44 protein-coding genes and 1 pseudogene are annotated in these 57,671 nt (G+C 66.1%); 24 read left to right on the forward strand and 21 right to left on the reverse strand.

Going from position 1 to position 57,671, the window contains the following annotated elements; genetic code table 11:
- The first annotated feature begins 193 nt into the window (after positions 1 to 193).
- Positions 194 to 1,159 carry a type IV toxin-antitoxin system AbiEi family antitoxin domain-containing protein gene (locus tag BH683_RS03875; RefSeq protein WP_084834960.1) on the forward strand — a complete coding sequence of 322 codons (966 nt, stop codon included), beginning with the start codon at positions 194 to 196 and terminating at the stop codon, positions 1,157 to 1,159.
- Here BH683_RS03875 and BH683_RS03880 read toward each other — a convergent pair.
- The 5 genes from BH683_RS03880 to BH683_RS03900 all read right to left on the reverse strand — a co-directional run bounded on the left by BH683_RS03880 (position 1,141) and on the right by BH683_RS03900 (position 7,892).
- Complete coding sequence (locus BH683_RS03880) at positions 1,141 to 2,631, reverse strand: NAD(P)/FAD-dependent oxidoreductase (RefSeq protein WP_084834961.1); 1,491 nt, start codon at positions 2,629 to 2,631, stop codon at positions 1,141 to 1,143. The two genes, BH683_RS03875 and BH683_RS03880, sit on opposite strands and share 19 nt — an antisense overlap.
- A gap of 42 nt (positions 2,632 to 2,673) precedes the next feature.
- Positions 2,674 to 3,759, reverse strand: coding sequence for a PDR/VanB family oxidoreductase (locus BH683_RS03885; protein WP_084834962.1), 1,086 nt, complete (start codon positions 3,757 to 3,759; stop codon positions 2,674 to 2,676).
- Positions 3,760 to 3,806: 47 nt separating this feature from the next.
- Positions 3,807 to 4,712 (reverse strand): metal-dependent hydrolase, encoded by a 906-nt coding sequence (locus tag BH683_RS03890; RefSeq protein ID WP_084834963.1) that lies wholly within the window; start codon positions 4,710 to 4,712, stop codon positions 3,807 to 3,809.
- A gap of 11 nt (positions 4,713 to 4,723) precedes the next feature.
- Positions 4,724 to 6,508, reverse strand: coding sequence for an SDR family oxidoreductase (locus BH683_RS03895; RefSeq protein WP_084834964.1), 1,785 nt, complete (start codon positions 6,506 to 6,508; stop codon positions 4,724 to 4,726).
- Positions 6,509 to 6,638: 130 nt separating this feature from the next.
- Complete coding sequence (locus tag BH683_RS03900) at positions 6,639 to 7,892, reverse strand: pyridoxal phosphate-dependent aminotransferase (RefSeq protein ID WP_084834965.1); 1,254 nt, start codon at positions 7,890 to 7,892, stop codon at positions 6,639 to 6,641.
- A gap of 192 nt (positions 7,893 to 8,084) precedes the next feature.
- On the opposite strand from BH683_RS03900, the gene BH683_RS03905 reads away from it, so the two are divergent.
- Positions 8,085 to 9,215 (forward strand): GGDEF domain-containing protein, encoded by a 1,131-nt coding sequence (locus BH683_RS03905; RefSeq protein ID WP_168186960.1) that lies wholly within the window; start codon positions 8,085 to 8,087, stop codon positions 9,213 to 9,215.
- A 2-nt stretch (positions 9,216 to 9,217) separates the two neighbouring features.
- Here the strand turns inward: BH683_RS03905 and BH683_RS03910 are convergent, their stop codons facing one another.
- Positions 9,218 to 12,688, reverse strand: a complete 3,471-nt coding sequence (locus BH683_RS03910; protein ID WP_084834967.1) for a (Fe-S)-binding protein — start codon at positions 12,686 to 12,688, stop codon at positions 9,218 to 9,220.
- A 187-nt stretch (positions 12,689 to 12,875) separates the two neighbouring features.
- Here BH683_RS03910 and BH683_RS03915 point away from each other — a divergent pair, with 187 nt between their 5' ends.
- Positions 12,876 to 13,481: an ElyC/SanA/YdcF family protein gene (locus BH683_RS03915; RefSeq protein ID WP_084834968.1), complete on the forward strand. Its 606-nt coding sequence runs from the start codon at positions 12,876 to 12,878 to the stop codon at positions 13,479 to 13,481.
- Here the strand turns inward: BH683_RS03915 and BH683_RS03920 are convergent.
- Positions 13,467 to 14,642: an acyltransferase gene (locus tag BH683_RS03920; protein WP_348639209.1), complete on the reverse strand. Its 1,176-nt coding sequence runs from the start codon at positions 14,640 to 14,642 to the stop codon at positions 13,467 to 13,469. The genes BH683_RS03915 and BH683_RS03920 overlap by 15 nt on opposite strands.
- A 193-nt stretch (positions 14,643 to 14,835) precedes the next feature.
- Here BH683_RS03920 and BH683_RS03925 point away from each other — a divergent pair, with 193 nt between their 5' ends.
- Positions 14,836 to 15,609, forward strand: coding sequence for a TSUP family transporter (locus BH683_RS03925; RefSeq protein WP_084835007.1), 774 nt, complete (start codon positions 14,836 to 14,838; stop codon positions 15,607 to 15,609).
- A gap of 142 nt (positions 15,610 to 15,751) precedes the next feature.
- Here the strand turns inward: BH683_RS03925 and BH683_RS03930 are convergent, their stop codons facing one another.
- Complete coding sequence (locus tag BH683_RS03930) at positions 15,752 to 16,186, reverse strand: hypothetical protein (protein WP_143695968.1); 435 nt, start codon at positions 16,184 to 16,186, stop codon at positions 15,752 to 15,754.
- A gap of 84 nt (positions 16,187 to 16,270) precedes the next feature.
- Here BH683_RS03930 and BH683_RS03935 point away from each other — a divergent pair, with 84 nt between their 5' ends.
- Genes BH683_RS03935 through BH683_RS03945 form a run of 3 tightly spaced genes read left to right on the forward strand, consistent with a single transcriptional unit; the run spans position 16,271 to position 18,766 of the window.
- Positions 16,271 to 17,833, forward strand: a complete 1,563-nt coding sequence (locus tag BH683_RS03935) for an HNH endonuclease signature motif containing protein (RefSeq protein WP_084834970.1) — start codon at positions 16,271 to 16,273, stop codon at positions 17,831 to 17,833.
- A 32-nt stretch (positions 17,834 to 17,865) separates the two neighbouring features.
- The gene (locus tag BH683_RS03940; protein ID WP_246833179.1) at positions 17,866 to 18,291 is read left to right on the forward strand and encodes an AraC family transcriptional regulator; all 426 of its coding nucleotides are present in this window, start codon (positions 17,866 to 17,868) and stop codon (positions 18,289 to 18,291) included.
- Between the two features lie 10 nt (positions 18,292 to 18,301).
- Positions 18,302 to 18,766 (forward strand): VOC family protein, encoded by a 465-nt coding sequence (locus BH683_RS03945; RefSeq protein WP_084835008.1) that lies wholly within the window; start codon positions 18,302 to 18,304, stop codon positions 18,764 to 18,766.
- A gap of 5 nt (positions 18,767 to 18,771) precedes the next feature.
- Here BH683_RS03945 and BH683_RS03950 read toward each other — a convergent pair whose 3' ends face one another.
- From BH683_RS03950 to BH683_RS03960, 3 genes are all read right to left on the reverse strand, one after another.
- The gene (locus tag BH683_RS03950; RefSeq protein ID WP_084834971.1) at positions 18,772 to 20,982 is read right to left on the reverse strand and encodes an acyltransferase family protein; all 2,211 of its coding nucleotides are present in this window, start codon (positions 20,980 to 20,982) and stop codon (positions 18,772 to 18,774) included.
- On the reverse strand, positions 20,886 to 23,042 hold the full coding sequence (locus BH683_RS03955; protein ID WP_246833181.1) for an acyltransferase family protein: 2,157 nt from the start codon (positions 23,040 to 23,042) through the stop codon (positions 20,886 to 20,888). The genes BH683_RS03950 and BH683_RS03955 overlap by 97 nt, the downstream gene beginning before the upstream one ends.
- Before the next feature lie 63 nt (positions 23,043 to 23,105).
- Positions 23,106 to 23,366, reverse strand: a complete 261-nt coding sequence (locus BH683_RS03960; RefSeq protein WP_084834973.1) for a helix-turn-helix transcriptional regulator — start codon at positions 23,364 to 23,366, stop codon at positions 23,106 to 23,108.
- 51 nt (positions 23,367 to 23,417) lie between these two features.
- On the opposite strand from BH683_RS03960, the gene map reads away from it, so the two are divergent.
- From map to BH683_RS03975, 3 genes are all read left to right on the forward strand, one after another.
- Positions 23,418 to 24,185: a type I methionyl aminopeptidase gene (gene map / locus BH683_RS03965; protein ID WP_084835010.1), complete on the forward strand. Its 768-nt coding sequence runs from the start codon at positions 23,418 to 23,420 to the stop codon at positions 24,183 to 24,185.
- A gap of 43 nt (positions 24,186 to 24,228) precedes the next feature.
- Positions 24,229 to 25,182, forward strand: a complete 954-nt coding sequence (locus tag BH683_RS03970) for an alpha/beta hydrolase (RefSeq protein WP_094647235.1) — start codon at positions 24,229 to 24,231, stop codon at positions 25,180 to 25,182.
- 462 nt (positions 25,183 to 25,644) lie between these two features.
- Positions 25,645 to 26,451 (forward strand): hypothetical protein, encoded by an 807-nt coding sequence (locus BH683_RS03975; RefSeq protein ID WP_143695969.1) that lies wholly within the window; start codon positions 25,645 to 25,647, stop codon positions 26,449 to 26,451.
- Between the two features lie 30 nt (positions 26,452 to 26,481).
- On the opposite strand, the gene BH683_RS03980 is transcribed toward BH683_RS03975, so the two are convergent.
- Together BH683_RS03980 and BH683_RS03985 are read right to left on the reverse strand one after the other, a co-directional pair.
- The gene (locus BH683_RS03980; RefSeq protein WP_143695970.1) at positions 26,482 to 28,938 is read right to left on the reverse strand and encodes a LuxR C-terminal-related transcriptional regulator; all 2,457 of its coding nucleotides are present in this window, start codon (positions 28,936 to 28,938) and stop codon (positions 26,482 to 26,484) included.
- 11 nt (positions 28,939 to 28,949) lie between these two features.
- Positions 28,950 to 30,701, reverse strand: a complete 1,752-nt coding sequence (locus BH683_RS03985; protein ID WP_084834976.1) for an Hsp70 family protein — start codon at positions 30,699 to 30,701, stop codon at positions 28,950 to 28,952.
- A 308-nt stretch (positions 30,702 to 31,009) separates the two neighbouring features.
- Here BH683_RS03985 and BH683_RS29130 point away from each other — a divergent pair, with 308 nt between their 5' ends.
- The 4 genes from BH683_RS29130 to BH683_RS04005 all read left to right on the forward strand — a co-directional run bounded on the left by BH683_RS29130 (position 31,010) and on the right by BH683_RS04005 (position 38,049).
- The gene (locus BH683_RS29130; protein ID WP_084834977.1) at positions 31,010 to 33,961 is read left to right on the forward strand and encodes an IniB N-terminal domain-containing protein; all 2,952 of its coding nucleotides are present in this window, start codon (positions 31,010 to 31,012) and stop codon (positions 33,959 to 33,961) included.
- A gap of 235 nt (positions 33,962 to 34,196) precedes the next feature.
- A complete protein-coding gene (locus BH683_RS03995; RefSeq protein ID WP_246833182.1) occupies positions 34,197 to 35,975 on the forward strand; it encodes a dynamin family protein in 1,779 nt (592 codons plus the stop codon).
- Between the two features lie 50 nt (positions 35,976 to 36,025).
- On the forward strand, positions 36,026 to 37,441 hold the full coding sequence (locus BH683_RS04000) for a dynamin family protein (RefSeq protein WP_246833183.1): 1,416 nt from the start codon (positions 36,026 to 36,028) through the stop codon (positions 37,439 to 37,441).
- Positions 37,438 to 38,049 carry a hypothetical protein gene (locus BH683_RS04005; protein WP_084834980.1) on the forward strand — a complete coding sequence of 204 codons (612 nt, stop codon included), beginning with the start codon at positions 37,438 to 37,440 and terminating at the stop codon, positions 38,047 to 38,049. Before BH683_RS04000 ends, BH683_RS04005 begins: the two co-directional genes overlap by 4 nt.
- Here BH683_RS04005 and BH683_RS04010 read toward each other — a convergent pair whose 3' ends face one another.
- The gene (locus BH683_RS04010; RefSeq protein ID WP_084834981.1) at positions 38,050 to 38,610 is read right to left on the reverse strand and encodes a hypothetical protein; all 561 of its coding nucleotides are present in this window, start codon (positions 38,608 to 38,610) and stop codon (positions 38,050 to 38,052) included. It lies immediately after the preceding gene.
- Positions 38,611 to 38,962: 352 nt separating this feature from the next.
- Here BH683_RS04010 and dnaK point away from each other — a divergent pair, with 352 nt between their 5' ends.
- From dnaK to BH683_RS28580, 5 genes are all read left to right on the forward strand, one after another.
- Complete coding sequence (dnaK, locus tag BH683_RS04015; RefSeq protein WP_084834982.1) at positions 38,963 to 40,801, forward strand: molecular chaperone DnaK; 1,839 nt, start codon at positions 38,963 to 38,965, stop codon at positions 40,799 to 40,801.
- Entirely contained in the window at positions 40,798 to 41,379 is a 582-nt protein-coding gene (gene grpE, locus BH683_RS04020) for a nucleotide exchange factor GrpE (protein WP_084834983.1), read from the forward strand. The genes dnaK and grpE overlap by 4 nt, the downstream gene beginning before the upstream one ends.
- Positions 41,380 to 41,475: 96 nt before the next feature.
- Positions 41,476 to 42,669 carry a molecular chaperone DnaJ gene (dnaJ, locus tag BH683_RS04025; protein WP_084834984.1) on the forward strand — a complete coding sequence of 398 codons (1,194 nt, stop codon included), beginning with the start codon at positions 41,476 to 41,478 and terminating at the stop codon, positions 42,667 to 42,669.
- Complete coding sequence (locus tag BH683_RS04030) at positions 42,666 to 43,076, forward strand: helix-turn-helix domain-containing protein (protein ID WP_084834985.1); 411 nt, start codon at positions 42,666 to 42,668, stop codon at positions 43,074 to 43,076. The genes dnaJ and BH683_RS04030 overlap by 4 nt, the downstream gene beginning before the upstream one ends.
- A gap of 30 nt (positions 43,077 to 43,106) precedes the next feature.
- Positions 43,107 to 44,282, forward strand: coding sequence for a hypothetical protein (locus tag BH683_RS28580; protein ID WP_084834986.1), 1,176 nt, complete (start codon positions 43,107 to 43,109; stop codon positions 44,280 to 44,282).
- A 4-nt stretch (positions 44,283 to 44,286) separates the two neighbouring features.
- Here the strand turns inward: BH683_RS28580 and BH683_RS04040 are convergent, their stop codons facing one another.
- Positions 44,287 to 45,438 (reverse strand): FAD-binding oxidoreductase, encoded by a 1,152-nt coding sequence (locus tag BH683_RS04040; protein WP_084834987.1) that lies wholly within the window; start codon positions 45,436 to 45,438, stop codon positions 44,287 to 44,289.
- A 232-nt stretch (positions 45,439 to 45,670) separates the two neighbouring features.
- Between BH683_RS04040 and BH683_RS04045 the strand changes: the two genes are divergently transcribed.
- The gene (locus BH683_RS04045; protein ID WP_084835012.1) at positions 45,671 to 46,819 is read left to right on the forward strand and encodes an amidohydrolase family protein; all 1,149 of its coding nucleotides are present in this window, start codon (positions 45,671 to 45,673) and stop codon (positions 46,817 to 46,819) included.
- Between the two features lie 20 nt (positions 46,820 to 46,839).
- Here the strand turns inward: BH683_RS04045 and BH683_RS04050 are convergent, their stop codons facing one another.
- Complete coding sequence (locus BH683_RS04050; RefSeq protein ID WP_084834988.1) at positions 46,840 to 48,573, reverse strand: FAD-dependent oxidoreductase; 1,734 nt, start codon at positions 48,571 to 48,573, stop codon at positions 46,840 to 46,842.
- A 117-nt stretch (positions 48,574 to 48,690) separates the two neighbouring features.
- Between BH683_RS04050 and BH683_RS04055 the strand changes: the two genes are divergently transcribed.
- From BH683_RS04055 to BH683_RS28895, 3 genes and pseudogenes are all read left to right on the forward strand, one after another.
- Positions 48,691 to 50,112 (forward strand): LLM class flavin-dependent oxidoreductase, encoded by a 1,422-nt coding sequence (locus BH683_RS04055; RefSeq protein ID WP_084834989.1) that lies wholly within the window; start codon positions 48,691 to 48,693, stop codon positions 50,110 to 50,112.
- Positions 50,113 to 50,293: 181 nt separating this feature from the next.
- On the forward strand, positions 50,294 to 51,052 hold the full coding sequence (locus BH683_RS04060; RefSeq protein WP_084834990.1) for an SDR family oxidoreductase: 759 nt from the start codon (positions 50,294 to 50,296) through the stop codon (positions 51,050 to 51,052).
- A 53-nt stretch (positions 51,053 to 51,105) separates the two neighbouring features.
- Positions 51,106 to 51,285 (forward strand): annotated as a pseudogene (locus BH683_RS28895) (enoyl-CoA hydratase-related protein); the annotation flags it as partial.
- An 83-nt stretch (positions 51,286 to 51,368) separates the two neighbouring features.
- On the opposite strand, the gene BH683_RS04070 reads toward BH683_RS28895, so the two are convergent.
- The 5 genes from BH683_RS04070 to BH683_RS04090 form a co-directional block, all read right to left on the reverse strand.
- The gene (locus BH683_RS04070; RefSeq protein ID WP_084834992.1) at positions 51,369 to 52,775 is read right to left on the reverse strand and encodes a sulfatase; all 1,407 of its coding nucleotides are present in this window, start codon (positions 52,773 to 52,775) and stop codon (positions 51,369 to 51,371) included.
- Between the two features lie 32 nt (positions 52,776 to 52,807).
- Positions 52,808 to 54,745 (reverse strand): adenylyl-sulfate kinase, encoded by a 1,938-nt coding sequence (gene cysC / locus BH683_RS04075; RefSeq protein WP_084834993.1) that lies wholly within the window; start codon positions 54,743 to 54,745, stop codon positions 52,808 to 52,810.
- Positions 54,745 to 55,677, reverse strand: coding sequence for a sulfate adenylyltransferase subunit CysD (gene cysD, locus BH683_RS04080; RefSeq protein WP_084834994.1), 933 nt, complete (start codon positions 55,675 to 55,677; stop codon positions 54,745 to 54,747). The genes cysC and cysD overlap by 1 nt, the downstream gene beginning before the upstream one ends.
- Positions 55,674 to 56,468: a Stf0 family sulfotransferase gene (locus BH683_RS04085; RefSeq protein ID WP_084834995.1), complete on the reverse strand. Its 795-nt coding sequence runs from the start codon at positions 56,466 to 56,468 to the stop codon at positions 55,674 to 55,676. The genes cysD and BH683_RS04085 overlap by 4 nt, the downstream gene beginning before the upstream one ends.
- Positions 56,469 to 56,605: 137 nt before the next feature.
- Positions 56,606 to 57,013: a hypothetical protein gene (locus tag BH683_RS04090; protein ID WP_094647237.1), complete on the reverse strand. Its 408-nt coding sequence runs from the start codon at positions 57,011 to 57,013 to the stop codon at positions 56,606 to 56,608.
- 196 nt (positions 57,014 to 57,209) lie between these two features.
- Here BH683_RS04090 and BH683_RS04095 point away from each other — a divergent pair, with 196 nt between their 5' ends.
- Positions 57,210 to 57,593, forward strand: coding sequence for an SHOCT domain-containing protein (locus BH683_RS04095; protein ID WP_084835013.1), 384 nt, complete (start codon positions 57,210 to 57,212; stop codon positions 57,591 to 57,593).
- Positions 57,594 to 57,671: the final 78 nt, after the last annotated feature.

Raw genomic sequence — 57,671 nt, forward strand, 5'->3', positions numbered from 1 at the left:
CCGGCCGAACAGGCCGAATAATCAAAAAACCCACACCTGTCTCAGACAGGTTGACAACTTCCGTCAAACGTGTGCGGATGACTCGACGGTGTGCATCTGCGTTTGTCCACAGTGTGGGGCGTGATCCACAAGCACGGCGTCAACAGGGGTTTGCGGTCTGGTCGGTCCTATCGGGCCGATCAAGATCGGGTCCATGGACTTCACACCAGATCCCGAGGACGGTCTCGTCCGTCGAAAAGAGTTTGTCGAGAACGGTGGTGATGCCGCCGAACTTCGACGTGACCACCGTCAAGGAAGGTTGGTACGCGTCACCCGCGGTGTGTACCGGACGGTCGACCCGGACGAGGACACCGCAGAACCGGTCTACGACGAGGCCTACCGGCAGCTCGTGATCGCCATTGCCGGCCGATCCACGGAACGGGTGGTCAGCCATTCGTCAGCTGCGGTGATCCACGGGCTGAATCAGCTGGCTCCGGATCAGCGGCGGGTCCACTTCTATGTTCGGGCCGGCGGGCGCCGGGGCCGTGAGGTGCATCTCCACACTGGTTCTCTGACGAGGTCCGATGTGACCGTGGTCGACGGGGTGCTGTTGACAAAGCTGGGGATCACGGCGTGCGATGTGGCTCGACAGGGATCATTTGCGCAGGCAGTTGTGGTCCTCGACCACGCGCTGCGTTTGGGGGTCGACAAAGCAGAGCTGACGTCGATCGTGGGGCGATCAGCAAAGAGTTCCGGCATCGCTGTGTTGCGTCGGGCATTGGACGTTGCCGACCGAAACTCGGAGTCGGTGGGTGAGTCGTTGAGCCGAAGCCTGTTCATCGAATGGGCCGACATTCCACTGCCGACGCTGCAGACGGAGTTCCACGACGAGAAGGGAATCCTGATCGCACGAGTGGACTTCGACTGGGAAGGAAAGGTGGTGGGTGAGTTCGACGGCAAGGTGAAGTACGAGAAGCACCGGCGGCCAGGCGAATCTGTGTCCGATGCGGTGATCCGGGAGAAACGTCGAGAGGACCGGCTGCGCGAGGAAGGGATCATGGTCATCAGGTGGGTGTGGGACGACCTAAGGAATCCGCAGTTGTTGCGCAGTCGAATTCGGAAGGTGCTCCACGGCGCCGGGGTGCTTTTGTGGCATCGAGGTCAGGCGGAGTACTCGTAGCCGCTCTTGAGCGCTTTGCGCAGCGAGATGATGGACTCGACGCGGCTCGACGGGCGTAGATACGGCGAATCGCCCTGGGCGTTGATGTAGTACGTGTTCGACCCCGCGCAGCGTGGACTGGCGAAGACGGTGCTGCGCACCCGTTTGCGCATCTTCTCGACGAACTCGTCCGTCTGTTCGTCGGTGGCGCTCACGCGGTTCGACCCGGCGGCCACCGCCTTCGCCACCACCTGCACGGCGTGGGTGACACACAACTCGATGGTGTCGAACCAGGAGAAGCCGATGACGCCATACGGTCCCGGTGCCAGGAACAGATTGGGGAAGTTCGGCACCGTGATCCCCTCGTAGGCGTGCATCCGCTCCGAGTCCCACGTCTGCCCGAGATCTTGCCCGCCGACCCCTCGGATCTCGTACGGCAGGTCGAAGATCTTGAAACCGGTGGCCAAGATCAGCGCATCCAGTTCCAGCTCACGTCCATCGGCGAATTCGATGCCGGCGTCGGTGATCTGAGCGATCGGGGAGGTTTCCAGGTCGACGTTGTCGCGGTTGAACGTCGGGAAGTAGTCGTTGGAGAACGACGGACGCTTGCAGGCGTAGCCGTAGTGCGGTGTGAGCTTCTCCCGGGTCTCGGCGTCCTTGACCGAGGCGCGCAGGTGCCGCAGACACAGCTTCTCCATCCCGCGGGTGATCGCGGGGAGTTGCTTGTTGTAGACCACGCCGAGCGTCTCGGCGATCTCGAAGGTCGAGTCGATCAGGAAGCGTGGCAGCAGTTGCAGTTTCGGGATCCGGCGGTACACCGAACGGAGGAATCCGGGGACGACGGCGTTCGGTTTGGGTAGTACCCAGATCGCGGTGCGCTGGATGACGGTGAGCTGCTCGACGTCGGGCGCGATGGTGGGGATGATCTGGATACCGGTGGCGCCGGTACCGATGATGGCGACCTTCTTGCCGGTCAGGTCGTAGTCGTGGTCCCAGGACGCCGATCGCAACACCTTGCCGGAGAAGTTCTCCAGCCCGGGCAGATTCGGGGTTGCCGGTGTCGACAGCGCGCCGTGGCAGGAGATCAGGAAACGTGCCGTGACGGTGTCGCCGCCCTCGGTCGTGATGGTCCACAGGTTGGTGGCGTCGTCGAACGTCGCGGAGACGACCGCGAAGCCGAACCGGATGTGCTTGCGGATGCCGTACCGCTCGGCGATGTCGCGGGCGTACTGCAGCAGCTCCGAACCCGGTGCGAAGATCTGCGACCATTCGGGGTTCAGGGCGAACTTGTAGGAGTACGTGACCGAGGGGATGTCGACCTCGACGCCGGGGTACCGGTTTGCAAGCCACGTTCCGCCCACGTCGTCGTTACGGTCGAAGATGACGTAATCGTCGATTCCGCGTTCCTGCAGTTTGATTCCGGCGGCGAGACCGCCGAAACCCGCGCCGACGATGGCAACGGTGTGGTCGGGGGTGGTGGCGGTTGACGCCATGAGGTGCTCCTTGGGCTGAGGGCAGTGTGGGGTGAGAACGTGCTAGAGGTCGAGGTGAAGGTGGTCGCCCTCGGCCCGGGAGACGCAGGTGAGCATCACCCCGGCGTCACGTTCGGGTTCGGTCAAGATGTTGTCGCGGTGCTCGACAGCGCCCGCGAGGACGCGGACCTTGCAGGTGCCGCAGAATCCCTGCTGGCAGGAGTAGGGCACCGACGGGAGGTCGCGGCGGATCGCGGCGAGTGCTGATTCCGTTGCGCTGACCGGGACCTGCACGCCGGACGACGCGAGGGTGACCGTGAACGGCCGGCCGTCCTCGACCGGCGGCGGGCTGAATCGCTCGAAGTGCAATTCCACATCCGCGCGACCGACCAGCGCGATCCGAATGCCCCCGAGCATGGGGACCGGGCCACAACAGTAGACCGCGGTCCCGGAGGCGATGGGGCCCAGCAGGTCTGCAGGGGTGGGGAGTCCGTGTTCGTCGTCGGTACGGATGGTGATCTTGTCGCCGTAGCGGGCGAGCTCGTCGAGGAAGGGCAGAGAATCGGTACTCCGGCCGGTGTAGACCATCGACCAGTCCAGGCCCAGTCGCTCGGCAGCCGCGAGCATCGGCAGGATCGGGGTGATCCCGATGCCGCCGGCGATGAAGCGCAGGCTGCGGGCGGGCGATCCGTACCCGGGCAGGGCCAACGGGAACGCGTTGCGAGGACCCTTGATCCGCAGGACATCGCCCTCGTCGAGGTCGTCGTGGACCTCGATCGAACCGCCTCCGCCGCCGGGGATCCGACGGACCGCGATGCGGTAGTGGTGGCGGTCGGCGGGATCACCGCAGAGTGAGTACTCGCGCATCCGGCCCGACGGCAGCAGCAGGTCGAGATGGGCTCCGGCGTACCACGGCGTGAGCTCTCCGCCGTCGAGCGCACCGAGCGTGAGTGCCACCACGTTGTCGTCACTGGCGACGACATCGCGCCGGACGATCCTCACCGCGGTGACGCGGCTGACCTGATCAGGCAGATCGAGGTGGGTCAGTTTGCCCCACAACGGAAACCAGACCTTGCCGATCGCACTGGCCAGCCGCATCGCCGGATCGTGCCGATACCGGCCCCACAGGTGTGGGGGCGGCGCCGTCATCGTGGTGGTGTGCGGATGGTGACGGTGATCAGAGTGGGTCGGGGGATTCACTTGTGCGCGGCCCGTGCTGCCGGCGACGACGCGAGATACGCCACCGCCTGGGACGTCGACCCGACCTGACTGGGCCGGAATGTCGGCTTGAAGTACGTGAACGTCGCGAAGATGATGGACCGCATGGTGGGCAGCAGACCCTTGCGGGCGCCACGGAAGTAGCCGAACCACTGCCGCACGTATCCGGTCCGGCCGGCAGGATCGTTGAGTGCGATGAAGCGGGTTCCGCGGTTGATCACGAAGAGCAGGGCGGGAAGCACTGCGAGCATGGCCCGTCCGCGTTTGAGGTAGCTGTCGCCGAAGTAGCTGGCCACGTCGTGGGCGACTTCCCGGTGTTCCACTTCTTCGGCGCCGTGCCAGCGGAACAGGTCGGTCATCGCGGGGTCGGCATTGTGCTCGGACCACGTGTTGTTCAGTGCGAAATCACCGAGGACCGCGGTGTAGTGCTCGATGGCGGCGATCAGCCACAGCCGTTCGACGAGATGTTTGTGCCGCACGTTGGGATCTGGGTGATTCGACGGGCCGAGCACCTTGCGGAACACCCATTCCATCTGTCGCTGGAAGGGCGTCGGATCAACGCCGTTGTTCTTCAGGAACTCCCACAGCACGCGGTCATGGGTCTCCGCGTGCATCGCTTCCTGGCCGATGAATCCGCGCATGGCGGAAGCCAGTTCCTCGTCCTTCACCAGCGGCAGGGTCTCGTTGTACGTCTGCACAAACCAGCGCTCGCCTTCGGGCAGGAGCAGGTTGAGCATGCTGATCACGTTGGACGAGACCGGGTGGTTCGGGATCCAGTGCAGCGGTGTGTCTTCCCATTCGAACTCCACATTGCGGGCGTGGAGTTCGACCGGACCCGGGTCGAAGTCGTGCGATGGCTGGTGCGCGTAGGCGGCGTTGGACATCGTTGTCCTCCTCAGAAGAGTTTGGTGCGGGCCATCCGGCGGGACAGGCCGGGTGCGAAGCGGTAGATGCGGTAACCGACCTTTGCCTCCACGGTGACCGGGACGACCGGGGCATTGGACTCGATCGCGCCGACGATGGCGGCAGCGACGCGGTCGGGCGTGAAGTTCCGCTTGTGATACATGCCGCTCATCTTGTCCTGCAACTGTTTTTGGCCATCGGCAGACGCCCCGGCGAACTCCGTTGCCGCCACGATGTTGGTGTCGACGATGCCCGGGCAGATCGCGGAGACCCCGATGCGGTGCTCTGCCAGTTCGGCCCGCAGCGATTCGCTGAACATCAGGACGCCTGCCTTTGTCGCGGAGTATCCGCCGAGGCCTTGTTGGGGTGTGAAGGCAGCGGCAGACGCGAGATTCACGATCTGGCCACCCAATCCGCGCTCCACCATCTTGCGGCCGAACACTCGGCTCCCCGTCATCACGCCCATGAGGTTGATGTCCACGAGACGGCGGATCTGCTCATCGGTTGCGTCGAGGACGTGCCCGGCGAGTCCGATACCCGCGTTGTTGATGACGATGTCGGCGACCCCGTGCTTCTTCGTCACCTCCTCCGCGAATGCCCCGAAGCCATCGGTGTCGGCGACGTCGAGGCGGTAAGCATGTGCGATGCCTCCACCGGAAGTGATTGTTGCAGCGGTCTTCTCGGCGGCGTCGAGGTTGATGTCGGCGAGGATCACCTCTGCCCCCTGCTCGGAGAGGAGATAAGCGGTCTCGCGTCCGATGCCGCTTCCTGCCCCGGTGATCACGGCGAGTTTGCCCGACTGCGGCTGATGTGCACCGTGTCTCCGGGCCCGGTCGATGATCGGTGATGAATCGGCCCCGCGGATCGACTCGATGAACTGCGTCGCGATGTCGGCGAGGTAGCCCGGGTTCGTATAGGGCAGCCAGTGCCCGGTGGGGGTGTCGATACGCCAGAGGCTGTCGGTGTACTCGTGAGTGTTCGCGAAGATCGCCTTGCGCAGCGCGATATCGCGGGTGTTGACGATCTCGAACACGGGGACCCTGGTGCTGCGCGGATTCGGAGAACCGAGGCGCTCACGGATGTTGGCGCGGTAGTAGCGCAGCCCGGAGACCGCGTCGGCGCGGAAGGTGGGCGCGAACTCGAGGTTGTTCGGGTCGGTGCCCTCGAGGGTGGCGAGGAACTTGCGCCAGACCGCGGGCCGCATCCCGGCGGCGAACAGCACCTTCGGGACGATCGGGAGCTGGAATACCGCGGTGTATGCCGAGGACAGGGCTTGGGACAGCGCTTGCGCCAGAGCCTTGGGGGTCGGACGTCGCAACTGCTCGCGGGTCCAGGCGCCGAGGTGATCGAGATTGGGCCCGGAGACCGACACGAACGACGCGATGCGGTCTTCGGCACCGGGCGTGGTGACGGCCTCCCAGGTCTGGACCGACCCCCAGTCGTGCGCGACCACGTGGACGGGTTCGTCCGGACTGACCGCATCTGCGACCGCGAAGAGGTCTGCCGCCAGTTCGGGCAGCCGGTAGGCCGCATCGCCGTTCGGGGCGTCACTCTCACCGTAACCGCGGGTGTCATAGGCAACGAGGTGGTACCGGGATGCGATGGCGTCGGCAACCGGTGCCCACAGTGCGTGGGTGTCGGGCCAGCCGTGGACGAGCAGAACGGTCGGACGATCCGCGGAGGGCTCGCCGAGCTCGAAGACGGCGAGCCGGACGCCGTCGCGTTCTACCGTGCGCCGGCGCCACCCGATCTGTGGCTTGTGATCGATTGCGGTCATCAACTCCCCTTTGAGCTCGCGTGATGGACTAGACGTTACCAGCCGTCACACTTAAATCAAGGGGCGCTGAACTGCGAAAACCCACCCGGGGAAACCTCGCGGGTGGGTTTTCAGTGCTCAATCGCCGGTGCTACTGCTTATAACTGGACAAGAAATTGCCCATCCGTTCCACCGCGTCGGACAGATCCCGGGCCCACGGCAGCGTCACGACCCGGAAGTGATCGGGACTCGGCCAGTTGAAGCCCGTGCCCTGCACGACGAGGATCTTCTCGCGCAGGAGCAGATCGGTCACGAACTTCTCGTCGTTGTGGATCTCGTGGACCTCGGGGTCAAGCCGCGGGAAGGCGTACAGCGCGCCCATCGGCTTCACGCAGCTGACCCCGGGTATCTCGTTGAGCTTCTCCCACGTCACGTTGCGCTGTTCGAGCAACCTGCCGCCGGGCAGGACCAGCGCGTCGATGCTCTGATATCCACCGAGTGCGACCTGGATCGCGTGCTGACCGGGCACGTTCGAGCACAGCCGGGTGGAGGCCAGCATCTTCATGCCGTCGACGAAACCGCGGGCGTGGTCCTGGGGTCCGGTGATCGCGACCCAGCCGGCCCGGTAACCGCAGACCCGGTAAGCCTTCGACAGGCCGTTGAAGGTGAGACACAGCAGGTCCGGCGCGAGCGAGGCCAGGTTGATGTGCTTGGCGTCGTCGTAGAGGATCTTGTCGTAGATCTCGTCTGCGAGCAGCAACAGCGAGTGCTTGCGGGCCAGTTCGACGATCTGCGTGAGGATCTCGCGCGAGTAGACCGCGCCGGTGGGGTTGTTCGGATTGATCACGAGCAACGCCTTGGTGCGAGGTGTGATCTTGGATTCGATGTCGGCGATGTCGGGATTCCAGCCGTTCGCCTCGTCGCACATGTAGTGGATGGCCTTGCCGCCGGACAGGGCTGTCATCGCGGTCCACAGCGGGTAGTCCGGGGATGGGATGAGGACCTCGTCGCCGTCATCGAGCAATGCCTGCATCGTCATGGTGATCAGCTCGGAAACGCCGTTGCCGAGGATCACGTCATCGACGTCGAAGTAAGGGAAGTCGGGGAGCAGTTCGTACCGGGTGACGACCGCGCGGCGGGCCGGCAGCACACCCATCGATTCGCTGTATCCCTGTGAGTACGGCAGGGCGTGGATCATGTCGCGCATGATGACGTCCGGGGCTTCGAAGCCGAACTGGGCGGGATTGCCGATGTTCAGCTTGAGGATCCGATGGCCCTCGGCCTCGAGGCGCGCGGCCTGGGCGGTGACCGGCCCGCGGATCTCGTAGGCGACGTTGCGAAGCTTCGCCGATTGCTCGAGGGGTTTGAGGTCGCTGTGCACATGCGAAACGTGGGGTCTGCTCACGCCTCTTATGTTGCCAGCACAGGGCAAGTAGGTTTTGCTCCCTGGCGTTATTGGTAACAAATAGGGACCCGCAGGCCGTTTTCGTGCGAAGAATTGTCATTACTTCAAACCTGGGTCACTATAGGAAATCGGCAGATGAGCGGGTCGGGTCCCAGTTGTCATCAGCATTTATTTGACGTATCACGAGGTCCGATGCCGAACCGTTTTGACGATCTGCAGCGTGAGCAGCGGCATGTCCTCAATCAGATTCGGGTCCGCGAACGTCTGATTCGCTACAGCATTGCGATGTTCGTGCCGGTCTTCGGTGCCGTCGCGGTGCTGGCCACGTACGCCGACGACGGCGAGGCGTCGACGCTGCGGATGGTGATCGTGTACGTGACGGCGGTGTCGACCATCCCGATGGCCGTGGTCATGAGCCGCGTCGACCTGGGCCCGGTCTGGTGGTCGAAGCAGGCCACGATCCCCGGTATCAATACGGCTTTCCTCGCCTATGCCGACATCGGCGTCACCGTCGTTCTGATCACGTTCGTCAACCCCTCGGCGGCGTTGCACGGCACCGCCCTCTTCGCGATCATCGGCTGTTACGCGGCACACTTCGTTACGCACCGGGTGCGAATCGTCCACATGGTGTTCACCAGCGTCGTGGTGTGCGCACTCGGCCTCGACATGTGGTTGATCGGGGATGATCTCGGCGGAGCCTGCTATCGGGTGGCGGTGTCACTGTTGGCGATCAACGGAACCGTCTTCTTGCTGAGCATCTATACCGACGACTTTCAGCACGCTCTTCGCACCCAATTGAAGTTGGCGAACACGGACTCCTTGACCGGGCTGTTCAACCGCCGCGGCTTCGAGTACTGGGCCGGTTCCATGGTCACGCCCGCGACCCGCAACTTCGGCGTGGTGGTCGCAGACATCGACAACTACAAACTGCTCAACGATCGGTTCGGACACGACGTCGGCGACCAGATCCTCCGGCGGATAGCCGAGAGCCTGCGAGGCGTGACCGGAGAATATGCCGTGTTGGCGCGCGTGGGCGGCGACGAGTTCGCGTTCGCCACCGACCTCGACCGCGACGCGCTGGTGGCACTCGCCGAGCGCATGCGCTTGAGGTCCTCGAGTTTTTGGCACGGGCAGCCGGTCACCATCAGCGTCGGGGTTGCTTCCTGCCGGCTACGGGGTCCGGGTACCACCACGCGTACGGACGAGAGAAGGATCCTCGACGTCGCGATCAACGCCGCGGACGAGGCCCTCTACCTGGCAAAACAGGCCGGCCGCAACCATGTCCGGGTAGTGGACGTGGATGCGGCCGGAAATCCTGCCTGATCTCAGCGTTTACCGGGGCGCTTCTTACCCGCCGCGATACCGAAACCCTTCGCCTTGCTGGTCCCGGCCTCCGTGAGCGTCGCGGCGTCAGCCGGACCTGAGCCGTTGGTGGTCGGCTCCTCGGGTGCAGACTCGGGGGCTACTTCGGCTTCGGCCTCGGGCGTGGCCTCTGGCTCTGCAGGCGCCTCTGGCTCGGGCTCTGCGTCCGCCTCCGCCTCAGGCTCAGGATCCGGCTTCGATTCCGCCTTCGCCGCTGCCTTGGGAGCACCCGGACGCTTCGCCTTGCCACCCATCGCCAGGCCCTTGACCGGAGCCGCCGGTTCCGCCGGCGCCTCTGGCTCGGCAGCCGACTCGGCCTCGACCGGTTCCGGGGTGGCCTGGGCCGTCTCCGGCTCAGGCTCTGGCTCAGGTTCTGGCTCGGACTTGGCCTCGGGGGCCGGCGCCTTTGCCTTCGCGCCGGGCTTGGGAGCTCCCGGACGCTTCGCCTTGCCGCCGATGGCGAGTCCCTTGACCGGGACCGCAGGCTTGTCGTCGACCTGTGCTTCCTCCGTGGCCGGGGCCTCTTCGGTGACCGTGGCTTCTTCCGTGGCCGGGGCCTCGTCGGTCGCCGGTGCGGAATCGGCCTCCGGTGCAGCCTTCTTGGCTGCCGCACCTGGCTTCTTCGCCGCGCCGCCCGGTTTCGGGGCGCCAGGACGCTTCGCGCCGCCACCGATGGCGAGACCCTTCACCGGTGCAGCCGGCTTGTCGGCGGCTTCCTCGGTTGCGGTGTCGCTCGCCGTCGCGGTGGCCTCCGTGGTCTCGGTGTCCGCAGGCTTGGCTTCTGCGGCCGGCTTCGCGCCACCCGGCTTCTTTGCCGCACCACCGGGCTTCGGGGCTCCGGGACGCTTGGCGCCGCCGCCGATCGACAGTCCCTTCGCCGGTGCCGCTGCCTTCTCCTGCGCCGCGGGGGCTTCGGGTTCGGCTGCCTTCGCGGCACCCGGCTTGGGCGCTCCGCCTGGCTTCGGGGCTCCGCCGCCTGGCTTCTTCGCCGCGCCACCCGGTTTGGGGGCTCCGCCACCTGGCTTCTTGGCGCCGCCGCCGATACCGAGACCGCCGCCGACCTTGGGCTTCTCCTTGGTCTCGGTGGCAGCAGGCGCCGAGGCCTTCGCAGGCTCGGGCGCGGGCTTCTCGGTGACCTTCTCTTCCGGCTCGAGCGTCGGAGCCGACAGGCCGAGCGACGCCGCGCCGAGGAAGCGTCCGCCACGCTTGATCTCCGGGGCGCCGCGCTTGACGGCCTCCAGGATCAGTTGCGAGACATCGACGACCTCGACCTTGCCTTCCTTCTCGGTTCCCGAGGTCTGCGCGGTCACGCCGTCGGACAGCATCACCTTGCAGAACGGGCAGCCGGTGGCAACCTTCTGCGGCTTCTCCCCGCCACCCAAGGTGCCCAGCGCCTCATCGACCCGGTCGATGTTGATGCGCTTGCCGATGCTCTCTTCCATCCACATACGAGCACCGCCGGCGCCGCAGCACATCGACCGCTCGCCGTGCCTCGGCATCTCCTTGAGGGTTGCTCCGGACGCGGCCATCAGCTCGCGCGGCGCACCGTAGACCTTGTTGTGCCGGCCCAGGAAGCAGGGGTCGTGATAGGTGATGTCCTCGTTGACCTCGGCGACCGGGATCAGCCGCTTGTCGCGGATCAGCCGGTTCAGCAGCTGTGTGTGGTGTACGACCTCGTACTTGCCACCGACCTGCGGGTACTCGTTGCCCAGGGCGTTGAAGCAGTGGGCGCAGGTGACGACGATCTTCTTCTTCTGCTGTGGTGCCGTCGCGAACACCTCGCCGAGCATCTCGATGTTCTGTTGCGCGAGCATCTGGAACAGGAACTCGTTGCCCGCGCGGCGGGCCGAGTCGCCGGTGCAGGTCTCACCTTCGCCGAGAACGAGGAAGTCGACGGCCGCGATGTCGAGGAGTTCGGCGACAGCCTTGGTGGTCTTCTTGGCCCGATCCTCGTAGGCGCCGGCGCAGCCGACCCAGAACAGGTACTCGAAGCCTTCGAAGCTCTCGACATCCTGGCCGAAGACCGGGATCTCGATGTCCATCTCGTCGATCCACTTGGTGCGGTCCTTCGAGTTCTGGCCCCAGGGGTTGCCCTTGTTCTCGAGGTTCTTGAACAGGCCGGCGAGTTCGGACGGGAAGTCCGAATCGATCAGCACCTGATAGCGGCGCATGTCGATGATGTGATCGACGTGCTCGATGTCGACGGGGCACTGTTCCACGCAGGCGCCGCATGAGGTGCAGCTCCACAGCGTCTCGTTGTCGATGACGGCACCGGTGGCACCTTCGCTCTCGCCGACGAGCTTGCGCTCGGCCTCGAGACGGGCGGCCTCGGGGATGGCGTCCAGCTTGTTCTGCAAGACATTGCCTTCGGCGTCGACGAGGCCCACCTCGTCGCCACCGAGGTCTTTCTTGCCGCCGGCGAGAAGGTACGGCGCCTTGGCCTGACCGTGATCGCGCAACGACATGATGAGCAGCTTGGGAGAGAGCGGCTTACCGGTGTTCCAAGCCGGGCACTGGCTCTGGCAACGACCGCACTCGGTGCAGGTGGAGAAGTCGAGCCAGCCCTTCCACGAGAAGTCTTCGATCTTGCCGGCGCCGAATGCGTCGACGTCGGGGTCGGCGCTCTCCATGTCGAGCACCTTGCCCGCCGACATCATCGGCTTGGCGGCACCGAGGGCGACTCCGCCGTCGTCTTCGCGCTTGAAGTAGATGTTGAAGAACGCCGAGAAGCGGTGCCAGGCGACACCCCAGTTGATGTTCCGGCCGACGACAGCGAGCCAGATCATGCCGGACATCAGCTTGATCAGCGCGAAGATCGAGACCATGATCGCGCTCGCAGGCAGGAGCTTGGCGACCTGCATCGTGAAGAAGTCGGACCCGGCGTTCGCGTGTCCGTACGTGGCGATCTTGCCGGCCTTCACGAAGACCATGCCGAGACCTTCGAGCAGCACCACGATCTCGACGAAGTAGGCGGCGCCGAAGTTGGAGCCGCTGAAGCGGGACAGCCGCTCGGGCACCCGGGGGTGATTGAGCTGGCGGATCGCGATCAGGACCAGGACGCCGATGACGGTGCCGAGACCCAAGATCTCGTCCAGCAGGTGCCAGGCGAACGTATCGCCGAACAGCGGCCAGTGGAACTCGGGATCGAACACCTGGCCGTAGGCCTCGAACCACAGCAGTGCGCCGAGGAGGAAGCCGACCATCACCAGCCAGTGCGCCCAGCCGACCGTACGGAATTTGGCCATGCGCGTGTGAGCGATGAACTCGATCATCATCTGCTTGAAACGGGGCCAGATCGGGAAAATCCTGGTGGTGTCCTTCTGCCCCTGCGCGATGGTGCGGATCATTCTCCACACCCCGCCGAAGAACAGGGCCCAGCACACCAGGCTGGCCAGGGCGGCAATGGTGCCGATGGTGATCGTCGCGGTCGTCACGGCGTCACGGCCTTTCTCTATGGAACTTCACGACCAGTGGTACGGCTATTTCGCACAGTGGCCGTTCGTTCACCCGGGATGGCAGAACACGGCTCGCGCAGTGTTCTCCACTAGGTACGTTAAGGCTTGTCTTCGCAGCACTATTGCGCAGGTTGGCCTAAGTTACTAATCGGTAAGATAGTTTGTGATGTCCGCCATAACTCGCACAAGAATTCTACTGCTGATCGGCGTCTCGATGGGGACCGTCCAGTTCGTGATCGCAAGCGCGGCAACGTGGATCTACGTCATGGCATTCGATCGCGAGTTCGATGTCCCGGATGCCCCGTCGGCGCCGGTGGCGCTGGTGCTCGGCTCCAAGGTCTCCGATGGCGAACCGGGGTCGTACGTACGCGGCAGGCTGGATTCTGCGCTCGAGCTGTACCGCGACGGGCGGGTCCAGCGGATCTTGAACTCAGGTAACGGGGACCGGGCGGCGGGGGACGAACCGCAGGTCATGCGCAGTTATCTGGAGCAGCGTGGCGTTCCCGCCGCAGCCATCACCGACGACCCCGAGGGCTTTGACACGGCGGCGAGTTGTCGGCGTGCCCGCGATGTCTACGACGTCGAGGCGGTGTTGATCGTCACGCAGGACTTCCATCTCGGTCGGGCGATCGGATTGTGCCGCGACATCGGGATCGATGCGCAGGGTGTCTACGCCGGGTGCGAGTGTGCGCCGTGGACGTTCGCCCGCAACCACATTCGCGAGACCGTGCTGGCCGGACCGCGCGCGCTGCTCACCTCACTGACGAACTGAGCTGCGCTCTTCGACCTCGGTGACGACGTCGTCGTCCTGGGTCTCGGCAGCTGCGGGACGCTCACGCTTCTTCTTGAGCGGTAGCCGGGGGCGACCGGTCAGGTACGACGAGCCCGGGAGGCGGCGAAGGATCTCGACGAGGAGCAGCGAACAGGCGATCGTGCCGACGTACATCAGGATGGTCGCCCAGGGTGCACCGAGGGTGTTGATCCAGGGCTCACCGTTCTTCTGCGGGTACAGGATGAAGAAGATGAAGATGGCGTGACACAGGAAGACGCTGAAGGACCGATTGGATGCGTACTTGACCACGCGGTCGAAGAGCGGCGTGCTCTCCCGGTGGCTGTCGGCCCAGTGCTGACCGATCGCGTAGAGGCACCCGATCGCGACGAGGATGAACGGGATCAGGGTCGGCTGGAACGCTGCGCTCGCGTAGATGGCGCGCTCACCGCCGGCGACCCGCATCAGATACGTGACCTGCGCGAATGCGCCGGTGACGACGAGTGCCGCGAACAGCCACCAGCCTTTGCCCCGGAGCCAGAGCCGAATGGCCTCTCGATGCACCGCGACGACCGCGCCGAGGAAGATCAGGAACTGATATGGCACGAAGGTTGCGTAGTAGTGCCACCAGATGCCCGCGATGCTCGCCGGGGGCTGCCAGTAGGTGATGACCGACGTGACCGCGATCTGGACGCCCAGGCTGGCCGCGAGCAGTGCGACGTGGTGGTGACGCGTCTTGCGGACCAACCACAGCACCAGTGGGAACAGCAGGTAGACCTGCAGCATCACGAACAGGAAGTACATGTGGAAGCCCGACAGGCCCCACTTGAGCAGGTCCCAGAACTCATCGAGGCTGCCCGGGATGTCTTTCGTACGTCCGTGGGCCCACATGTCCTCGACGGCCCAGTAGACGAACGACCAGATCAGGTACGGGAAGATCACCAGTTTCATCCGGCGGCGCCAGAAGTCTATCGACCGGAAATCGACCTTGTCGAAGTTCTGGTGCATGAGCACAAAACCAGTCAGCGCAAAAAAGGTGTTGCGGGTGAAATGAAGCAGCAGAGTCGTCGAATTGACGGGGACGCTGTCCCACTCGTCTGTCGTCGCAGTCAGGCAGTGCACGAAGATGACCAGCGAAAACGTGGTGGCCCGGATCAGATCCACGTGGTGAAGATAAGTGCGCTTATCAGATTTTCGGGGGGGGTCGTGCGTCAGGTCCTGCGTCACAGGTGCGGGCGGAGGTCGAGGCAGTCATCGCGGTACAGCATGCCGTATAACCCTGAGTTTTCGCTGGGCGGGAGGGGTTCCTCACATCGGGTGGTTACCGTGATCGAGTGCTTTGTGACGGGTGTTGCCGATGATTCCCGACTGGGACGTCCTGGTTCTGCTGCTTGCCGCCGCGGGCGTCGCGGGGTGGATCGACGCGGTGATCGGGGGCGGTGGGCTGGTGCTCATCCCCGCGTTGTTGATCGCCTTTCCGGGAGCCCCGCCCGCGAGCGCGCTGGGAACCAACAAATTGGCCGCGATCTGGGGGACAGGCGCGGCGGCCATCACCTATTCACGTGTCACCGCCATCCCGCGCCGGCTGGCGCTGATCTCTGTGCCGATCGCATTCGTGTGTTCGGCGGCAGGCGCTCTGTCGGCGAAAGCGGTGTCGACCGAGATCATCCGCCCGGTCGTGATCGTGCTGATGCTCGCGGTGGGCATCTTCGTCGCTGTTCGCCCGTCATTCGGTAGCAACACCGGTGAGAGTCCGCCTCTCACGGCGAAACAGACCGTCGCGGGTTGTGTTGCCTTCGCCGTGATCGGTTACTACGACGGCATTTTCGGTCCCGGTACCGGGATGTTCCTCATCATCGCGTTGACGGCGCTGTTGTCGCGGAACTTCATCGAGAGCGCGGCGCTGGCCAAGATTGCCAACACTGCCACCAACCTCGGTGCTCTGGTCGTCTTCTCGATCGGCGGAAATGTCTGGTGGGCTCTGGGTTTCATGCTTGCTGTCGCCAACACCGGTGGCTCGCTCCTGGGATCGCGGACTGTGCTGAACCGCGGTACCGGCGTCATCCGGGCCGCGTTGCTGGTGGTGGTGGTCGTGATGTCCGCGAAACTTGCCTGGGATCAATGGGGCTGACCCGCCGACCGTGCCGTTGTTGACGCCGACCGTGCCCTTGTTGACGCCGACCGTGCCGTTGTTGACGCCGACCGTGCCGAAACTCGATCCGAATGTGCTCTTGTCGTGTTCCGGGGCGCTCGTGTGAGCGAGTGGACCGCGGCTACCCAGCTCCTCCGCGCTCCCACATGAGAGGGCAGTATTTCCACGCTCCTGCTTCGCGGACGAAGTTCCAACCAGAGTTGATACGTTCGGCGTCCGAAGCCGATTCGCCTGGCGCACTGTGGAAGGTCTGTGCGTCGACGCGTGCGTTGGCGCCCTCAATCGTGATCGCTCGAACGTCGACCACGGTGGTGGTCCCTGGTTCAGGCGGAAGCGAAGGTGCCAATTCGCAGGAGAGCGCCTCGATTGTCTGCGACTCCCCACTGTTCAGGGCGTCGATGAAGACCGTGAACGCGCGCCGTACCTCCTCGCTCCCCGGCGCCCACGAAACTCGGCTGTCGTCGGTGTTCACCCTTTCGCCAGGTGAGCACCCCACCAAGAAAGACGCGGCAACAATCGCGACACCCGTCATCGCTCCGAGTGGTGTACCCCTCATGACCTGAAGTCTCTCATCAGATCGCGATCAGCTGGTCGATTCTGGCGTCGCCTGATTGTCGGAGGGTGCTGATACAAATATTTCATGAGCACGGGCATGGCTGATCTGATCGACCGCATCGAGGGCATGGCTCTCGACGCGTCGGAGATCGTTGCTGTCCGCGAGGTGTTGTCGCGCAGATTGATCGACGCCCCATTGGCAATGATGTCGGACAAAGAAGCCGTGGAGTTGACGCAGGCCGTCGAGACGCAGACCCGCCGTGACGAGGCCGTCAAAATACGGCTGTCGGCCGAGCTGACGGAGCGCAGAGTTGCTGCCAAGCTAGGACACAAGCACAACAACTTCCTGCGACTGGTGCTACGCATTTCAGCTGCACAGGCGTCCGCCCGGTCGAAAAGAGCAGAGCGAACAGGGATCTGGCACAGCATCACCGGTGAAGTGACCGAACCGAGGTACCCCCACACCGCCAAAGCCCTGCGGGACGGAGCTATTGGCCTCGCGCACGAGAAGGTCATCTTCGAGACGATGACCGCGCTGCCGGCGAGCATTCGCAGCGATCTCGGGTTGTGGGCGAAGGGCGAGAAGTCGATGGCCGATGCTGCCCGGACCATGGACCCTGACGAGCTGAAAAAGGTCGGACTGCACCTCCACGCGTATCTGAATCCCGACGGAACGTTCGACGACATCGACCGCAAGCAGAAGCGAGAACTGAACACCTCCAAGCAGGGTGCCGATCACATGGCGGGGATCAAGGGCAACCTTGATCCGGCGACGAAGGCGTTGTGGGACATGGTCGCTGAGAAATGGGCGGCGAAAGGCATGAACAATCCGGAGGACCCGCAGTCGCCGAGGGGAAATGTCGACAAGGCCGACCCGCAAGCCATCAAGGAAGCTGCAGCGCGCGACAGTCGCAGTCAGGGGCAACGCAACCACGATGCGTTCCGCCGGTTGCTGGAAATGGTTGTCGGACAGGGCAAACTCGGTCAGCACCGCGGACTGCCGGCCCGGGTCATCGTGACCATGACCCTCGAGCAACTCGAATCCGAGGTCGGCTTGGCGACCACTGCGTCCGGCGGAGTGATTCCGGTCCGCGATGCGCTCGCTCTGGCTGGGGCGACGCGCAAGTTTCTGGCGTTGCTCGACAACAAGCATCGCCCGTTGTTCCTGGGCCGCCAAGCGCGGCTGGCATCAGCCGATCAGCGACTGGCGCTGATCGCCGCCGACCGTGGGTGCTGCCGCCCGGGATGCGACAAACCGGCCACCCGCACTGCGGTTCATCACCTCACCGAATGGTCCAAAGGCGGCCGCACCGACATCACGGCGTTGGCACTGGTCTGCGACGGCGACCACGGACAAGTTCACGACGGCGCGAACGGCTGGCTCACCGAGATCATCACCAACCGCACCGGACCACCGGGTTGGCAAGGCCGGATCGGATGGCGCCAACGCGGCACAGCTGATCCACCGCGTCCCAACAACACACACTTCTCGGAGCTGTTCTTCACGCATCCGGAGATGTGGAATCCCGACGGCGAAGACGACGTCGCATGGTTCAAAGAACGCGCGCGCGAGGCGTTCGGAGCACCACGGTCGGAACCACCCATTCGCACCGTCGATTACGGATGGCGAAGGCCGGTGGCTGCCTGAAAAAGGCGGTCGACGAGCAATAGACTCACCCCATGGCGATGAGCCCTGCGGAAGATCAAAACCGGCGGTTGCTCCGTGCCCGCGACACGATGGACCGCGACTACGCGCAGGAACTCGATGTCCCGAAACTGGCCGCCATCGCGTACATGTCACCGGCGCACTTCACGAGGACGTTCCGCGCCACCTTCGGGGAGACCCCCCATCGTCATCTGCAGCGGCGTCGGATCGAGCGTGCAATGGCGTTGCTGCGGGGGTCTCACACATCGGTCACCGACGTGGCGCGCCTGGTCGGCTTCGAGAGCCTCGGAACCTTCAGCCGCACATTTCGTGCGGTCACCGGTAGTTCACCCAGCGAGTTCCGGCGCGGGGCCGATGCCATGAACGTGCCGGTGTGCTTTGTGAAGAGCTGGTCGAAACCGAGCAGTTTCGGAGAAGCCGCAGCTGTTCATGGCGGCTAGCGTCATGCGCATGTTCAACAAGATCACCATTCACTCCATCCATGTACTCGATCAGGACGAAGCGCTGGACTTCTACGTGGGCAAACTCGGATTCGAGGTCGCAGACGACGTCGACATGGGCTTCATGCGCTGGCTCACCATCGTTTTGCCGTCCGATCCGGAACGACACATCCTCCTCGAGGTGCCGGGCCCGCCGGCGTTGACGGAAGAAGTGGCCGCCCAGGTCCGTGAGCTCCTCACCAAAGGCGCGCTGGGGCTCGCGGCAATCCTCACCACCGATGACTGCCGCAAGACCTACGAGGAACTGTCGGCACAGGGGGTCGAGTTCACCGAAGAGCCGGTCGAGCAGCCGTACGGGATCGACTGCGCACTGAGAGATCCCTTCGGCAACCACATTCGGATCACGCAGCCCGCGACAGGTCCGGTCGAGATCACCGACGCCGACAAGGCCAGGTGGGCGGGCGAGAACGCCTGACGCCGTCACCACCATTCGGACAACGCGTCACGCATGCTTTCGTCCAGCGCGGGCACGAGCGTGCGCATGAAGCTGGTCGTCAGGTGGTGGAAGTCGTGCCACACCAGCACGTTCCCGACGATTGCGGGGCAAGTTGTGTCGTCGCACATGGCGTCTGTGAAATCGAGGAAGGTCATGTTCGGGAAGTCGGCTGTCACTTCCGCTGTGGGGTCGGCCGGGGACAGCGCGTGCTCTCTGTCGACACCGCACTCGGCCGCGGACCGACCTTCCGCGAGGCACTCCGGCGGGGTGAGCGTCGGCCCGAGGGCCCACGGGGTGTCACGCACCGCGATGACCTGCTGGCCGCGGTCGCGGAACTCGGCGAAGATCTCGAGGTAGTCGCCGGGGATGTGGTCGCCGGACCCGTCTCCCTCGGTCGGTCGGGTGCTCGTGGTGAAGACGACGTCCGGCCGATTGATGGACAAGCGGTCCATCACGTCCCGCGACCACACGTTGCACTCCGGATACGGGGTACCGATGGGCGCCAGGATCGTGGTGGTGATCAGTGGGCAGCCGGCCTTCAGATAGGTGTTGACCTGGAAGTCGCGGTCGCGTCCGATCTCGTCGAGTGCGGTCAACCAATGCTCGGAATGCGATCCGCCGACCAGTGCGACGGTCCGCGCCGCTCCGGGAGTGCCGTAGACACCGACGCGCACCAGCGGATCGTCGAAACCCGATACATATCCCTGCTGCGACGAGATCGGCCAGTCATCCTTGACCGCAAGCGGATCGGGCTGAGGATCCACCAGCGGCACAGGTGCATCCGCCCAGAACGCCCGGGCGCCGGGGTAGAGCTCGGGGTCCAGCGCTGCGGCATCGACCCTGATCTGCTGACCTTGGGAGCGCCAGTCGCTGACGACCCAGCCCGCGCTGACAGAGGTCGCGAGGAGGAGGCACGTCATAACGGCTGCGTACGTCGGCACGAACCGGCGCGTCCGGTGCTCGGCCCGTCGACCGGACCGCAGCGGAATCTCGACGAATCGCGTTGTCAGGTACGCGAGTACTACCGACACCGCGATGATGGCCGCGCCTTCGAGGAAGGTCACGTCTCGCTGGTAACGCCAGGCGAGATAGAAGATCAGGAGCGGCCAGTGCCAGAGATAGAGCGCGTAAGCGATCGAGCCGAGCCAGACCGCCCATGGGTGTGCCAGCCAGGAACTCGCAATGGATGGGCCCACGTCTGAGGTCGCCGTACGCGTTGACCCGACCCAGATCAACACCAGGGCGGCGCCGACCGGCACCAGTGCCATCGCGGACGGAAACTGCTCCACTCCGGCGATCCACCACCCACTGGTCACGATGACGGCCAACGCCGCCACGCTCAACGCGGTCCGCAACCATTGCGCCATCGCGAACCGCGGCATCCACAGCGCGAGCAACCCGCCGGCCAGCGGTTCCCATGCGCGGGCAACTGTGTCGTAGTAGTTGAACGGCTGATCGACGCCGTGGCGGTGGACCGCCCAGGCGAATGACGTCACCGCGGCGGTGCCGAGTACCGCAGCGAGCACACCGCGGATCACCGCCGGATTGCGGAACGCCCTAGCTGTGGTGCCGAGCGCTTTCAAAAGTCCGCCGACCAGCAGCAGCGCGACGAGCGTTGCGACGAAGAACTGACCCTGCACTGACATCGACCACAGGTGCTGCATGGGACTGTTCGCAGAATCAGCTGCCGCGTAATCCTGAGATTCGAGCGCCAGATGCCAGTTCTGGTAGTACAGCGCGGACGCAATCATCTCGCCGCTCAACGATTCCCACCGAGCACGCGGCAGTATCAGCAACGTCAATGCGACGATGGCCGCCAGCACGACGAGCAACGCCGGCACCAGTCGTCGAGCAAGGCGCCACAGGCGGGCGAACGGATTGATCGCCGACATCCATGAGGCGTCAGGGCGGCTGGTCGCGATCACGTGCTTGCACAGTGATGCGACGAAAAAGTATCCGGACAACGTCAAGAAGACATCGACGCCGCCGGAGACGCGATCGAACCAGACGTGGAACACGACCACCAGGGTGATGGCCAGGCCGCGCAGGCCGTCCAGATCGGTCCGGTAGGTGTTGCCCGGAGCGGCGTGTGAGGCGATCACCACCAGCCGGGCAACGCCTTCTGCAGATCCACGGTCAGTGCCGGGATCAAGCTGCGGACGAACGTGGCGGTCAGGTGGTGAAAGTCGTGCCATAGCAGGATGTTGCCCACCACGGCGGGGCAATACGTGGCGTCGCACATGGCGTCGGTGTAGTCGAGGAAGGACATGTTCGGGAAGTCGGGAGCGATGGCGAGGGCCGGGTCGGTGGGCGCCATCACCAACGACCTCTCGACGCCGCACACCGAAGGCTTCTTACCCAGGGCCAAGCATTCCGGTGGGCTCTCTTGCCCCACCGACCACGGGTTGTCTCGCACTGCAACGACTTTCTGGCCGCGGTCACGGAACTCACTGAAGACGTCGATGTAGTCCTTGGGCACGAAGTCGCCGGTGATCTGGCCTTCGACCGGGCGAGTGCTGTTGGTGAACACCACATCCGGCTTGTCGACGGCGAGGCGTGCCATCACGTCGCGTGACCACTCGTTGCATTGGTAGTACTTCTGGCCGAACCAGGTGAAGACGTGCTCCGTCGTCAATGGGCATCCGACCTTCAGGTACGTCGTGACCTTGAATCCTTGGGCCTTGCCGATCGCGTCGAGCGCGGTGATCCAGTACTCGGCGTGCGATCCACCGACCAGCGCGACCGTTCGGGTGGCGGCCGGGTCGCCGTAGACCCCTACCTTGATCGAGCCGTCCTTCCAGCCGGAGATCACCGAGTCGTAGGACGTGATGGGCCAATCCTTGTCCACCACCTGCGGACTCGGTTCTGCTTCCACACGCGGAACCGGGGCGTTGTCGAGGAACGCGCGGGCCCCGGGGTACAGGCGCGGATCGAGGTTTTCGGTGTCGACGGTCAGGTTCTTGACATGGTCGTTCCAGCGCCAGATCCCGACGCCGGTGACCGCGGTCATGACCACCAGGATCGAGGTGAGCACCGTTGCGTAGCTGAGCCACCGGGGGCTTCGGCCCGTCTTCTCGGCTGCTGCGATGGACGTCGACCTACCCGCTCGCAGCGGCGACTCGATGTATTTGGCCGTCGCCCAGGCCAGCACCAGCGAGACGGCGATGATGCCGGCGCCCTCGATGACGTTGGCGCGATCCTTGTACTGCCAGGTCAGGTAGAAGATGAGCAGCGGCCAGTGCCACAGGTACAGCGCGTAGGCGATGGAGCCGAGCCAGACGATAGACGGATGTGCGAGCCAAGAACTCACGGCGCCGGGCGCTGCAGCATCTCCGGGCGCGGTCTGGCGCGATCCGCTCCAGATCAGCAGGAGCGTCGCACCGACCGGTACGAGCGCCATCGTCGACGGATACTGCTGCACGCCGACGATCCACCAACCACAGCTGATGATCAGCCCGAGGGCGATGAGGCCGAGTACGTTGCGCATCCATTGCGGCATCCGGACGCGCGGCATCCATACCGCGAGCAGACCGCCGACGATGGGTTCCCAGGTTCGGGCGATGGTGTCGTAGTAGTTGAAGGGCTGATTGATGCCGTGTCGGTAGTGCGCCCAGGCGAACGACACCGCAGCAACGGCGAGCAGCGCCGCGAAGACGATGCCGCGGATCACCGGCGGTTTGCGGAAGGCCGCGAACCGCATCGCCAGCAGTTTCAGGATCCCGCCGAGCGCGAAGGCGGCGAGCATGGTGACGACGAAGAACTGGCCCTGGACGGACATCGACCAGAGGTGCTGCATCGGGCTGTTCGCCGAGTCGGCGGCGGCGTAGTCCTGCGACGCCAGAGCGAGATGCCAGTTCTGGTAGTACAGCGCCGAAGCGATGGCCTCGTTGCCCAGCGGTGACCAACGCGTCCGCGGCATCAGGATCAGGCACATCACGACGATGAACAACAGGACGGTCAGCAGCGCGGGCAGCAGTCGCCGGGCCAGTCGCCACAGACGAGGCCCGGGGTTGAGGGCCTCCATCCAGTTCTCGGTGCTCGGATTGGTGGCCAACACGTGCTTGAGCAGCGACGCCACGAAGAAATAGCCCGACAGGGTCAGGAAGACATCGACACCGCCGGAAACCCTGCCGAACCAGATGTGGAAGACCGCCACCAGCGTGATCGCGATACCGCGCAAGCCGTCGAGGTCCAGGCGATATTCGCTACCCGAGGAGCGTTTGAGAGGGCTGGACTCGACGGAGGGGTCGATCACGGGCGCACTCACCGGTCAAATTGTTCCAGATGAAGCTGTGGATTCAGCAGTCGACGCACGCGTTTATGAGGCAGATCTCTGTGGTTCCGCCAGGGCGACGGCCAGCTGATCCATCGACAACGACAGTTCGTCGGCCAAGGCGGCGATGGTGAAGAAAGCCGGCGTCGGGATGCGTCCGGTCTCGATCTTGCGCAGGGTCTCGACCGAGATACCGGCTGCGACCGCCACCTGCCCCATGCTGCGATCGCCGCGCGCTGCGCGCAAGACTGCGCCGAGCCGGCGGCCCCGGTCGACTTCGCCGGGGGTGAGGGGTACGCGAACCATGGCCCGTATAGTAATACCGGTATTTTAATTGGCGCAAAGGACGGTGTGGGCGTGGTCGACCTCAGGACTCCCGGCGAGATCGAGATGATGCGTGAGGCGGGTGGTGTCGTCGCCCGGGCACTCGCCGCGGTGAAGGGTGCCGCCGTCGTCGGAACGACCCTCAAGGAACTCGACGAGGTCGCTGCTGCGGTCATCTCCGGTGCCGGTGCCGAGCCGGTGTTCTTGAACTACCACCCGAAGTGGGCGCCGACCCCGTTTGCCGGGGTCATCTGCGCCAGCGTCAATGACGCTGTGGTGCACGGGATACCTGACGGGCGGGTGATCGGAGACGGCGATCTGGTGAGCATCGACTGCGGTGCACTGCTCGACGGGTGGTGCGGCGACGCCGCGATCAGCTTTGTCGTCGGAGAGGCGGACCAAGCCGATCTCGACCTCATCGCCGCGACCGACGCCGCCTTGATGCGGGGTATCGAGGCCGCGCAGCCCGGCGCCAAGATGGGCGACATCGGGCACGCGATCGCCGGTCCCGCTCGGCTCGCGGGCTACGGACTCCTCGAGGATCATGGAGGACACGGCATCGGACGCACCATGCACGAGGCCCCACACGTTCCGAACGAGGGTCGCGCCGGGCGGGGGCTGAAGTTGAAGCCGGGACTCGTGATCGCCATCGAGCCGATGCTGATCGCCGATGGAACGGACCAGTACGTCCACGCCCCGGATGGCTGGGAGCTGCGCAGTGCCTCCGGCGCCCGCGCAGCCCATTCGGAACACACCGTTGCGATCACCGAATCCGGCCCACAGATCTTGACGACCCTCTGAGTCCGCTGCCGTCCACCGTCGCCTGACCGAGAGGACTCCAGTTGTGACCGTTCCGCTGCCGCTGCGAACGCGCGCTTTTGCCGCTCTGCTCAAGAAGGTCGTCAAGGAGCCGACCACCGCTGACGAAATGGTCGCGTTGCGCGCGAAACGAGAGAAGCTTTTGGCGACCGGCGTCGGCCGGTTCATCTTCGGGAACGATTCCGGGAACGTCGACATCGAGAATCTGGTCGTCGACATCGATGGACGTCCGACCCGGCTTCGGGTCCACCGGCCGGTCTCGGCAGTTGGGACACTGCCGGTGGTCGTGAACTATCACGGCGGCGGTTGGTGCCTCGGATCTCCGGAGCAGTCGCGGTGGATGACGACTCGGGTTGCCGAGCAGGCCGGTGCAATTGTGGTGTCGCCGGTCTATCGACTGGCACCGGAGCACCCGTTTCCGGCCGCCGTCGACGACGCCTGGGGAGCCCTGCAATGGATCGCCCGTCACGCGGGCGACATCGGTGGCGACCCCGATCGGATGGCAGTAATGGGCGACAGTGCCGGCGGCAACCTGGCCGCGGTCGTGGCGTTGGCGGCACGCGATGCAGGCGGCCCAGGGCTACGCGGCCAGGTTCTGGTCTATCCGGCGGTCGAGATGTACGAACGGTGGCCTTCGGAAGATGAGCATGCGGACGCCCCGGTCCTCACCTCGTCCGGCATGCGCAGGTTCACCGAGCTGTATCTGGCCGGTGACCACGGCACCGAGGACTGGCGCGCATCCCCGATTCGCGCTGCCTCGCATGAGGATCTACAGCCGGCGCTGATCCTCACGGCGGGTCACGACCCACTGCGCGATCATGGCCAGAAATATCGCGAGGTCCTCCAGGCGGCGGGAGTGCGGACCGAGCTCATCGACTACCCGGACACCGTCCACGGGTTCGCGGCGCTGCCCGGTGTCGCGCCTCCTGCTCGCGCCGCCCTCGGAGACATCGTCGAGTTCCTGAACGGGATCTTCTGACCCCGCTCCGACAGCAATCGCACGATTAGTCCTATGCCGAGGACGCCGGGCCTGTAACTTCTCTTACACTTCAGCAGAGAGGGATATCGCATGGCGCGAGCGGCGAAATCGGCAGGCAGGCACAAGAAGTCGAAGTCGGTTCGCCGACGACAACGCGCGGGGGTCGCAACCGCGGCTGTGATGACCGCAGCAATGGGTGCGAGCGTGACGCTCGGATCGGCGCCGGCGTCGGCGGTGAGCATCTGGCCGTTGGTTGAATGCGAGGCGGGTGAGGCTTCGGAATACTCTTCAGTCAACTGCGAGGGCGCGTCCCCTCCTCTGTTACTTGAAGTCCTCGATCAACTCGGTATTTCGCTACCAGTAACAAGCACTGCGGCAGCTAGGCAACCGCTCCTCTTCGATCCTGGAGCGACCGCCAAGATCTCCGGACCGGGAGTGGCGATAGCGAACTCCCAACTTGGCTTGGGGCATGCGGAAGCCAATGCTTGGGGCGTCGTCAGCGGCGCGGTCGCCATCAAGGTGCCTCAGAATCCCTTCAAGCCGGGCGGATCGGCGACGGCGACATCATTGCCCCTGGGTCTGACGATCGCGGTGTCGGGTGAAGGAACTGCTAAAGCAGTTGCGCTTGGTGGTGTCGCCACCGCCATCGGCGATCTCGGTGGGCTTGTCGAGAACGTCAGTTGTATGGCCCTGTTTGCGCAGGCATCGCATTCCGATGTCGGGTCCTGCACGGGCCTGCTCTTCATCTTTACCGTCTCGCAGGAAAGTGGCGTGCCAGGTTACGTCTTCGCCATCGCTGATCCGACGTCCCTCGAGTTCCTCGACAACCAGGGCTTGATCCCACTCCCCATCCCCAACTTCGCCCGCGACATATTGCGCGTGAAGTTCGGTGGACCGGGAGGTATCTCGTTCGAGAGCGACCTGGTGCCGCCTACCGCGACGTCCACCCTGGCGTCCGCCAGAGTCGCCGCTGCGCCGGAGCCGAGTGTCACGGCAGTCGCGGACGAGTCGGAGCCCGCTGCCGAAGCCGAGCAGACGTACGTCGGCAAGCATCGGGCGGCGGAGCCGGAAGCCGACGTGGAAGAGGAACCGGCCGAGGCGATCTGGACTGCGCCGGAGGACGTCAAGGACACAGCACCCGAGTTCGAGCCGGAAGCTGAACCTGCGGCAGCGGCCACCACGGAGGAGCCTGACACCGCCGAAAAGCCTGACACCACATCGTCGATGCCTACCTCGACCCCGCCGGCAGCAGAGGTCTCGGCTGACTGACATCGAACGGCGTTCGGCCGATGCTGTCGACTACTCCGGCCCGGCCGGGCCGTAACCGGCGGCTCGGAGCATGGAGAGCATCTCGGACCGCGATCCTGCTCCGATTCGGCGCCTGATCCGTGCCACATGGTGCTCGACGGTCTTCGCCGAGATGTACAGCGCCGCACCGATCTCGCGATAGGTGTGGCCGAGGAGCAGGTGTCGTGCGACCTCCGCTTCGCGTTCGGAAAGCTGACTGACGGTGGTCTGATCTGTCGGCCCCGACGCGGGCGCCGGGGCGCCTGGGCCGGAGGACCCCGACACCAGACGAGCGACCTGCAAGAGTGTCGTGGCCGACTGGGTGTCCTCGACCCGGAGGGCCGCCTCGCCCGCCAGACGGGCTGCGTCCCAGGACAATCCGGCGGTCTCGAGCTTGCGGGCGGCCGATTCGACCTCGGCGACGTCGGGGTTGCCCTGCATCACCCGCAGCCACGCCCGGCCGGCGTCGGCGAGCGCCGCGGCAAAAGCGTCATCGCCTGCTGCCTGACCGAGCATGCGGGCGTATGGAACCAGGGCAGCCGGATCGTCGGACAGGATCGCAGCCTGCACTCCGTACCAGCTCCACGATGTCGCCCACGCCGGCGGTGAACCCAGTTCGCCGAGTAGCCGATCGGCGTCGTCGACGAGATGAGTGAGCCGGGCGGTCTCGCCCAACCGCACCGCAGTGAGCCAGAGTTCCCCGACCGGTAAGAGATTGAAGAGGTCGACCTCCATCTCCGCGACAACGGGTGCAGCATCTCTCCAGGCGTTGAGCAGGCCGCCGGCGTCGCCGCGGCGCCGGGCGATGGCCACGGCGAGGGCACGCGCCACCACGAGGTCGCGGAACTGCTTCGGCTCGCAGGATCGGACGGCCTCGGCGGCGGCGTCGAGATCCCCACCGAGCATCAGCGTCCAGCCGAACAGCAGCTTTTCGCGGGTGACAGTCGAGGTGGCAGATCGGGCTAGCGCAGATCGGGTGTGCGCAGATCGGGCACCGACGAGGTCGCCGCCGTGCAGCGCGAGCAGGGCCGCGATCGCGGTGGCCGACTCCGGCTCCGCCCGGTCGTGTGGGCGGGACAGGGAAGCAGACCTGAGCACGCTGCCGATCGCGGCGGCGCGTGAGGTGGTCAACGAGGTCACCAGTCCGGTGGACAACAGCAGGGCCCGGGAGTTCTCGGTGGTCGGGGGCGCGCCGGCCGCCGCGGCAGTGAATTCTTCGGCCCCGGCCCGGTCGCCGGTGGCGATGAGGGCCAGAACCCCGAGTGGGGCGTCGCCGCCCGCGTGCTCGGGCCCGAGCCAGCGATACAGAGCCGCGCACCTGGAGTAGCTGCCGCGCCTCGCGGCCACCGACGCCGCGATACGCACGGCGTCACGTCGCGCGGCAGGGGAGCCGTCCGCGAGGACCGTGTCGACGAGAGCGGTTGCGGCGTCGAGGTCACCGGCCTGCACGGCGGCATCGGCGAGGGGGAGATGGGCGACGCCGGGGTCGGCGCCGGCGGCGAGCGCCGCAGTCCAGAGAGTGACGGCTCGAGGTGCGGGTGCGAGTGCCGCGGCGTCCGAGAGCATCTGCGCGAGGGCAGGTGTGGTGATACCCGAGTGCGCGGCGGTGATCGCGGTGTCTTCGCGCAGCACTCCGTGGGCGAGCAATACGTCCACCAGCGCCCGGTGGATCGAGGCCACGACGTGATCGCCCCGCACCACTCGCAGCGTCGTGGCCGCCGATGTGAGCAACACGTCTGTGGCACCGAGGAATCCGCTGCCACGCGCTCGATCCAAAGCGCTGCACGCGCTCTCGTCGTCGATCCCGAGGGTCTCGGCGATCGTGTTCGGGTCCGGCGTCGGGTGGAGACCGGCAATGGTGAGCACGTCCAAGGTGGTCGGATCCAGCTCCATCAACCGTCGCTGCTGCCACTGGGAGATGGCCTCGTGGGCCAACGCTTCGGGCTCTCGCGAACCGTCCGCGGCCGAGCGGGCGGCAACCAGGGCAGCATTCACCGCGGCACGGATGCCGCCGCTCTCGACCCGGATCGACTCGGCGACAACAGGGGAGATGATCCCGCCGGCGCGCGCGACGATCTCCGCACGAGACAAAGGGGTGAGGGTGAATGCGGAACCGAACGCGCCGATACTGCGGCGTAGGTCTTTCACCGCCGGGTCGTGGAAGCGTGGTTCGGAGGCGACGATCACGGTCGCTTGCGGAGACTCGGCGTATCGGGCTATCCGGCTCAGGGTCTCGGGGTCGTGGCTGTGTGCGTCATCGAGGATGATCGCGGCTTTGGACTTGTCGGGTGTCGACGACACCGTGGTCCCGGCTCGGTTCAAGACCGATCGACACGACTCGAGCAGCTCGGTTTTTCCGCTACCGGATACCCCGGTAACGAAGGCGACGGTCGGTTCACCGGCTTGCAGCCGCGCCAGCAACGCCTGCGGCGACGACGCGGAACGGAGCCCGGCCGATGACACAGGCATTCCTGCGGTCGTCACCCGAGGACGCCGCCGAGCAGTCCGCCGACACCGTTGCCGACTCCACCGACGACACCGCCGACACCGTCGCCGACTCCACCGACCACGCCACCGACGCCGTTGCCGACATCTGCGGGTGTCCCGCCGCCCCCACTGCCGCCGGTGTCGCCACCGGTGGACTCACCGCCGCCTGAAGTGTCCCCGCCGCCGGTGCCACCGCCCGACGTGTCCCCACCCGAGGTGCCACCACCTCCGGGTTGCGCGGGGGCAGGTGTGCCCGCAGCCGGTGCGTTCGGAGCAGGTGCGGCGCCCGTCTGACCCGCTACTGGTGGTGCTCCTCCTGCGGTGGTCGCCGTCGCACCCGATGTGCTCCGGGTGCCGGGTTGGCCGGGGGTCGAACTGGTACCGGCGGTGCCGTCGGGGTTACGCGCAGCAGATCCTGGAGCGCCGGCGGTGGTCGAGGGGGCCGACGAACTCTTTGCCGGGGCCGTGGACTCAGAGGAACCGGCCGTCGGCTTGTTGTCGTCGGTCAACGCGGTGCCGACCGAGAGGCCGCCCGCGGTCAAGAGAGCGATGGCGGCGGCAACTCCGACGACGACGGCGATCCGTTTGGGGCGCGACATGGTCTTTGGCTCGGCGACAAGGGTTCTCGGGGCCGGGGTGATCGCCCGGGACGCTGACGGGACAATCTCCGCCGACGCGGCGGCCGGTGCGGCGAGTGCGATCTCTGCTTGCGCGGCAACGATATTCGCCGCGGCGATGGTCGCCGCACCCGTGGCGGAGGTGATGGTGGGATCCGCGTTGACGGCCACCGGTAGCCGCAACGTCGAGGACACCAATTCGCTCACCAGCGGTGTGGCCGAACCGCCACCGATCAGCACGATGGTCGATACCCGGGCCAAGTCGGTCTCCGCCAGATGCAGGGCCTCGCCGATCAGCGACATCGAGGAGGTCAGTGGTCCGCGGAGCAATTCTTCGAGTTCCGAACGCACCAGGCGGGCCTCGGTGCGCAGCCCGGGCAGGTCGATCGAGATCACTGTCTCGGTGTCGACCGACAGTGCCTCTCGCGCAGCCGCGCAGCGGGCGCGGAGTTCGGTCAATGCGGTGACCGTCGCGGGATCGAATGGATCGATTGCGTCCGTGGCACCGACCGAGGCGAGCACGTGGCCCAGAACCAGATGGTCGAACTGTGCGCCGCTCACCTCCTCCGAACGCAGTGGCCGTCCCAGGATCCGCGAGTCCGGTCCACCGGTCACGACGGCGACGTCGAGAGCAGAACCGCCCAGGTCGTAGACCACCTGGACGCCGTCCACGGGGCCGCGCCGCGACTCGAGTGCGGCGACGGCCGCGACAGCTTCGGCTACCACGGTCACCGGGGGAAGGGCCTGGTCGTCGGCGGCCGACCGGAGCGCCTCGATGGCGTGCGCCTGCCAATCGTTGGGGATGGCCACCACGATCTGGTCGGCGTTCCAGCGATCGGCCTCCGCGGCCAGAGCGCTCATCGCTGCGGCGTAGAGGTCTTGACCGGTGTACTGCGTGCCGTCGTCGCCGAGGAGGGCGACCGGATCGCCGACCCGGTCGACGAAGCCGGTGATGCGGTGCGCGCCCGCGGTCTCGACGAGGCTGGGCTCTTGATCGGGCGTGAGGTCGAGATACGGCCCACTGACCACGACGCCACCCACAGGCCCGGCCTCGTCCGCCGGTACCGCGACACACGTGGTGCTTCCGATCTTCAACCCGAGCGCTGTCCCCATCTGCGATGCGGCCATGTCGACGACTCCCTCTGCTGCGAACGTTGCGTATGCGTCGGCGTGCTGTGATGCCGTCTTCCATTGTGTCGCCGCAGGTGAGACCGGTGTTACCCATTCGGGGAATCAGTTCGTCAGGTAGGGGGCAATGCACCGATCCCCGATCCCCCGGCCGCCCCGAATCCCCTAACGCCAAGGCCCCCGATCCCCTATAGGGGGTTCGAAAAGCATGGGGCTTCAACCCGTTGGGCACAGGGCCCGGAGTTCGTAGCGTTTGGGTCACTCACCGCGGATCCGATGCCTGGATCTGCCCGGATACAGGAGATCCCATGGCCAGCAACGCAGTACTCGATTTCATACTCGGGCTCCTCCGCGACGATCAGGCGGCCTCGGCCTACTGCCTCAATCCGCAGGGCGCCCTCGACGCGGCCGGCCTGCCGGACCTCCACCACGCCGACATCGTCGCCGCGGCTCCGTTGGTGGCCGACTCTGCTCTCTTCGACGGTGGCTCCCGGCTCACCCAGATCGTGAACGCCGGCGGCGGTGCGGGCGTGGTCAACGTCGTGAACATCGGCAACATCGGGGCGATCGGCGGCGGTATCGCGGCGGGTGGCCTCGAGTTCGGCAACGTCGATTTCGGCGACCTGGTCTTCGGTGGCATCGACTTCGGAAACCTCGAGTTCGGCAACCTGGGCGGCATCGATCTGGGCGGCATCGATCTGGGTGCCATCGATCTGGGAGCCATCGACCTCGGCTCGCTCGACCTGGGCGCCATCAACTTCGGTGATCTCGACTTCACCGCCCAGTTCGCGGCAATCCTCGCCGCCGGCCTGTCGGCCGCTCTGACCGTCGGCGGCGAGCTCGCGGCCGGCTTCGGTGCGGTACTCGGCGGCGTGATCGAGGCAGCCCTCGAACTCGGTGGTGACCTGACCGGCGTCCTCGACCTCGACGGCGTGCTCGACATCGGCGCCACGGTCGCCGCGATCATCGGCGGCGGACTGGGAGTCACGGCCGGCCTGACCGGACAGCTGGCCGCGACCATCAACGCGGCGCTCGCCGCGGCCGGTGGTCTGGACCTCGATGCGTTGCTCGCCGCCGGCGGCACGATCTCCGCTGCGCTCTCGGGTGCCTTGGTGCTCGGAGGTGACGTGGCTGCGGCGGTCGGGACCACCTTCGGTGCGGTGCTCGGCGCCGGGATCGGCGCGAGCGCCGACCTCGTGGGTGACCTCGCCGGCGCCCTGATCGCCGGAGTCGATGTCGGCGGCGCCATCGGTGCCGTCGTGGGCGGCGCGGTCGGGGTCGGTGCAGACCTCGCCGGCGACTTCGGTGGAACGCTCACCGGTCTCCTCGGCGCCACCGGCGCTCTCGAAGGAGCCCTGGCTGCAGTCCTCGACGCCGACGTCGTCGCAGGCCTGGTCGGCGGATTGACCACCACGCTGCAGACCACCCTCGCCGGTGTCCTGGCGGCAGGCGGTGAGGTCGGTGCCGACCTCGGTCTCGCGGTCGGTGCCCTCCTCGGAGGCGCCGTCGACCTCGATCTCCTTGACCTGGATGCGGTACTCGGTGCCGACGCGACGATCGCCGGGGTGCTCGCGGGCGCCCTTGAACTCGGTGGGGGCGTCACGGCCGGACTGACCGGTGCGCTGACCGCGCTCATCGGTGCCGGCGGCGGCATCGACGTCGACGCCGTCCTCGGTGCCGGCGGCGATCTGGGACTCGCGGTGGGCACGGTGCTCTCAGGGGCGCTCGCGGCCGGTGGCGATCTGGGCGGACTGTTCGGTGTCGCACTGGGCGGAGTCCTCGGCAGCGTTGTGACCGGCGACCTCGGTGCACAACTGACCGGCCTGTTGGCAGGGGACGTGGATCTCGGTCTCGCGCTGGCGACAGTGTTCGACGGCGCTCTCGATCTCGCGGGCGCAGCAGACCTCACCGCAGGCCTCACCGCTGCATTCGGCGGGGCGGTCGCCACCGCACTCGGCGCGGGCGGCCTGCTCGACGTCGATGTCGCCGGGCTGCTGGCCGGCGGGCTGAGTGCTCAGCTCGCCGCCGCTCTGGCCACCACTCTCGCGGCGGGCGGCGACCTCGCCGCAGATTTCGGCGCGTCGCTGAGCGCAGTTCTCGCGGCGACCACCGGACTTGCCGCCGCAACAGATCTTTCCGGGTTGCTGAACCCGGAACTCGGGCTGGGCCTGGCCACCGACCTGGTCGGCGCCCTAGGTGTCGGCGGGGTCCTGGATACCGATCTGGACCTCGCCGGCATCCTCTCCGCAGGCGGTGACGTGGCGGCAACCGTCGGCGCCACCGTGGGAACGACCCTGGGTGGAGTCCTCTCCGGGGAACTCGGCACGCAGCTCCTCGGTGTCCTCGATGGGGGCATCGATCTCGGGACCGGCCTCGGCGTCGTGCTCGAGAGCACGCTCGCACTCGACGGTGGTGTGGCCGCAGGGCTCGGCACGCAGATCGGCGCGGCGCTTGCTGCAGGCGGTGTGGTTGCAGCCGACGTCACCGGATTGCTCGAAACCGAACTCGAGACCGGTCTCGACACCTCGCTCCTCGCGGCCGGTGCGCTCGCCGGAGGCGCCGGCGCCGTGGTCGACGGTGGTCTGGCAGGAACACTCGGTGCGGCCGGCGCACTGGCGACCGGCCTGAACACCGCGGTCGACGGCGGAGTGGGCGGCGGTCTCGCAGCGGCGGGCACCGTCGCAGGCGGACTCGAAACAGGTCTCGGCGCAGCGATCTCCACCGGTGGTGGTGCGATCGCCGGCGGTGACGTGGTCGCAGGCGGATTACTGGACACCGCGCTCGATACCACCGCCGGCCTCGACACCGGCGTGGTCGGTTCGGTCACCGGCGGACTCGCGGGAACCGCGGGAGGTGGATTGGACCTCGGCGGTCTCGGCTCGGGTGGTCTGGACACGGGCCTCGGTGGCGGGGCCACGACCGAACTGCAGGGCGCTCTGGATGATCTCGCCCCTACCGCTGACGTCACCGGCGGACTGGCCGACCCGGCGGCACCTCTCACCGGCACCACCGACATCGCTGCGGACACCGCCGGCGGCCTGACCGGATCGCTGACCGAGACCACCACTGGTGTCGTCGGTGGGAACGCCTGGTCGGACATCGATGCCGACAACACCTTTGGCGCCGGAGGCGGCACCGACACAGGGCTCGACGCAGGTGGCCTGACCGGCAACCTCACCGGAGGTCTGCTCGGCGGCGCGGGAGTCGGCGACACCGACGCCGGCGCGACCGGGACGGTGGACGACGGTATCGACGACTAGTGCTGCGAGCACAGACACGAGGGGTGTAGTTGTCGATAGACTTCCGCGCCATCGGTCCCGATCACGGTGCCTCATCGAGATACTGTGAGCGGGACCGATTGGTGTGTGCCCCGAACCCGGCGGGTGCGGCCAGATCGGGGTTGCTCTCGTTGACGAACAGGTCGGATGCCGGATGAAAAGCGAAGTGGCCACAGCGCCCAAGACCACGGGCGAGCTCGGGGAGCTTCTCGGCCGGATGGGCGCGATCGCGGCCCGGTCGGGCAGGCAGGATCTGGTGGCGCGTCTGGACGGCGCCCGCACCAGGGTCACCGACCCCCGGCTCCGGATCGTCGTCGTCGGACCGCTCAAGCAGGGCAAGAGCCAATTCGTGAACTCGCTGCTCGGCATCGACGTCTGTTCCGTGGGCGATGACGAGACGACGGCCGTCCCGACCTTGGCCGCGCATGCCGCCGAGGCGTCGGCACAACTCGTGCTCGACCGGCCCGGCTCCGAGCCGGAGCGGGTGACGGTGCCGCTCGATCAGATCAACGCGATCACCCCGGACCATCCGCTTGCGGGCGGGTCGACGGTGTTGCGTCTCGAGGTGAACGTGCCGAGTCCGCTGCTCGCGGACGGTCTGGTCCTCGTCGACACGCCGGGCGTAGGAGGGCATGGGAATCCGCACGCGGCAAGCACTCTCGGCCTCCTCCCCGCAGCGGATGCGGTGTTCGTCGTCTCGGACGCCAGCCAGGAGTTCACCGAGCCCGAGGTGGCGTTCCTGAAACAGGTCGTCGGTTTGTGCCCGACCGTGGCGTGCCTGATCACCAAGACCGACCTGTACCCACACTGGCGGGCGATCGTGGAGGCCGATCAGGCGCACCTGCACCGTGAAGGTGTCGACGTTCCGCTGCTCCCTGTGTCCTCGCTGCTGCGCTCGCATGCGTTGCGACTGAAGGACGATGCGCTCAATGCCGAGGCCGGGTTCGTCGAGGTTTATCAGTTCTTGCGCGATCGGGTGGTCGCCAGAGCGGCCGAGTCGACGAAAGCTTCTGTGGCGCTCGATCTACGGTCTGTCTCCGAACATCTCGCGCTGACGTTGGGTAGCGAGCTCGCGGCGTTACGCGATCCGGAGAAGGCGGCCGCGGCGGTCGCCGAACTGCAGCGGGCCAAGGCGACGGCCGACGAGATGAAGAAGCGGACGGCACTGTGGCAGCAGACCCTGTCCGACGGCATCACCGATCTCGCCGCCGACATCGACCACGACCTGCGCGACCGACTGCGGGCCGTCACCCGGGAGGCCGAGGAAGCCGTCGACCAAGGCGACCCCGGGAAGGACTGGGCCCAACTCGGTGAATGGCTCGAAGACCAGATAGCGGTGGTGGTCGGCGACAACTTCGTCTGGGCACACGATCGCGCGATCTGGCTCGCGGAACGGATCGCCGAGCACTTCACCGACTCCGCCGAAGCGCATCTGCCCTCACTCGACATCACCGACATCGACGGTGTCTTCGATACCGTGACCGAACTGTCCGAACTCGAATCGGGGCGCGTCGGGATCACCCAGAAGGTGCTGATCGGGATGCGTGGCTCCTACGGTGGAGTCCTCATGTTCGGGCTCATCGGCACCTTCGCCGGTCTCGCCCTGATCAACCCGATCTCGGTCGGCGCCGGGCTGTTGCTGGGTACCAAGGCCTACAAGGACGACAAGGAAGCCCGGACGATCGATCGGCGGCAGAAGGCCAAGGCCGCGATCCGCAAATTCACCGACGACGTCAGCTTTCAGGTGGGTAAGGAATCCAAGGATCGGCTGCGCCACGTCCACCGCGCGCTGCGCGATCACTTCACCGAGATCGCCGAGCAGTCCGCGCGGTCGATCGGTGACTCGCTGCAGGCCGCACAGGAAGGCGCGGCACTTGCCACGTCCGAGCAGCGACAGCGGACCGCGCAGCTCGAAGGGGAACTCAAAGCGGTTGCAGCGCTACGGAAACTGGCATTGCAATTGCACCCCGCGTCGTCGCAGGGAGAGCAGTCGTGAACCCGAGCACCCTCGATCGTGCCCGGGAACTGATCGATGCCACCGAATCGGTGTGCGCGGGTGATCGCTGGGCTGCCGAGCGACTCGCCGAGTGTTCACACCGGCTCGAGGAGCCGCTGCGGATCGCCATCGCAGGGTCGCTCAAGGCCGGCAAGTCGACGTTGCTCAACGCAATGGTCGGTCAGGACATCGCGCCGACGGACGCAACCGAGTGCACCCGCGTGGTGACCTGGTACCGGCGTGGGATCAATCCCAAGGTCACCGCCCACTACGACGGCGATCGGTCGGCGGGCATCCCGGTACTGCGTCGCGACGGGCACCTCACCTTCGACTTCGGGGAGCTCACGGCCGAACGGGTGGATCGCCTCGACGTCGAATGGCCTGCCCGGGCCCTGCGGACGACCACGATCATCGACACCCCCGGCACGGCGTCGCTCTCGCGTGATGTCTCTGCGCTGACGGTCGACATGCTCACCCCGGACGATGCGGAGTCGGGGGCAGATGCGGTGGTCTACCTGTTGCGGACGCTGACCAACACGGACACCTCGTTCCTGGGCCGGCTCGGGGACTCGATCGGCGGAGAGTCCGGACCTCTCGGGGTGATCGGGGTGGTGTCGCGTGCCGATGAGATCGGAGCCGGGCGGATGGACGCGATGATGTCCGCGAAGCAGGTGGCGGCGCGGTTCGCCACCGAACTCGAGCGCACCGGTCTGTGCCAGGCCGTGGTACCGGTCGCCGGGTTGCTGGCCTTGGGCGCGCGGACGTTGCGTCAGGTGGAGTTCGTCGCCTTCGAGGCGCTCGCGGCCGTGCCGCCGGAGGATCTGCAACTCGCGATGTTGTCGGCAGACAGGTTCGTACGGGCCGAGACGGCGTTACCGGTGGAGCCGCAGTTGCGCGCCGAACTCCTCGATCGGTTCGGAATGTACGGGATTCGGCTGGCGGTCACCCTGATCAGGCTGGGAACCTCCGATTCGCCCACCCTCGCAACGGAACTCGTCGATCGCAGTGGACTGACTGAGCTGCGCCAGATCATCGACGTCCAGTTCGGACAGCGGGCCGATCAGCTGAAGTCGCACACGGCGCTGATCGCCCTCGACCGTATTCTGTCCCACTACGATTCGGCCGACGCCGCTGCGTTGCGACGCGCTACCGCGCACCTGCTCGCCGACACCCACGGGTTCGCCGAACTCCGGTTGCTCGGCAGACTGCGGGCCGAGGAAACCGCGTTGCCGCCCGCCGAACGAGATGATCTGCAGCGGATCATCGGTGGGCAGGGGACCCAACCGTGGGCCCGGCTCGGGATCGCCCCCGACGATCCACTCGAACTGCACCGCACCGCTGCGATGGACGAAGTCCGACGCTGGCGCACACGGGCAGCGCATCCGTTGTTCGACCGGCAGACCGCGGTGGCCTGCACCGTCGCTGCTCGGAGCGCCGAGGGCATTCTCGCGGAACTCGGTTCATGAGCAGGCTGCGTTTCGACGGCGACATCTCCGGTATCGGCACCTCCGGCGGCACCCGGATCGTCATCGGCCACTGGCCGCGCTCGCACCTCGGTGAGTTCGCCGACGCAATGGTCGAGTTCGCCGACGGCGAGCGGCTGTTGATCGCGCCGAGCGAGGACGTTCGCGATTTCGTCACGGCCACCTACAACTTCGACCGCACCGTCATCGCCGAGGTGACCTATCGCTCCGACGGATCCTGGACGCACGTGGTGGCGGGGGAGTTGGCGGTGTCTTTCGAGGTCGGGTCTGCGACCCTGCTCGGCCGGATGCTGTCGGTCATGCCGAGAGCGGTGGTCACCGCGCCGTGGTTCTGCGCGATCAGCGACCCCATCGCCCGCGTCTTCCTCCGTGGTGTCCGGACCCGGGGAACGGCAGGCGGCGGTAGACGCGAGTACTACGGTGCCCGTGGTCAGCGGCGCATCACCAGCGCGACGGCGACGTGGCAGGGGAAGGATCTCGGAGACCTGACGCCGGTGGACCCGCCCGTCCGGTTCGGCTTCGGCTCCACGCCGAAGGCCCCGTCGACGACCCTGATCACGACGACGATCGATCAAGATTCGGGTGCCTGATCAGCGCCGCGGTGGCGCGGCCTTGAGCCATGTCCCGACAGCGGGTGCGTAGAGCAGCGCCGTGCCGATCAGCGCCCCTGCGCTCAGCACCAGGGGAAGAACCGAGATCACCGGTCCGACGACATTTCTGGCGGGCTCGGCCACCAGCCAGAACTGGATGCCGACGGCCGCCGCGAGCACGCCGATCACGGTGAGCATCGTGCGACCCGAACTGATCCGGTCCCGGACCCGGATGACCCCGACCACCGCGACGGCCAGGATCACCAGTGCGGCGACGCCGTTGCCGACCATGATGATCGTGACCGTGTCGTCGATGTCGGATCGCTTGGTCGCGGGATGGTCCGCGGCGAGCGAGTCGCTGATCGCGGCGCGGACGGCAACATGGTTGAAGGCCTGCCAGATGGCCGCGATCGTCAGGGCCGCGAGCGCGACCAGCCAGACGACCGCGCCGGCGTCGACGATGCGCGGTCGTTCGTCGGCGACGGGCTCACGTAGGGGGGCGATCCGGATCTCCGGCCTGCCCGGACGCGGGCGCGAAGGTGGCCGTCCGGGTTCGGTCATAGCGCGATGTTACGCCGGGGAGCCCCCGCCACCCCCGATGATGTGTCGTTGTGGCGAGGTCGACCTGGGCGTTTGTTCGCCAGAAGGACACATCATCGGGAGTGCTGGAGGGTCGATGGCAGAGTTGAGTAGGAGCCACTCAAGTTTTTCCCGAAATCGGGAACACTTTCGGGACGGGGTCCGTTACACCTCTCGAGAGACCTGAGCGGCCAAGACTCAAGCCGGTTTGACGGAAGGTACCGTCGGTCGGTAGAAGTTGAGTCGATCGCGCTGAGGTCTCAAGCCAAAAGACTAGATCGTGAACACCCCGTGCTCCGCTTGCCGCGGATGCACTGCTTATAGGAGGCAACAAATGGCTCGTGCTGTTGGAATCGACCTGGGTACCACCAACTCGGTGGTCGCAGTGCTCGAAGGTGGAGAACCCACCGTCATCGCCAACGCCGAGGGCGCCCGCACCACCCCATCGGTGGTTGCTTTCGCCCGCAACGGCGAGGTTCTGGTCGGACAGCCGGCCAAGAACCAGGCGGTCACCAACGTCGATCGCACCATCCGTTCCGTCAAGCGCCACATGGGCGAAGAGTGGAACCAGTCGATCGACGACAAGAACTACACGCCGCAGGAAATCAGCGCTCGTACGCTGATGAAGCTCAAGCGCGACGCAGAGAGCTACCTCGGTGACGAGGTCGTGGACGCGGTCATCACCGTGCCGGCCTACTTCAACGACGCCCAGCGTCAGGCGACCAAGGAAGCCGGTCAGATCGCCGGCCTCAACGTGCTCCGCATCGTCAACGAGCCGACCGCTGCCGCACTGGCATACGGCCTGGACAAGGGCGAGAAGGAACAGACCATCCTGGTCTTCGACCTCGGTGGCGGCACGTTCGACGTGTCCCTGCTCGAGATCGGCGACGGCGTCGTCGAGGTCCGTGCGACCTCCGGCGACAACAACCTCGGTGGCGACGACTGGGATCAGCGCGTCGTCGACTGGCTGGTGGAGAAGTTCAAGGCGCAGAACGGCATCGACCTGACCAAGGACAAGATGGCCCTGCAGCGTCTGCGCGAGGCCGCGGAGAAGGCGAAGATCGAACTGTCCTCGGGACAGAGCACCTCGATCAACCTGCCGTACATCACGGTCGACGCCGAGAAGAACCCGCTGTTCCTCGATGAGCAGCTCAGCCGCAGCGAGTTCCAGAAGATCACGGGCGATCTGCTCGAGCGCACCCGTGCGCCGTTCCAGGCCGTGGTCAAGGACGCCGGCATCTCCGTCGGCGACATCGACCATGTCGTGCTCGTCGGTGGCTCCACCCGTATGCCCGCAGTGAGTGAACTGGTCAAGGAACTCACCGGTGGACAGGACCCCAACAAGGGTGTGAACCCGGATGAGGTCGTCGCCGTCGGTGCCGCACTGCAGGCCGGTGTGCTGCGCGGTGAGGTCAAGGACGTGCTGCTGCTGGACGTGACCCCGTTGAGCCTCGGTATCGAGACCAAGGGTGGCGTCATGCACAAGCTCATCGAACGCAACACCACCATCCCGACCAAGCGGTCCGAGACCTACACCACGGCCGAGGACAACCAGCCGTCGGTGCAGATCCAGGTCTATCAGGGTGAGCGTGAGATCGCCTCGCACAACAAGCTGCTCGGATCGTTCGAGCTGGCCGGCATCGCTCCTGCACCGCAGGGCGTCCCGCAGATCGAGGTGACCTTCGACATCGACGCCAACGGCATCGTGCACGTCACCGCGAAGGACAAGGGCACCGGCAAGGAGAACACCATCCGGATCCAGGACGGCTCGGGCCTGTCGAAGGACGAGATCGACCGCATGATCAAGGATGCCGAAGCACACGCCGACGAAGATCGTCAGCGCCGTGAAGAGGCCGAGACCCGCAACCAGGCGGAGTCGCTGGTGAACCAGACCGAGAAGTTCCTCAAGGACTCCGACGACAAGGTTCCCGCCGAACTCAAGACCAAGGTCGAGGGCTCGATCGAGGGTGTTCGCGAAGCGCTCAAGGGCACCGATCTCGGCGCCGTGAAGTCGGCGGTCGAGAAGCTGACCACCGACTCGCAGGAGCTCGGTCAGGCGATCTACGCCAACGCCGGTGCCGAAGAGGGTGCAGCGACGCCCGGTGGCGCCGACGACGTCGTCGACGCCGAGGTCGTCGATGAAGGTGCCGACAACGCCGAGGACAAGAAGTGACCGGTCCTGGATCCGAACCGGTCACAGAGACAGACACGGAAGCTGCGGACGTACCGGAAACGGAAGACGTCTTCGCACAGCCGGATTCGGAAGACACCGTGGACGCTGCCCTCGACGAGGCCGTATCGGACGCGTCAGGTTCGGATCGCGAGACCGAACTGATCGCGGACCTGCAACGCGTGCACGCCGAGTACGCCAACTACCGGCGTCGCGCCGAGCGCGACAAGGTCTCGGCACAGCAGTACGGCAAGGGCGATCTCATCAGGTCGCTGTTGCCGGTGCTCGACGACCTCGACCGGGCTCGCGCGCACGGCGACCTGGAAGCGGGTCCGTTGCGTGCGGTGGCCGATAAGATCACGGAAACGCTCAGCAGCGCAGGCCTGGCGGCCTTCGGTGCCGAGGGAGACCCGTTCGACCCGGCTCTGCATGAAGCCGTGCAGAACGAAGGTGACGGATCGAACCCGGTGATCGGGAACGTGTACCGCCAGGGCTTCCGCCTCGGTGACCGCGTCCTGCGGACCGCCATGGTGGTCGTCGTCGACGGCCCCGAACCCGACGCTCCGGCCTCACAGGAATGAGCTCCTCGGCCCAGGCGCATTGCGCCTGGGCCGGGATCTCTCCACCCACAGACACATGTATGGACGAGAATGACAAAGAGAAGGAGGTGACGCCTGGTGGCTCCACAACGTGAATGGCTCGAACAGGACTTCTACAAAGCGCTGGGCGTCGCACCCGATGCGTCCGCCGACGAGATCAAGAAGGCCTATCGCAAGCTGGCGCGGGAACTGCATCCCGATGCCAACCCCAACGACCCCGCCGCAGAAGAGCGCTTCAAGCTGGTCTCCGAGGCGCACAGCGTGCTGGCCGATCCGGCGAAACGCAAAGAGTACGACGACACCCGGCGCATGTTCGCAGGCGCCCGGGGCCGCGGAGGCGGCACCGGCTTCCCAGGTGGTTACGGCACCACCGCGGGCGGCCAGGAATTCAACATCAACGACCTGTTCGGCGACGGTGCAGGCACCGGCGGAGCAGGCGCGGGAGGCAACTTCAGCGACCTGTTCGGTGGTCTGTTCAACCGGGGATCGGCTCCCCGGGGCAACACCACCACCCGCAACAGGCGCGGAAATGATCTCGAGACCGAGACGACACTGAGCTTCAAGGAAGCCGCGCTCGGGACCTCGAAGACGATCACCGTCACGAGTTCCGCACCCTGCACCAACTGCCACGGCAGCGGTGCGAAACCCGGTACCAGCCCGCGCGTGTGCCCCACCTGCAACGGTGCCGGCGTGGTCAGCCGGAACCAGGGCGCGTTCGGTTTCAGCGAACCGTGCTCGGATTGCCGTGGCACGGGCTCGAAGATCGACGATCCGTGCCCGGTCTGTGACGGCGACGGCGCCACCGTGCGCACCCGCCCGATCACGGTCCGGATTCCGCCGGGCGTCTCGGACGGCGGCCGGATCCGGCTTGCCGGGCAGGGCGAGGCCGGACTGCGCGGAGCTCCCTCCGGGGATCTCTACGTGGTCGTGCACGTCTCACCCGACCGCACGTTCACGCGCAGCGGCGACGACGTCAAGGTCACGCTGCCGGTGAGCTTTGCCGAACTGGTCCTGGGCACCACGGTGTCCGTGCCGACCCTGGACGGATCCGTCGGGCTGAAGATCCCGGCGAACACCGTCGACGGCCGCACGCTGCGGGTCCGTGGACGTGGTGTTGCCAAACGGGCCGGCGGTGCGGGCGACCTCCTCGTCACGGTGAAGGTGGCCGTGCCATCGAAACTGGACGACGCCGCGGTCGAGGCACTCAGCAAGTACGCAGCCGCAGAGAAAGCGAGCGGCTTCGACCCACGGGCGAATTGGGGCAAGTCATGACCTCACCTCGCGATGACCGGGAATCCGCCGAGCAGACGGCCAGGATGTTCGTGATCTCGGTCGCGGCGGAACTTGCCGGGATGCACGCCCAGACGTTGCGGACCTACGACCGGCTCGGCCTGGTCACGCCGCAGCGTGCGGCAGGCGGGGGCCGCCGCTACTCCTCGCGCGACGTCGAATTGTTGCGCGAGGTGCAGCGGCTCTCCCAGGACGAGGGTGTGAACCTCGCGGGGATCAAGCGGGTGATCGAGCTGACGAATCAGGTGGATGCACTCCAGAGCCGGGTTCGCGAACTCGAGGCAGAACTCGCGAACGCCCGTGGCGGACGTCCGGGCGACCTCGTGCCGATGCCCCGTACCAGCGCTCTCGTGGTGTGGAAGCCCCGCCGCGATCGTCCGAATCGGTAACGAGCGACCAGTGCCGGGCGATACGCGGGTATGAGTCAGGTACTCGGGATCTCCGTCACAGACGTGGAGATCGCTTCGGTCGTGGCCGAATCCGGTACCGGTGACATCCTCGCCCGCAATTTCGTCGAGTTGCCCGGCACCGGACCGGACGTGGCCTTCGACGCCATCTACCAGCTGATCGAGTCAGCACCCACCGAGCCCGCGGCGATCACCATCGCGTGCTCCGACAGCGGTATGCAACTTGCCATCGCCGACATCATCGCGGCCGGGGTGGTGCCTGATTTCCTGGCACCGCCCGACCCGACGGGATCCACATCCGAACGAAAGCCCAGCTGGTTTGCCCGGACAACCGTCGTCGGGACGCCGGTCGCCTTCGCTGAGATCGCTGCCGGGCCGTTCGGGTCCCCGCAGTCCGAGGCCCGCGGCGTGGTCGCGGTGGCAGCGCTCGACACCAGCGGTGCGCTGTTCCCCGGACAGTCCGTGGCACTCGTCGACACCGCTACCCGGACCGTTGTCGGGGCGAGCGCGGTGTCTCCCCTTGGTGACCGGCTGGCGGTGACAGAACCGGATGGTGCGCAGACGCTGGCCGATGCCATCGGCGTGATCGGAAACCCCGCCGGCGGATTGTTCGGTCTGCTCGTGATCGGACCCGGGGCTCAGATCCCGGGTGTCGCACCATCTTTGGAATACGCACTACAGCTGCCGGTCCAGATCGCCGAGGACCCCCAATACACCGCGGCCCATGGCGCCGCTCTGGTCGCGGCCGCGGCGGCAGGCGGACGCGGCGACAACAGTCGCTGGGTGTTGCTCTCCGCAGCGGCCGGCGCTGCCCTCCTGCTCGCAGTCGGTGTGATCGTCGCGGTGGTGATGACCGGCGGCAACAACACCCCCGAGACCGCAGTGGACGAGAACCCGGTGTCCACGGTATCTGCGAGTTCGAGCACCACCACCGCGGTGTCCACGTCGAAGGGGCAGTCGCGCATCTCCTCGCCCACGGTGCTGCCCCCGCCGCCGACCACCACGACCACCCTCGCGCCGCCACCTCCGCCGCCGACCAGGACCATCACCCAGGTGCCGCCCCCGGTGACGGTGACGCAGGCGCCGCCTCCGGTCACGACGACCACTCCGCCGACGACCACCACGACAACGACTACGTCGCCCCCGGTGTCGCCCTCCGAAAGCGAAGACGCGGACGACACGGAGTAGCGACTCAGACCGGGTCGTGCTGCATCTTGCTCGCCGGAAGGCCTGCGATGAGTAGTCGACGCCGCGTGGTCGCGATCATCTCCGGAGACCCGGCGAGTAGTACCTGGTGCTGCGTCCAGTCCTTGCCGTATCCGAGCACTGCGTCGGCGAGTTGCCCCTGTACTCGCTCCAGGGTGATGCGGCCGGATTCCTCGCTCGCTGTGCTCCACCACGGATCGGTGTCGTCTTCGACCACCGTCGTGACCGTCAGCCACGGATTGGTGGCGACCATACGCCACAGCCGGGACAGGTCGTAGAGATCTGCCGGGTATCGCGCTCCGTAGAACAGGTGCACCGGTGGCGCATCGGCTCGGAACGAGAGTTCGATGAGCAGCGCCCGCAGCGGCGCCAGCCCGGTCCCACCGGCGATCATCAGAACCTCGCGGTCGGTGTCGACCCGGAGGGTGCCATGGCTCTGCGCCAGCTGCCAGACGTCGCCGACCTGGGTCTCGGTGACGATCGAATTGCTGATGGAACCGCCAGGAATCGCGCGTACGTGGAACTCGAGCTCGCCGTCGGGATTCGGCGGGATCGACGGCGAGAAGTGTCGCCAGATGCGCGGCCACTGGGGGATCTGGACCTCGAGGTACTGACCGGCTGCAAACGTCAACGGTTGCGATGCTTTCAGTCGCACCACGGCCAGATCCCTTGACAGCCGGTACTTCTCGGCCACAACGGCCTTCCAGGTCGCAGGTCCGGGTGCTGAGTGGGCGGCACCTCGCATGACGCCGGTGGTGAGCATGAAGGCCTGAGAGACGACATTCGCCATGTCTTGGTCCCAGCGGTCGCCCATCGTCACCGCGATCTCACGCACGAGCGCGGCAAAGAACTGGTGGTAGTTCTCTTCGGTGACCCCATATTTGCGGTGGTCCCGCCCGAGCTGACCGAGGAACTCGAGAAGTTGTGGGTGGTTGTCCCGGTCGGGGACGGTTTCCAGCACGTACTCGATGACCCGGAACAGCATCGCCCGCTGGTGGCCCATGTTGGCCGGGAAGAGCTCACGCAGCTCCGGATTCGTCGCGAACAGGCGTAGGTAGAAGTTCGACGTGAACCGATCGGGGTCTGCGTTCAGCACATCACGCACCTGCAAGAGGACGTGATGAGTATGCGTTCCCACTTCGAGCCCCGACCTTCCCGAGTGCGACCTCGTGCGGTCGCCGTGTTCGCTTTCCCGGACAGTTTATTGCCCAAGGCCTGTATATACGCCCAGGCTCCGGTGGATGGCTGGGTACAGTTGTCAGATGGCAGAGGAGCGTGCCAAGCACCAGGTGCGCCGGGGCGCACACGCCGGGTCGGGTGAGGATAGGTCCGGTGTACTGGCACGTGGACTGCAGACGGACCACAAGACCATGGGGGCGGGGGAGAAGCAGCGAGTGGGGGAGTCGCGGTCGTCGGTGTCGACGGGAGCGTTGGCGGGGGTGATCCCCGGGATCGTCGACACGCACGTGCATCAGTGGGACCCGCTGCGGTCTCCGCGGGAGGCGTCGAAACGGACACGGCTCTATCGGGCGGCCCCGGTGTTCGGCAAGGCGATATTCCGGTACGCGGTGACGCAGAAGGACCGCGAACTCGTCCTTGATCCGAAGTTCGTGACCAGGCCGTATCTGCCGAAGCACTACCAGCACGACGCCGCGGCGGTGCTGCTGACCGCGGGGGTGCCGGTCGAGTCCGTCGTCCACATGCAGGCGGATTGGCGGACGGACGAACCCATGGCGGCGGCGGCCGAGACCAGATGGGTCGCGGGCCTGCCGTTCGGTGTGAACGGAGCACCGGAGCTGGGAGCGATCGTTGCGCGCGGCGATCCCCGGAGCCCGTTCTTCTCACAACTGCTGGACGTGCACCTCGACATCTCCGACCGCGTCACCGGCATCCGCGCGATGGCGGCCAATCATCCGGACCCCAAGGTGCGAAGTTGGGCCGAGGTCGAAGGACTGCTGGCGGACCCCGACTTCCTCCATGGCTTCGCCGCGCTGGCCGATCGAGATTTGGTGTTCGATGCCTGGGTGTACTCGCATCAGTTGCGCGACGTCCGGACCCTGGCGCGCGAGTACCCCGAGACCACCATCGTGCTCAATCATTTCGGCACACCGGTCGGCCTGTTCGGGCCGATGGGGCAGAGCACCGGCCACACCGCCGCCCAGCGGCACGAGCTGATGCGGGCGTGGCGTGAGGACATCTCCGCGGTTGCCCAGTGTCAGAACGTGGTCGTGAAACTGTCCGGTCTGGCCTTTCCGCTCCTCGGCTACGGCCACCAGCGTTCCGGCAACATCGGCACCCAGCAGACCCTGACGAGCATGACCGGTCCGCTCCTCGAACACGTGGTGTCGGTGTTCGGCCCCGACCGCATGATGTTCGGGTCAAACTTTCCGGCCGACAAACCGAATGCCACGATGGCCACCATCGTCGGCACAGAGCTCGACGTGCTCGAACCGTATGGAGAAGAGCTGCTGCGGAAGGTGTTCCGCGACAACGCCCGCAGGGTCTACCGAATCGACTGATGGCCCGATAGCCCGCACCGCTAGTGCCGGGGTGTCAGATTCGCCAGCCGCACCCGCTGTAAGTGCTCGTGCACCAGGGGCACCGCCGAGGCGCCCTCGCCGCTTGCCGATGCGACCCGCTTCATCGATCCGCTCCGCACGTCGCCGACAGCGAAGATCCCCGGCACCGTTGTCTCGAGGAACGCCGGGGGAACGCCGTCCTGCCAGTACTCCTTCGGCATCGATCGGCCGGTGACGAGGAAGCTGTGTTCGTCGCGTTTGATCTCCTGCGGGATCCAGTCGCACGTCGGCGCGGCGCCGAGGAGCAGGAACAAGCCCGAGGCGTCGACCCGTTCGGAGGTACGGGTCTGGTTGTTGCACAATTCGAGCCACTCGAGATGCCCGTCGCCGCCACCGTCGACGACCTCGGTGTGACCCTTCACCGTGATGCACGGGCTCGCCTCGATCTCCCGGATGAGGTAGTCCGACATGGTCTCTGTCAGCGACTCTCGACGGATCGCGATGGTCACCGACTTGGCGAAGCGCGACAGGTGCATCGCGGCCTGCCCGGCGGAGTTTCCGCCGCCGACCACCACGACATAGCGGCCGGTCATCTCGCGGGCTGCGCTGGTAGCGGCCCCGTAGTAGACGCCCGACCCGACGAGGTCCTCGCATCCGCGGACGCCGAAACGCCGGTAGGCGACACCGGTGGCGATGACGATGGCGCGCGCGCAGATGCGGGCGTCGCCGACCCGGACGTGGTGGTGGTCGTACTCGTCGTTGACCTCGATCTCGGTGACGCCCTCACCGGAGAAGAACTGTGCCCCGAAGCGGCTGGCCTGGATCCGTGCCCGCTGGGCGAGGCGCATGCCGGAGATGCCGCGAGGGAATCCGAGGTAGTTGCGGATCATGGAGCTGGTGCCTGCCTGTCCGCCGATGGCGCCCTGCTCGATGACGGTGGTGGTGAGCCCCTCGGAGGCGCCGTAGACGGCCGCGGCCAACCCGGCGGGACCTGCACCGATCACCAGGAGGTCGGCGACCGTGCCTTCGGGAATCTTGTCCGGGGTGCCGTAGATGGTGGCCGCCACCTCACTGACCGTCGGGCGGGACAGCGGTGGCTTCCCTAGACGGCTCAGTACGGGGAGTTCGGAGTCGCCCTCGACCGAGGCGAGGATGTCGCGTCCCACGACGGAATCCGGGTGATGGATCTCCACCGGCATACCCATCCGGTCGAGGAAATCGCGGATCGCCGACAGCTCAGGGGATGGTCCGTCGGCGACGATCTGCAGGTAGGCGACCTCGGGGGCGGCCACCGACCAGCCCCAGTCCGACAGGTACTCGACGATCGCGGTGTGGAACTCCTCGTCGCGTTGTCCGCGCGGGATGCCGAGGTAGGTGTCATAGCGGCCCTCGGCGACGCCGGTACGCAGCTCGTCGAAGGAGTCGCCGAACCGGATCGAGGGAATCAGGGCCACGCGCCGCGCCGAGGGGACGACGAACCGCAGCTTCTGGAGCAGGGCGTCGCCGTTCCAGTCACCGAGATCGCCGAGTTCGATGAGGAACAGGGCGATCGGCACCTTCTTGGCGAGCAGGCTCTTCGTCAGTTCGAGGCATTCGCCGCCGGTCGCGGCGAACTTGATGTTGTAGTCGCGGCCGTAGCGGCTGCGGATCTCGTCGATGACGGTGTTGCGGGCGCTCTCGGTCGCCGAGAGGACGATCGCCGGCGTCAGTCGTTCGTTCGCATCGGGCAGATCGAAGAAAGATTCAGAAGTCACGCCGTCAAATCTAACCCCGGTTTCGGGTCACTGTGATCGCAAGTGTTTTCGGCACAGTCCGTGCACCGGAGGATCGGTCGGGTCCGGGTACGACAGCCCGGTGAGAGGCTGGCACCGATGTCCCGCACGATCCGGTTCAACGCGTTCGACATGAACTGCGTCGCCCACCAGTCCCCAGGGTTGTGGCGTCACCCCGAAGACCGGTCGTGGGACTACAACACCCTCGACTACTGGGTCGACCTCGCCAAGGCTCTGGAGGTCGGCGGGTTCGACGGCCTGTTCATCGCCGATGTCCTCGGCACCTACGACGTGTACGCGGGCACCGACGAGGCCGCGATCCGGCAGGGCGCGCAGATCCCCGTGGCCGATCCGCTGCTGCTGGTGTCGGCGATGGCCCACGCCACCGAGCACCTCGGCTTCGGGATCACCGCAGGCACCGGGTTCGAGCATCCGTATCCGTTCGCTCGCCGGCTCTCGACGCTCGATCATCTGACCCGCGGCCGCATCGGCTGGAACATCGTCACCGGCTATCTTCCTGCCGCAGCCCGCAACATGGGCGAGGTGGATCAACTCGAGCACGACGCCCGCTACGACCACGCCGACGAGTACCTGACCGTGCTCTACAAACTGTGGGAAGGCTCGTGGGAGCGCGACGCGGTGCGCCGCGACAAGGAGCACGGAGTCTTCGCCGACCCGGCCAAGGTCCACCACATCGGTCATCGCGGTGAGCACTTCAGCGTGCCGGGCATCCACCTGTCCGAGCCGTCGCCGCAGGGTTCGCCCGTGATCTACCAAGCGGGGGCGTCGCCGCGCGGGGTCAAGTTCGCGGCCGAGAACGCCGAGGCGATCTTCGTCGGAGCGCCGACAAAAGACATCCTGCGCACCCTGGTCACCAACATTCGCGCGCAGCTGGTGGCCGCTGGTCGCGGCGCCTACGACGCTCGTATCTACACGTTGCTCACGATCATCACCGCCGAGACCGACGATGCCGCCCAGGAGAAAGCGGAGGAGTACCAGCGCTACGCCAGCGCCGAAGGAGCGCTTGTGTTCATGTCGGGATGGATGGGCATCGACCTGTCCCGCTACGACCTCGACGAACCGATCGGCAACGTCGAGAGCAACGCCATCCAGTCGGCCGTCGCCGCGTTCCAACAAGCCTCCGACACCGGCAAGGAGTGGACGATCCGCGACATCGCAGCCTGGGGCGGCATCGGTGGGATGGGCCCGGTGCTCGTGGGATCGGGCGACAGCGTCGCCGAACAACTGCTGGAGTGGGCCGAGGAAACCGACGTCGACGGTTTCAACCTCGCCTACGCCGTGACTCCCGGAACGTTCACCGACGTCATCGAGCATGTGGTGCCCGCGTTGGAGGCGCGGGGTGCCTATGACCGCGACTATGTGCCCGGCACGCTTCGGCACAAACTCTTCGGCCGGGGCGATTTGTTGCCGGACCATCACCGTGGGGCGAGCTTCCGGGTGGGTGGGGCGAACTCGACCGTCGATGATTCCCTGCGGCACGGAGCCGGGGTGCAGGCCTAAAGTCCCTGAGATCGTCCGTTTCCTTACCCACCGAGGGCATATTGCCCTCTGATGCCCAGGAAATGGACGATCCCAGGGAGAAATCCGAGAACCACCCGCAGATGATCATGCCGATGACAGATGATCGGTCGGAGGCAACCGCCGCATTCTTGGATGAACGAGCACCGGAGTATCGACGACGATGACGCTTGATCTGTTCGACGTGAGTGGTAAGACCGCCCTGGTCACCGGCGGTACCAGCGGTATCGGGGCGATGATCGCCCACGGACTTCTCGAACGCGGTGCCCGCGTGGTGATTGCCGGTCGCAAGGCAGAAGCGCTGGAAGAGGCCCGGGCCGCGGGTCTGACCGCGTTTCAGGCGAATCTGTCCACGCCTGAAGGTTGTCGCGAACTGGCGGAACAGGTGGCCGCAGAGGTCGACGGTCTCGACATCCTGGTCAACAACGCCGGCGCGACCTGGGGCGCACCCCTGGACGAGTTCCCGGACGCTGCGTGGGACCGGGTGCTCAAGCTGAACGTGCAGGCACCGTTCGTTCTGACCCAGGCGCTGCTGCCCCTGCTGACCAAAGGTGCCACCGCCGAGAATCCGTCGCGGGTCATCAACATCGGCAGCATCGACGGGATCCGGGTGCCCCGCACGGCGTCGTATTCCTACTCGTCGAGCAAGGCGGCCATTCACCAGCTGACCCGACACCTCGCGCGCGATCTCGGGCCACGCAACGTCACGGTCAACGCCATCGCGCCAGGACCGTTCGAGTCGAAGATGATGGCCCCGATCCTCGCCGAACTGCGGGACGAGGTGGCTGCAGCATCACCGCTCGGCCGCATCGGACGGCCCGACGATGTGATCGGCGCCGTGGTGTACTTGTCCAGTCGCGCAGGTAGCTACCTCACGGGTGCAGTGATCCCAGTCGACGGTGGTATCGCGACAACGCTCTGAAGAACTGGATCTCGTTCGGTGGGTGTGTCCCGAATGAGGAACAGGAATGCGAGATGCCGGACGAGGTGCTGGTCGACACGGTCGATGACAGCGTATTGGTGATCACCATCAACAGACCGCAGGTCCGGAACGCGGTCGACGAAGCCGTCGCCGTCGGCATCGCCGAGGCGCTGAGCCGGTTGGATTCGGACGACACTTTGTCGGTGGGAATCATCACCGGCGCGGAAGGCAGCGGACGCCCACGAAGGCACTTTGGCCTTCGCCGAGAAACGGCCGCCGAAGTGGACGGCGTCCTGAGCAGGACCCTTCTGCTCGGCTACCCGGTGGCGCGGGTCTCCGGGGTCTTGAGCTGACGGTCTCGTCCCTTGGGTGAGCGGGGCACGGCTTCCTTGTCACCGAGCGTCGCCTGGTACCGGTGCATGAACTCGGCGGCGATCGCACTGCCCTCGGCGTCGCTGGTCACCGTGTCGCCCAGTTTCTCCTGCCATTCGTGGAGCCGGTTCTCGAGTGCGGTCTGTACTTCGGCGTAGGCCGGGTCACCGGCGAGGTTGTTCACCTCACCCGGGTCCGAGCGCAGATCGTAGAGTTCCTTGGCGCTGCGTGGACCCAGGTGGGATCCGCCGAGCGCCCGACCCGAGGGACTGTCGGCGATGTCGAGGGGTAGTTCCAAGGCGCTCCGGGACGCGAAGTTCTCGATGAAGCTGTAGTCGACCGTGCGGATCGCCCGGATCGGGTCGTAGCTGTCGTGGTAGTTCTTCTGCGTGAAGACCGCATCGCGGACCACGGTCTCGCGGTCGGCACCGGACAGGACGCGGGCGTGGGAAACACCTTCGACCTCACCCGGGACCTCGACGCCGAGGAGTTCGAGCAACGTCGGGACCAGGTCGACGCCGCTGAAGAGTCCCTCGTAGCGCACCGGTGCGATCGACCGCGAGCGCGGCGGACGCACTATGAAAGAGATGCCGGTGCCACGGTCGTACAACGTCGATTTGGCGCCGGGGAAGGCCTCGCCGTGGTCGGTGAAGAAGACCACCCAGGTGTCCTCTGCGAACCCGGACGCGTCGAGAGCGTCGAGAAGGCGCCCGGTCGCGATGTCGGCGACCTCGATGCTGCCGTGGAACGCCGCGAGGTCGCCGCGGACCTCTGCGGTATCGGGCAGGTAATCGGGCACGTCGAATCCGTTGGGGTCGGGCACGGGGTAGCGGTCGGGTGAGTACGGCCGGTGTACCTCGAAGAAGCCCGTGTTGAGCAGGAACGGGGTGTGGTCGCCGGAGTCGCGATTCTGCGCCGTGGCCTTGAGCCATTCCTCTGCGCGGTCGACGACGTAATCGCAGTCGGAATCGGTGACGTCGTAGTTGTCGTACCCCAGCCGTCCGGGGACCGCAGATTCGTGTTGCATGCCGAAAAGCGCACTTTGCCAACCGTTGTCACCGAGGATCTGGGGGAGCGTCCGGACTCCCTCGCGGTACTCCCAGCCATGATGCGCGAGCCCCACCACCCCGTTGCTGTGCGGATACCGGCCGGTCAGCAACGAGCCGCGCGAGGGTGAGCACAGCGGTGCGGTCGCGTGCGCCGCGGTGAGGAGGACACCCTCCGACGCCAGTTGTTCCAGATTCGGGCAATGGGCCCCGGATGCCCCGTAGAGCTCCAGGTGGCGACCCAGGTCGTGCCAGTGGACCAGGAGCACGTTCTCTTTCCCGGTGGCGGCGTCATAGCCGGTCATACATGTAACCCTTCAGCGATGTCTCCGACAGGCTAGCCCGTGCTCGGCCGAGCTGTCGGTGCCCGTGTTTCCAGCACCTGCAAGATCTGCGCCACCAGGGCATCGAGATCGGCGCCGGTGGTGTCGACCACGAGGTCGGGGTTCTCCGGCACCTCATAAGGCGCGTCGATGCCGGTGAGGCCCTTCAGTTCGCCCGCGCGGGCCCGCTTGTAGAGCCCCTTCGGGTCGCGACGTTCGCATTCGGCGAGTGGGGTCGCGACGTGGATCTCGACGAAGGGCAGCCCGGCCGCGTCGTTGAGGGTGCGCGCGATCTCGCGGTCTGATTCCAGCGGTGACACCAGAGACGCGATCGCGACCACGCCCGCGTCGGCGAACAGGCGAGTCAGGTGTCCCACCCGGCGGATGTTCTCGGCGCGATCGCCGGGCGAGAACCCCAGATCGTCGGACAGTCCGTGGCGGACGTTGTCGCCGTCGAGCAGGTAGGCGACTCTCCCGGACTCGACGAGCGCGCGTTCGAGAGCGACTGCGAGCGTCGACTTTCCGGAGGCAGGCAGGCCGGTGAGCCACACCGTCGCACCGCGCTGTCCGACCGTCGTCCAGCGATGGCCACGGTCGAGGGACGACGGATGCCACTTGACGTCGTTACGCGTGCGCTCACCCGGCTTGACCTCGCGGGCCTCCAGGATCGTGCCGGCGCCCACGGTGTCGTTCGAGTTCTCGTCGATCAGGATGAATGCGCCCGCATCCTGGTTCCCGGCGTATCGGTCGGCGACGACCACCGAGCTGGTGCGCAGCGTGACGGTCCCGATGTCGTTCAGCGACAACTCGATCGGGTTCTGGTCGATCTCGAGGGTCTCGGGATCGAGCCGGCTGTGCAGTTCCTGGACCGTGGCGCGCACCGTGCGGGTGGTGTGCTTGAGCGCTAACCGATCCCCTGCGCGTAGTGGGCTGTCCGCGAACCAGCAGAGGTTGACCTCGAGTTCCCGTGCCAGAACCGGTAGTTCGGTGGCGTCGGCGGACACGAGTACATCACCGCGGCCGACGTCGATGTCGTCGGCGAGTTCGACGGACACCGACAGTGGTGCCACCGCGATGTCGCGGGTGTCGTCGAGGGTGTCGAGCGCGGTCACGGTGCTCTGCGTGCCCGCTGGCAAGACGGCGACTCGATCACCGACGGACAGCGTTCCGGCAGACAATCGTCCGGTGTACCGCCGACGCTCCTGCGCGCTCGGCCGCGAGACCCACTGGATCGGCAGACGCAGCTCGTCGACGGCGGCGTGCGGAGCCTTGAGGTCGATCTCCTCGAGGTGGCCGAGCAGCGTCGGGCCGTCGTACCACGGCGTCCGCGTCGAACGGTGGACGACGTTGTCGCCGTCGCGGGCTGCCACCGGGACCACGGTGAGGTCGGAGACACCGAGTCGGTGTGCCAGAGCGTGCAATTCGGATTCGAGCTCCCGGAAGCGCGCCTCGTCGTAGTCGACGAGATCGATCTTGTTCACTGCGGCGACGAGGTGGGGAACCTCGAGTAGGGAGGCGATGCGCGCATGCCTGCGGGTCTGCCGCAGCACGCCGGCACGCGCGTCGACGAGCAGAACGGCGACGTGGGCGTTGGACGCGCCGGTGAACATGTTGCGGGTGTAGCGCTCATGGCCCGGGGTGTCGGCGAGGATGTAATTGCGCGAGGGGGTGGAGAAGAAGCGGTACGCGACGTCGATCGTGATGCCCTGCTCCCGCTCGGCCCGCAACCCGTCGGACAGCGCTGCGAGGTCCACCCCGCCACCGACGTCGGTCACCGACTCGAGATGGTCGAGCGGCAGGCTGTCGGTGTCCAGGAGGAGCCGTCCGATCAGCGTGCTCTTGCCGTCGTCGACCGATCCGGCGGTGGCCAGCCGGAGTAATTGCCGGGGTGGCTGCTCAGTGGGATCGGCGGTGATTGCCGGTGTTTCGCTCAGCTCGGTTGTCTCACTCATCAGAAGTATCCCTCACGTTTGCGGTCTTCCATGGCTGCCACGGAGGTACGGTCATCGGCCCGGGTCTCGCCGCGCTCGGACACCACCGCGGCGGAGATCTCGTCGATGACCTGGCTGATCTCGGTCGCGGTGGACCGGACGGCACCGGTGATGGTGAGATCGCCGACGGTGCGGTAACGAACCCACTCGGTCTTGGCTGCCTCGTGATCCTCCGGCTGGGTGAATTCGGATGTCGCCAAGAGGATTCCGTCGCGTTCGAAGACCTCGCGCTCGTGCGCGAAGTAGATCGACGGCAGCTCGAGTTCCTCGAGTTCGATGTACCGCCAGATGTCGAGTTCGGTCCAGTTGCTCAGGGGGAAGACCCTCACCTGCTCACCGCGGCGGATGCGACCGTTGTACAGCGACCACGGCTCGGGCCGCTGGGCTCGCGGATCCCACTGGCCGAACTCGTCGCGGAAGCTCAGGACCCGTTCCTTGGCGCGAGCACGTTCTTCGTCGCGGCGTGCGCCGCCGAACGCTGCGTCAAAACGTCCGGCGTCGAGCGCGTCGAGAAGTGTTCTGGTCTGCAATCGGTTTCGGGAACCACTGGAACCACCGATCTCGGTGCTGCGACCGCTGTCGATCGCCTCCTGCACCGATCCGACTATCAACCTGTGGCCACCTTCGGCGAGCCTGCGGTCTCGGAACTCGATGACCTCCGGGAAGTTGTGGCCGGTGTCGACGTGGAGGATGGGAAACGGTACGGGGCTCGGGCGAAAAGCTTTCTCCGCCAGCCGGAGCAAGACAATGGAGTCCTTACCGGCCGAGAACAGGAGTACAGGTCGCTCGAGTTCGGCGACCACCTCGCGGATGATGTGCACGGACTCGGCTTCGAGTGCGCGTAGTTCCTCGACCCTGCTGATGTGGGCGGGAAGAGTCTCGGTTGTGCTCACAGCGGCAGACCTCTCGTTGCGGCGTCGTGGCGATAGCGCTCCGCCCACTCGTTGGAGCGGGCGTCGCCCTGCTTTTCCAGATCAGGGGGTGGGGCCGCAGCCGGGTCCAGGCCCAGGGCCTCCAGGATGGTGGCGACCACCTTGGTGGTGTCTGCGGTCAGCTCCTCGTAGCCGACCTCGAACGGCGTGATGTCGTTGTCAGCGAACCAGGCTCGCCAGCCGGCCTCTTGATTCCGCAGTTCGGTCACCAGGTGCGCGATCCCGTCTGCGTTGTACTGCGCCCCCGCGTCGCGCTCGGGGTCGGCCTTGCCACGCCACACCCGGGTCTGTACCGCGCGCCAGAAGGACACGGCCTGATCGACGACGTTCTCGCGGGAGACTTTGACCAGCAACACATCTCCGAGGACGTCGTCGATGGCGGAACGGAGATCGGACCCCGAGCGCTCAGGTAGGCCCGCGGCCCGGTCGACGAGCAGCGGGGTCTGATTCCACATCAGTTTTCCACCCCAGACGCCGTTGTCGCTGCGTCCGGCCTGCAGTATCCGGTCTCGCCACTCCTGTGAGGTCTCCGTGGCCGGGGTGCCGGGATCCAGGGGATCGAGGAGCGCGAGCACGTCCGGATCGGTCACCTCGGCGAACCATTCGCGGGGTTGCGGGGCGGCACTCGTGGTCGGGAGGTACTGGAAGAACTCCTCGGGGTTGCCGGCGATACCGGTGGCGCGGAGGGACTCGACGAGGAGCGTGCTGCCGCTGCGCTGCGACGCCAGCACGAGGTACGAACGCGATGCCATGGATTCAGACCTTAGCGGCCAGGAAAAATCCGCGACTTCGATGAATCTGCGTGATCGGGACTATTGACCGGTCGGCGAACCTGGGTTACAAATCGAGCTTCTGGCGGTGCCGACCCCTGGCCGCCACCGCCAGGAGGTCAGTCGTTCTTCCAGGTCGCCACAGCCCAGATCACGACGAGATCAAGTGCAATGATCACGATGGACCACAGTGGGTACTGCGGTAGCCAGAGGAAGTTGATGACGATGGAGATGGCGGCCAGCACGATCGTGGTCGCGCGGGCCCAGACCGCACCGGTCATCAGACCGGCTGCGACCAGCACTCCGATGACGCCCAGGATGAGATGGATCCAGCCCCACGCGGTCAGATCGAACTCATAGGTGTATTTCGGTCCGACCACGAAGAGGTCGTCGTTCGCAATTGCCGCTATGCCCTGGAAGATCGCCAGAAATGACGCGACCAGCAACAGAATTGCGGCGGCGAACGTGGTGCCCCCGGCAATTCCCTGCTTGACCGGATGCCGCTCGATGTCAGGTGAAGTGCTCACAGTTCGGCCTTTCTGAAGTGGTGACGTTTTCACAAGTCTCGGCATCGGCCTTCTCCATGTCCTCACCCGTCTCGGATGAAGCCTTGACACCTGCGGTAGTTCATCCGAGAAGGGTGAAGAAAAACCACGCTCACGTGCGATGATCGATCTCGTCACCGATGTCCGGGGGCAGTTTCGAGCAAGGAGTGGTCGGAAAATGTGGGATTCTTTCTGGGATTTCATCTGGTACACGCTGGTGATCTTCGCGTTCATCGCGTATTTGATGATTCTTTTCAATGTGCTCGCGGATCTGTTCCGTGACCACAAGACCTCGGGTTTCGTCAAGGCGGTCTGGATCATCTTCCTGATCCTGGTGCCCTACATCACCGTGTTCGTCTACCTGATCGCGCGCGGTCGCGGAATGGCCGAGCGGGCACAGGCGTCGCAAGCGGAGGCTCGGCAGCAGGCCGACGCCTACATCAAGCAGGCTGCCGGTACCGCATCGCCGGCAGATCAGATCCACTCGGCGAAGGCCCTGCTGGACAACGGAACGATCACGCAAGAAGAGTTCGACAGCCTCAAGGCAAAAGCACTGGCCTGATCTCCACCCTCGAACACCCCTGACGTCGACCGCACCCCACACGGGTGCGGTCGACGTTTGTGGTCTGTGGGCTCGTCG

Source organism: Williamsia sp. 1138 (assembly GCF_002095435.2).
In the GTDB taxonomy this organism is placed as follows: domain Bacteria; phylum Actinomycetota; class Actinomycetes; order Mycobacteriales; family Mycobacteriaceae; genus Williamsia.

What these genes read in the sequence shown, in the direction of transcription:
- BH683_RS03885 (WP_084834962.1), bottom strand. Translation starts at nt 3,759, where the DNA reads ATGACGGCGCCGCCCCCACACCTGTGGGGCCGGTATCGGCACGATCCG.
- BH683_RS03930 (WP_143695968.1), bottom strand. Translation starts at nt 16,186, where the DNA reads ATGAGGGGTACACCACTCGGAGCGATGACGGGTGTCGCGATTGTTGCC.
- BH683_RS04055 (WP_084834989.1), top strand. Translation starts at nt 48,691, where the DNA reads ATGTCCCGCACGATCCGGTTCAACGCGTTCGACATGAACTGCGTCGCC.
- BH683_RS04010 (WP_084834981.1), bottom strand. Translation starts at nt 38,610, where the DNA reads ATGACCGAACCCGGACGGCCACCTTCGCGCCCGCGTCCGGGCAGGCCG.
- cysC (WP_084834993.1), bottom strand. Translation starts at nt 54,745, where the DNA reads ATGAGTGAGACAACCGAGCTGAGCGAAACACCGGCAATCACCGCCGAT.
- BH683_RS03890 (WP_084834963.1), bottom strand. Translation starts at nt 4,712, where the DNA reads ATGTCCAACGCCGCCTACGCGCACCAGCCATCGCACGACTTCGACCCG.
- BH683_RS04095 (WP_084835013.1), top strand. Translation starts at nt 57,210, where the DNA reads ATGTGGGATTCTTTCTGGGATTTCATCTGGTACACGCTGGTGATCTTC.
- BH683_RS03980 (WP_143695970.1), bottom strand. Translation starts at nt 28,938, where the DNA reads ATGCCTGTGTCATCGGCCGGGCTCCGTTCCGCGTCGTCGCCGCAGGCG.
- BH683_RS03915 (WP_084834968.1), top strand. Translation starts at nt 12,876, where the DNA reads ATGTCCGCCATAACTCGCACAAGAATTCTACTGCTGATCGGCGTCTCG.
- BH683_RS03925 (WP_084835007.1), top strand. Translation starts at nt 14,836, where the DNA reads ATGATTCCCGACTGGGACGTCCTGGTTCTGCTGCTTGCCGCCGCGGGC.
- BH683_RS04085 (WP_084834995.1), bottom strand. Translation starts at nt 56,468, where the DNA reads ATGGCATCGCGTTCGTACCTCGTGCTGGCGTCGCAGCGCAGCGGCAGC.
- BH683_RS03940 (WP_246833179.1), top strand. Translation starts at nt 17,866, where the DNA reads ATGGCGATGAGCCCTGCGGAAGATCAAAACCGGCGGTTGCTCCGTGCC.
- BH683_RS03960 (WP_084834973.1), bottom strand. Translation starts at nt 23,366, where the DNA reads ATGGTTCGCGTACCCCTCACCCCCGGCGAAGTCGACCGGGGCCGCCGG.
- BH683_RS03880 (WP_084834961.1), bottom strand. Translation starts at nt 2,631, where the DNA reads ATGGCGTCAACCGCCACCACCCCCGACCACACCGTTGCCATCGTCGGC.
- BH683_RS04060 (WP_084834990.1), top strand. Translation starts at nt 50,294, where the DNA reads ATGACGCTTGATCTGTTCGACGTGAGTGGTAAGACCGCCCTGGTCACC.
- BH683_RS29130 (WP_084834977.1), top strand. Translation starts at nt 31,010, where the DNA reads ATGGCCAGCAACGCAGTACTCGATTTCATACTCGGGCTCCTCCGCGAC.
- dnaK (WP_084834982.1), top strand. Translation starts at nt 38,963, where the DNA reads ATGGCTCGTGCTGTTGGAATCGACCTGGGTACCACCAACTCGGTGGTC.
- BH683_RS03995 (WP_246833182.1), top strand. Translation starts at nt 34,197, where the DNA reads ATGGGCGCGATCGCGGCCCGGTCGGGCAGGCAGGATCTGGTGGCGCGT.
- BH683_RS03945 (WP_084835008.1), top strand. Translation starts at nt 18,302, where the DNA reads ATGTTCAACAAGATCACCATTCACTCCATCCATGTACTCGATCAGGAC.
- BH683_RS03905 (WP_168186960.1), top strand. Translation starts at nt 8,085, where the DNA reads ATGCCGAACCGTTTTGACGATCTGCAGCGTGAGCAGCGGCATGTCCTC.
- BH683_RS04005 (WP_084834980.1), top strand. Translation starts at nt 37,438, where the DNA reads ATGAGCAGGCTGCGTTTCGACGGCGACATCTCCGGTATCGGCACCTCC.
- BH683_RS03950 (WP_084834971.1), bottom strand. Translation starts at nt 20,982, where the DNA reads ATGGCACGACTTTCACCACCTGACCGCCACGTTCGTCCGCAGCTTGAT.
- BH683_RS03985 (WP_084834976.1), bottom strand. Translation starts at nt 30,701, where the DNA reads ATGGCCGCATCGCAGATGGGGACAGCGCTCGGGTTGAAGATCGGAAGC.
- BH683_RS04030 (WP_084834985.1), top strand. Translation starts at nt 42,666, where the DNA reads ATGACCTCACCTCGCGATGACCGGGAATCCGCCGAGCAGACGGCCAGG.
- BH683_RS04070 (WP_084834992.1), bottom strand. Translation starts at nt 52,775, where the DNA reads ATGACCGGCTATGACGCCGCCACCGGGAAAGAGAACGTGCTCCTGGTC.
- BH683_RS04045 (WP_084835012.1), top strand. Translation starts at nt 45,671, where the DNA reads ATGGGGGCGGGGGAGAAGCAGCGAGTGGGGGAGTCGCGGTCGTCGGTG.
- BH683_RS03895 (WP_084834964.1), bottom strand. Translation starts at nt 6,508, where the DNA reads ATGACCGCAATCGATCACAAGCCACAGATCGGGTGGCGCCGGCGCACG.
- BH683_RS28580 (WP_084834986.1), top strand. Translation starts at nt 43,107, where the DNA reads ATGAGTCAGGTACTCGGGATCTCCGTCACAGACGTGGAGATCGCTTCG.
- BH683_RS03935 (WP_084834970.1), top strand. Translation starts at nt 16,271, where the DNA reads ATGAGCACGGGCATGGCTGATCTGATCGACCGCATCGAGGGCATGGCT.
- BH683_RS03875 (WP_084834960.1), top strand. Translation starts at nt 194, where the DNA reads ATGGACTTCACACCAGATCCCGAGGACGGTCTCGTCCGTCGAAAAGAG.